Raw genomic sequence first — 57,671 nt, forward strand, 5'->3', positions numbered from 1 at the left:
CCAACCTTGATGCAAAACTGCGTCTGGAAGCACGCGGCTTTCTGCATCATCTGCAACACAGCATGGGCATGACCTCGGTTTACGTCACACACGATCAGGCCGAAGCCATGGCACTCGCCACCCGCGTTGCGGTTATGGATCAGGGCCGGATTGTGCAGTTCGCAACCCCAATGGAAATCTACCGTAAACCTGCCACCACCTTCGTGGCAAACTTTGTCGGCAACCCGCCCATGAACCTGCTGCCAGTGGAAGCAATGGTGGAAGACAACAGGCTGAAGGTCAAAGCTGACGGTCTGGATGTTGCAGACATCCCGATGCAGCGCTCCTTTGCAGAAGCTGTTGCCAACAATCCCAACATCACATTGGGTGTCCGTCCAGAGCACCTGCGTGCAACAGCAGAAGCTGAAAACGTGGTGCGTGGCAAGCTGTTCGCCAATGAAAACATGGGCGCGGAAAAGCTTGTCACCATTGAGCGCCCGGATGCTGCCCGCTTTACAGCCCGCATTTTCACGGATGACGACATCATCCTGTCAGAGGATGTGGCTCTCGGCTTCTCCAGCCAGCACATCTCCCTGTTTGATGCAGACGGAAACAGATTGGCACTGGACAATGAGTGACACTCTGGATCACCTCAAATTGCAGCACCACATCACGAAGGCAGATCAGCTCAAAGATCCGTACTTCTATCTGGAATTTGAGGTGCCGGAAGGAACGACACGTTTCGACGTGTCGCTGAATTACCCCAAGGCTAAGGATTGTATCATCGATCTTGGATGCCTTGATCCCGAGATTACGCCGTTTCCGGCAATCTCGGGGTTTCGTGGCTGGAGCGGGGGCGCCCGCGACAGCTTCTTCATCGCACTGGATGACGCCACTCCAGGCTACGTGCACGGCCAGATTGAACCGGGCACATGGCAGATCATCCTGGGCCTTTATAAAGTGCCGGAAAACGGCGCAGATGTTGACCTCACCATCTGCTTCGATCGGGCACCCAGAAAGCTTGCGCCACAGCCCGTCACACCCAATCCGGTGCGTCACGGAGCAGGGTGGTACAAGGGAGATCTGCACTGCCACACCTTCCACTCCGATGCGCGCGGTGCACCGGAGTTACTCCACGCCGCTGCAAAACAGGCAGGGCTGGATTTTCTGGCAATTGCGGACCACAACACCACCACCCAGCGCAGATATTTCCACCCGCATTCTTCACAGGATCTGGTCTTCGTACGAGGCATGGAAGTCACAACCGCAGTCGGCCACGCCAATGTCTTCGGCATTGATGACTGGCTCGACTTCCGCATGACCAAGCCAGACCACGCCCACATCGTCGCCAAAGCGGCTCACGACCGCGGTGGTCTGTTCTCTATAAATCACGACAAACCGCCGATTGACTGGACCTACGAGCTGCCAGAGACCGACTGCATGGAAGTCTGGCAATCTGCATGGCTCATGTATAATTGGGTGTCACTGGCACGCTATCAGAAGCGCCTGAGCGATGGACATCAGATTTCCCTGATTGGCGGCAGCGACTACCATCAGCCTGACCGGCTCTTACCAGAAGGGCCGCTCGTGCTCGCCCGCCCGACAACAGTGCTCTGGCTGGATGAACTCAGCGAGCAAGCGGTGCTGAGCGCTATGAAAGCTGGGCTTGGATATGTGACCGAAGGGCCAGACGGTCCGCACCTGTCGCTCACCTCCGGCTTGGCGCGAATGGGGGATAAACTACCGGCCAGTACCCACAGTTTCTCCGTCCACGTCAAAGGCGCCAAAGGGGATGTGTTGCGCTGGGTGGATGCAACAGGCTTGCGGAAAGAAGATGTTCTCATCAATGATGAACAGCAGATTTCCTTCAATCAGCCAGTCACAGGATTCCTGCGAACCGAGATCGTTGCGCGCGAAAACCACACAGAGCTGCTTGCAGAATTCCTGGGGGCATTTAAAGGCAAAAAGCTTCCTTTGGGGCTCACTGAAGAAGACATACTGGAACAGCCCATCATCCGGGCTCTTTCCAATCCAATATACATAACAACGGAATAGGACAGCACGGCATGTTGATTGGGAATGCACCGTGTTCATGGGGCGTCTGTTATCCAACAGGCAACGCATACACGCCAGAGGAGTATCTGGCAGAGGTCGCAAGCGCAGGCTACAAGGGGACTGAGCTTGGCCCTCTCGGCTACCTGCCAAGGGACACAGAGGCGCTCAAAGCCATGCTGATAAGGCACGATCTCACCCTGATCGGCGCAACCCACGTGCACACGTTCTCCCAGCCGGAAACCAGCGCCCGGTTTCATGAAGACATGCAAGCACAAGGTAAGCTCCTGTCATCGCTTGGCGCTAAGCATCTGGTGGTGATGGATGAAAGCAACGTCTACCCATCAAACCAGCTCGGTGTGATAACACCGGCTGCACGCAATCACATGTATGAGGACCTCACAAAGGCACATGCAATGCTTGCGGAGACCTACGGTGTTGCGCTGAATTTTCACCCTCACATCGGCACATGCGTTGAACTGGAAGCGCAGATTGATGACCTCCTGCAGAACACACCGCTCAACCTGTGCCTTGATACAGGCCATCATGCGTTTTGGGGGCAGGATCCACTCGCGTATATGCAGCGCAAATGGGACCGCATTGACTACATGCATCTGAAAAACGTTGATCCAGCCGTGCGCACGCGCGTTCTGTCTGGCGAACTCAGCGTTCCTGCGTCTCTGGCTGCAGGTGTCATGTGCCCACTTGCAGATGGAGCCGTTGATATTGCGGCGGTTATGGATGTCCTGCGGGCAAGGGACTTCCGGGGACCGGTTGTTGTTGAGCAGGATATTGCTGAAAACGCAAGTGAAACACCGCTGGAACTCGCCCGCCGCAACTTCTCCTTTATTGCAAAACTCGCTTAAGTCTGAGGAAGAACAATGTCACTGTCCGTCGGAATTATCGGCTTGGGCGAAGTCGCTCAGTTGATGCACCTGCCACTTCTTGCAGATGATGCCCGCTTTACCATCTCGGCCATCAGCGATGTCTCTAACGAACTTATGGAGTACATCGGCGACCGCTACGGTGTTGCAAAGCGGTATGCTGCAGCCTCAGACCTGATTGCGGACCGCTCGCTGGATGCAATCTTCATTCTGACACCGGATCACTTGCACGCAGATCTCCTGTCAGAGGCGATGAAAGCTGGCAGGCATGTCTTCATCGAAAAGCCGGTCTGCCTCAACAAACACCAGATCCCGCCATTGCTGGAAGAGCAAAAAAGCAGCAACAGCGTGGTGTTTGTCGGCTACATGCGCAGATATTCCCGCAGCTTCCTCGCTCTGAAGGACCGCATGCCGGATCTGGCAAACATCCGCCATGTCCGCATCCGCGATATCATCCGCGAAGCGCCATACTTCACCCGCCAGACCCGCCCCGTTGTCCGCGGTAGTGATGTCCCGCAGGAGATCATCAAAAAGGGCCAGCAGCGCACCACAGCCATGCTCCGTGAGATCATGGGGGAGAACGCCAGCGAAGATCAGTTGCGCGCCTATCAGGTCCTGACGGGGCTGTCCTCACACAGTTTCTCCGCCATGCGTGATCTGCTCGGCATGCCCAAGGCGGTGAGCTACGCCAAACAGCATGGTGGGGAAACAGTGATGGTCCTGTTTGATTATGGTCACTTCACCGCGCTGTACGAAGCTGTCATCTCTGACATTGCTGAATTCGATGCAGGCATCGAAGTTTTGACCCAGACGGAGCGGTACCATGTGACCTATGATACGCCGTACATTCGTAATCTACCGACACAACTTAGTATCACTCGTTCAACCGATGAGCAGACCACCAAAGAGGTGATTGGTCCGTCCTATGAAGACCCGTTCCGGATTGAGTTGGACGCCTTCTATAAAGCTATAGTGGATGGAGAGTTTTACGAAACAACGCTAACCGACGCAGCAAACGACTTAGCCTTGTTTGCTGATGTTGGAGCAAAGTTTACAGATGTAAGCTGAAGGTTATATTAGTTAAATCAATGCATTAACAGGCATTTCTGAATCTCTTTCTCAAGAATGCCTGTGAGCTTTCAAACCGTTACGCTCACATTTCAACGCAAGCAAACGCAAACCAACGCAAGGCCAATTTCCGTTGTGTGCATTGCGTAATAACCATCGCATTTTGTGTATTTAAATCTTGCCTCAAATACAAATCCAGACTGGATCTAAACTTACCTTAACTTAACCAAGTATCGGCAACGCAATTTTCAGCGAAAGACTCGATTTTTTCCATATCCGAAGAGCGACAACGCATAATTATGCGCAGCGCGATTAAAGTGTGAAACAGCAGTTTCCAGAACTTCGGAGTTTCCAAATGCCTGAGAATAACCTCCCTCCAGAGCACGAAAACTGGGCGCATGCAGTCTTAAAGACGATGAAGGTTAGGTTTGAGCTACCTGATGATGATCAGGTGCCGAACAGCGAAAATAGGCAAGGTGGCGAAACAGTCTCTGTTTCTCAGGCAGAGCAACCCCCGCAAGACAAAGCCGAAGAACAGCAGGCTGTTCTGGATCTGGCAGAACACAAGCGTATTCATCAAAAGGAATTATCTAAAGTAAGCAGGAACTTAAGGTCTCTTGCTAAAGCAGTACATATAGCTGGAAAGCGAACCGATATCTTCATTGAAGACGTCACTCAAAGGGTGTTTGAAGATGCCAAGCAGTTGGCTGAAGCCAATGTAAAGCAAGCCAATGACATCATGAACAAGCCAGACAAAAAAGGCTTTGTTGACCTTGGTAAACTGCAGGCCTTCATGGACCGTGGAGAAGAATATCTCCGCGTGATGCAGTCCAACTTCAAGGAAGGCCAGGACATCACGCTCGATAGCATGAGGGGGATAGCAGCTGAAGCCAAGAAGAAACTGGATGATGTCCATAAGCAACGCGCCAGTATTGAAACCTGGAACATTGATCTGTCTCGCTTTGACGGGGCTTACGAGCAGGCCGCTGAAAATATTAGGGATCTGAACACGGCATTGAACAGCAACAGCATCTCTGTTGCCAAGCAAAGTCTACAAGCCGCATCTATCAATCTTGCGGTGTTGAAAGACCTGCTGAAGAAAACGCAAAAACACGCTGCAAACGCGAAAAAAGATATCGAGAACCGAGTTCAATCAACCGAAACCGCAGCTGCTGATCTGAGTACACGTAAATCCGAAATTGAGCACAATCCCAAAGACCTGGAAGAATTTGAGAAGCTTCATGAGGCGGTCGTAACTAACTGCAAGCAAGCAACGTCTCTGGTCGCTGCAGGCAACGGCATTGAGGCCGAAAAAGCGGCTGAGAGCGCTGAAAACGGCTTCATCGAAATGCAGCAAGTTATGTTGCAAAGCATTGCGTCTTCTGAAGGGACACCTGAAGAGGACGATGATGACGAGAACGAAGTGAAACTGCTTGCTGGTGATGCGATTGAGCTGACAAAGAAGGCGGATGAGCTGGCCTCTCAGGAAGGGTTGGTGAGCGAGTACAACGGACTTCTGCCCGTCTTCAGGAAGGCGGATAAGTCGGCACGTAGCGCCATTGCAGAGGCGCAATCTGACCTATTGAAAGGTGAAGTGCTGTCCGCAGAAGATAAGCTTGAAAAGGTCAAGCTTGACCTCACAGAGATGCACGAGATTGCCGTGGAGGCACAATCGGCTCTTGAGATTGCACAGGAACAGATCGCTCTACTGCAAAAACAAGCCGATATTTTGCTCTCCCGTCGCTCTGAATTTGTGAAATTTGCAGAGGTAGAGGAGAGAAAAGTCATTTACCTCAAAAGGTTCGATACTATTGCGGGCGAAGTTGAGTTCAACCTTAATCGAGCAGAAACAGCGGTGAAAAATGAAAACCTGAGCGAGGCCAATCAGGTCACTGCCAACGCTCAGACCTCCATTACAAACCTGCAAAACCATGTCGACAAATTGCAGTACTTCCAGGGGATCAGAACAGCCGCCACTCAGGAGGAAAATACCGAGCTCTTCATGCAGACATTGGACAGACTGCGAGAAAATATTGCCGAGTTCAATGATCGTAGCGATGTCTTCAAAGACAAAGAAGAAGAGGCAATTTTCGATAATCTATACGATAGAGCTGTCGAGTACTCTGATCAGGCGGAAAATCTCTTCAAACGTAAGAAATACGAAGACGCCGACGATGCAATCGATAACACCCAGATTGCTCTCAGCGGCCTCGAAATCGCCTTGGAACGCGGCGCAAAAACCGCAGCCAAAGTTGCAGGCCTGAAGCTTGAGGTGCAAGAGGCCTGGGGAAGAATCCAAGCCTATGAAAACGTTGCGAATGGCATTGTAAATGATGAACTTCGTGGGGAATTTCTCAGTTTCAGGATGATCGCCCAAGGCTACGCCAAAGAAGCCTTCGACTACATCAGCCAAGGCCGCATCACAGACGCCAGAGGCGCGCTGGCAGACCTGAAGCAATCTATGGTCAATCTGGACGCTTTTGTCGCCAATCCGCCAAAACCAAAGCAACCGGAAAGCTATCAGGCAGGTACGGAAACATCTGAAGCGGAAGAGGAAGCTCTAACTGTAGAGCAACTGGCGGAAAAAGAAGAGCAGGAAGAAATTGCACTATTCGTCAGAGAGTTAAAGCAGCTTCGCGTTGAGGTCGAACAACTGAAAAACGCTGTCAAAGAGGGGAATAAAGTTTGGGAACGTTTCTGTGAAGGAGACTACCTCCAACGGTTCCAGAACTCATTCCAACTGGCAAACGCCTCAATCGATGAAGCGATGGATTGGCTCACAGGCGCTGACCAAATGATGACACCTGGCCCACGGATGAAAGTCAATCAGGATCTATTCATCACGAGCATACGAGAGCCAATCACAGAGGCCAAAAAAGCCTATCGCGACATGGAAAATGCGTTTGATGTCAGTAAGCAAATCGTGATGTCGCAGCTCAACGGCATCTCTGAAGGGGCCAAATACTATCTTGCCGCATTCGAAGATATTTACAAAGTGCGTGAAAACTTGGGTGGCTGGGCGATTGATCTGTCCGCATTAGATGATGCCTATCTGATAGCAATGGACAACATTGCGGAACTCAAAATATCCGTAGAACAACAAGATGTTGCAGCATCTCGGGATGCTTTGGATCTGGCTGAAACACACCGGCAGAGCATGAGACAGGCGAGTGAGGCAGCGGAAAAAGCAGCACTAGACGAAGAACTTAAGGTCTTCACGTCATTTTCTGACTTGCTGACTGACTACATTAAGCTGTCCGAACTTGTAGACACGGTTGCAAAATTTCCAGAGATTTTGAAAGTTTTTGAAAATGCAGATGCCACTGCGAGAGCTGGTCTGGATAAAGCTCATGAACTGGCAAAATCTGGAGAGGGAAAGGCCGCAGTACTGCAGTTTTCAGAAATCGAGAAAGCTATGGACGTCATGCTCGATGCTCTCGGTGACGCAGGTGTTGCAGCTGTGAGAGCAGAACTCGACGCACAAGCCCAGTACGATGCCGACATCACTGCCTTCAGAATTAAAAAAGACAACATTTATTCTGATGTTAGCAAACTACAAGACATTGTAATAGCTTCATACGATGAATGGTGGCCGTCCTGTCGTGACACCTATTTTGAAGGGACTTTCATTGAGGAATTTGATAAGGTACGATTGAATCTTACTGCTGCAACTGACTTAAATAACTCACAAGAGGACGGAGACCGTAAAGCCATCATTGCGGGCATGGAATCCGGGTTACAAGAGGCACTGGATGCCTTCAACGCGATGGACAATTTCCGCAAGCTCAGTGAGAACTTCACAGAGTCTCAGATGAGAGGATTGAGTCAACGGGCCGAAGGTTTCGAAAAGATTATCGACAACGTAAATGTGAGCCTTGATCAATATGCAGATTGGGGGTTGGATTTTACCGATTTCGAAACAAACTACAATAAAGCCAAAGGGTTGGTTGAGCAATTGAGGGAAGCCATTCAGAGAAAAAATTATCTGGACGGATTAGATCTCAATCATCAGCTTACCGATGCCGTGAAGGTGGTTGAAGCCGAGAAACAGCGTTATGCGAGCCTATTTGAAGAGGCAAAGGCGAGTTTCATAGAAGGCTTTGAAGTCTATCGGCAACGCATTGCAGACGTTGTAAAACGTCGACCAGAACTCGAAAAAATCAAACATCTTACAACGGCTTTTGATGATGCTGAACGCTCAGCTCTCCAGGCGATAGATCGAGGCATTGCCTTGATTAAAAAAGGAGACCGCTTCGGTCCTGACAAGGAAAGTGAATACATACTCAGCCAGGAAGATCGCATGCTTGAACTGCTCCAGGAGGCAGTGCCACTTGCGAAAGATCCAGAAAAGCTCGCTGCCACGATAAAGGAGAGCCAGCAAAAACTTGCCGAGTTCGAGGCTCTGAAGAAAGACATTCAGGATGGCATGGACCGGGAAGTCTTTGAAGCAATGCAGGTGCGTGGTGCTGAACATGCAGCAGAGGCACAAAAGCTGATGGAGCAGGAAAACTTCGAAACAGCCGAGTTTGAACTATTTGCCCTGCGCGTTGTTAATGAAGCTCTGCAATCAAGGCACGATTCCGGTGTAGCCATTGCAGACAAAATTCCTGAGCTGGAACAGGAAGTTGAAGATGTAACAACGGATCTGGACGATCTCAATAAGCTGAGCAGCACGATCCAGAATGCCGACGACGCAGTAAACTACGGTAAGTATCACACCATCGGTATCCGAACGGCCTTTGAAGCAAAAGACTTTCTCCTCAAAGGCGAGATCAGACGTGCTCAGGCAGCGTTAAATACACTCCAATACTACCTTGATAAAATGGAGGAACTTCTCGACAAACAGGGAACGAAAGGTCCTAAGCGCAGGTCTGGTTCGGTGCAATCTAAATCAGAGGATCAACCTGAAGAAACACTCAAGCCATCAGAAGAGCTGGAGTTGGAACGTGAGGACAGCTTCGGCCCAGCCGATGATGAAGAGCAAAAAGCCAACCTTCAAGAGGCAATCGCGTCCACTGACCAGCTTCTGGAAACAGCCAAGGCAAATGTTAAAGACCTGCTGGATGCATCTGAAGCAGAGTATTACGGGATGATCCTCCAGAAAGCCGAAGAGCACGCCGCCGCCGCAAAAGATCACCTCACGAAGGCCAGATTAGACGATGGCGATGAAAGCATCGAATACCTCAAGGTTGTCTTGGACACTCTACATGATGCGCACCGCGTAGGTCTCGCAACCTCGCAACTTGTGCCGGGCTATGAAAAAGAGATCAAAGAAATTGACCAAAAACTCATCCTGCTCAATCTGAAACGCAACACGATTAGCGACGCGAAGGCTCAGGCTGAGTTTGATAAGGTCCGCAACGAAGCGAGCGCATCTGATTATCAGGTTGCACGCTTGCTCAACGACAAAAACATCCGCAAAGTCAAATACGAAATGGACACCCTGCGCGAAAAAGTCGGCAACCTGGAAAAAATCCTGAACAGCCACACCAGCAGACGCGCAAAACTGAAGAATCTGCTGAAGCGCAAGAAGTAAAAGTAGGCGCCGTTGTTAGTTGTCAGCATTGTATTGGGAAAGGTGGACAAAAAAGCAGCACTCGCCGGGCGGGGAGTGCTGCTTTTGGTGGTGGGTGCCCCTGAAGGTTCGGGAGGAGGGTAAACCTTCAAAGGCACCTTATGTCTCTGTCAGTTAAATCTGAGCAGAGAGATCCTTGGCGAGTTTGGTGTACTTGTCGCCAACGATGAGGTGGAGCGCTTTGTCTCCCGCTTTCATGACCTGAATGCCAGCCTGTGACAGCTCTGGCATGGATACGCCAGCGATATCGCGCAGTTCCACGCGTACGCGGGTATTTGCAACAGCTTCAACAGCTACCACGTTATCCTTGCCGCCAAGCTGACCAAAGATGGCTGCTGCATCAAGGCTTCGCTCGGCAGCAGGTTGTGCAGAGGCACCGCCGCCTTGCAGGTAGATCTCCATATCGGTCTTCAGGTTCTCCGAAGCCGTTCCGAAAATGGCCTGAGCACCATTACCAACGCGGATCACACCTCGAGCACCGAGGGCTTTCAACGCAGCATCATCAACCTTGGAGACATCAGCGGTGCTGACACGCAGACGGGTGATACATGCATCCAGATTGGTGATGTTGTCTGCGCCGCCGAAGGCTTTCACAAGCGCTGCGGACATTGCATCTTCATCGCCGCTGGCAACAGCTGCGGAGGCTTCAGTTGCAGCTTCGCGGCCTGGAGTTTTCAGGTTCAGGGCTACAATGAGAACACGGAATACAGCGTAGTACAGAGCTGCGTAACCCAGACCGAACACGACCAGCATCCAGCCGTTGGAGGAGAGTGGGTAAAGCAGAACGTAATCGATGAAACCATGTGAGAAGGTCATGCCGTGCTTGATGCCGAGCATGATCATCAGGGAGTAGCCAACACCTGCCAGAATGGCGTGTGCGATGTAAAGAACTGGCGCAACGAAGAGGAACGCAAATTCGATTGGTTCGGTGATACCGGTCAGGAAGGAGGTCAGCGCAGCTGAGATCATGATACCGCCAACCATGGTGCGGTTTTCAGGCTTCGCGCAGTGCCAGATTGCCAGAGCAGCAGCAGGCAGACCCCACATTTTGAAGAGGTAGCCACCAGCCATGTTACCAGCAGTTGGGTCACCAGCAAGGTAACGCTGGATTTCGCCGGTCACGGCCTGACCTGTTGCCGGATCAATGTAGGAGCCAGCTTCAAAGAAGAATGGAACGTTCCAGATGTGGTGCAGGCCGAATGGGATCAACGCACGCTCGATCACACCGTAGATGAAGAACGCAACTTCCGGGTTTTCTTCCGCTGCCCAACGGGAGAACGCGTTGATGGCACCACCGATTGGAGGCCATACGAATGACAGGATAACACCGAGGAAAATACAGGCAAACGCGGTGATGATCGGCACAAAGCGCTTACCTGCGAAGAAACCGAGATAATCCGGTAACTTGATGCGGTAGAACTTGTTGAACATGAACGCAGCCAGCGCGCCCACGAGGATGCCGCCGAACACGCCTGTATCAATGGAGGTGATCCCGAGGATCGGCTTGGTTTCGATCGCAAGTGTCTCAGCAACAACGCCCATTGTTGCAAGAAGAACACCGTAACCAACCACGGCTGCAAGGCCGGCAACACCGTCGTTTTTGGCGAAGCCGAGTGCAACGGCAACTGCGAAGATGATTGGCAGGTTACCGAAAATCGAGCCACCAGCCTGAGCCATCAGGTGGTTGATGAATTCCGGAATGAACGGCAGGTCAGCTGCGCCGACGCCGAGAAGGATACCAGCAGCTGGAAGAACCGACACTGGCAGCATCAGGGACTTACCAACCTTCTGTAAGGCTCCAAATGCGTTTGAGAATGTACTCATTGTTTTTCCCCCAGAGTTGCATGGTGTGCGAGCACGCCATGCCCCCTGATTTTGTTAGGTATTCCCGACTGGAACACCAACTCCCACATTTACTCCTGCATCACTGCTGTGATTTGAGGAGATCTTTCACGTCACTGGTATCCGCGCAGTCCAAAGCTGCTTGCGCGAGCTTGCGGGACTCCTCCATGGATACAGTGCGAACTGTGTGTTTCACTTCCGGCAAAGCAGGTACGCTGACGGAAAGTTCTTTGATGCCGAGGCCGATCAAGATCGGGACGGCTTCAATCTGACTGGCAAGACCACCGCAGACGCCAACCCATTTGCCTGCATCTTCTGCGGCGCGAACGGTGAGTTCGATCATGCGCAGAACGGCTGGGTGCAGCGCATCCGCACGGGATGCGAGGCCCGGATGGCCACGGTCGATGGCCATGACGTACTGGGTGAGGTCGTTGGTGCCGATGGAGAAGAAGTCCACTTCCTGTGCCAGCTTGTCAGCCATGAGGGCGGCAGACGGCACCTCGATCATGATGCCGACTTCAACGTGCTCAACACCAAGGTTCTTCTGCTCTTCACGCACCAGCGTGTTGACAGCACGCAGCTCGTCCAATGCACTGATCATTGGGTACATGATGCGTGCATGACCCTTGTGTGCCTGAGAAAGAATGGCGCGGACCTGTCGGCGCAGGATGCTTGGACGCTCGATGCCTATACGCACACCGCGAACACCGAGGAACGGGTTTTCTTCATGCGGCATAGGCATGTATGGCAAAGGCTTGTCGCCGCCCACGTCCAGAGTGCGGATGATAACAGGGCGTTCCTTGCCCATAACCTCAAGAATTGCGCCAACTTTTTCGGCCTGTTCTTCTTCTGTCGGCTCGTTGAGGCGCTCCATGTAGAGGAACTCGGACCGCAGCAGACCAACAGCTTCAGCACCAGCTGCAACAGCCTTTTCAGCATCTTCTACGCTGCCGATGTTGGCTGCAATTTCCACCCGAAAACCGTCTTTGGTGATGGCTGGTTTATGCGCATCGCGCTGGTATTCTTCGGCTTGTTTAGCTGCGTTTTCGATCTTCTTGGTGAAGGCAGCTTGCTCGGCGTCAGTCGGAGAAACTTTGATTTTACCGCGCTTTGCATCCAGAAGAAGGACAGTGCCGTCTTCCAGGTCCTTCATGGCGTCTTCGACATTGACGAGGTAAGGCAAGTCGTTAGAGCGGGCGATGATGGCCGCGTGAGAAGAAGACCCGCCATGGGTGGTACACAGACCGACGATCTTGGTGAGGTCCAGAGCAACGATCTCGGAAGGTGTAACGTCTTCCTGAAGAAGGATGGTGCCTTCCTCTAAAATTTCACCACCGTCATCAACGCCAAGCAGTTTCTTCAAAACGCGCAGGCCGATGTCGCGGACGTCAACGGCGCGGCCAGCGAGCAGCGGGTCGTCCATTTTGGCTAGGGTTTCAGCCTGGGCTTCGTAAGCCAGCTTCCAGCTCCAGGCTGCGCCTTGGCCCTTGGCGATATCTGCCAGTGGCTTTTCGGAGAGTTCCGGATCGGAGAGCAGCTCGATGTGGGCGTTGAAGACCTCGGCCAGCTCTTCCTGACTGTTGTTGTTCAGGCGGTCGATGATGCTTTGCAGGTCTGCGATGGAGGATTTGACGGAGGCTTTGAACGCGGCACGCTCTTCAGCAGGGCCAATGCTTTCGCGAGTGACTTCCGGTAGAGCCTTGTTGTGTTTGACCAATTTGCCGATAGCGCGGCCCGGAGAGGCGGTGAAGCCGATGAGAACGCCATCTTCGCCGGACTTGACCTGAAGCAGAGGTGCTTCCTCGATCACGTCTTCCTGCGGAGCCTCGGAGAAGCTGGTGATTTCTTCGCCAAGACCAGCTTTCACAGCAGCGATAACATCTGCCACAACTTGCTGTGCGTCTGGTCCGACTGCTTCGATCTCCAGCTCGTCAGCCAGCTTTGTTTTCAATGACATAATGCCGGTGACAGAAGAGCCGCTGCAGGTCTTGCCGTTGACGGTAAAGGTGACTTTCGCATTTGCCTTGCGCACTTCAACAGCCAAACGGGCGGCTGGACGGGCGTGGAGGCCGGTGGCGTTGGGGATCTTGATGGAGCCGATGATGGCAGGACCAGTTGGCTCAGTGGCAGTTTCCTGCGCCAGAGCAGTGGTGCCTTGAGGATCGTTGCTGCTTGGAACAGTGAAGACGACCTGATTGAGGTCTGTCTGAACGGTGCCGAGAGGAGCGAGGGTCGTGATTTCCTGACCGCTGGTGATGACGATAGCGGATTGAACGGAAACACATTCGCGGGCGATGAGGTCTGCATCAAAGGTGATAAGGGGTTGACCTTGCTCGACCTGGTCTCCCTCTGCGACGTGCAATTCGAAGCCGCGGCCTTTCAGGGCGACGGTGTCGAGGCCGATATGCATCAGCAGTTCAACATCACCTTGTTGCAACGTAACTGCATGATGTGAATTATGAATTTGAGTTATCTTGCCAGCGAATGGGGCGTAAAGAACATTGTCTGTCGGGTCGATGGAAACACCATCACCCATCATCTTTTCGGCAAACACCGGATCGGGCAGGTCGGTGACAGCCTGAACAATGCCCTTCAAAGGCAAATTGATGGAAAATTTGTTTTTTGGATCCTTCACCGTTTTATCTCCCGATTATATTAGGTGAATGCGCGCCTTCTTAAGCTTCGGCTAAGTCTTGAAGAGACAAGAGGCGATTTTTACGCGAGGATCATTTGCGTAAGGCCGCACAACAATACGTAAAAAGACTAGTGTTACGGGGTGTTACGAATTGTTACAAAGGGAAATATTTCTCATTACATAGAGAATGACTTACTGATAGATATCAGTGCTAATCGACTTGATGTATAGATAAGATTAACTCGAATTATATACTAATATACATCATGCAATTACATGCAGTCGGAAGCGTCCTCCCATACATTTGCAACAATGCTGTAACAACAGCTTGATACATTACAGAGCCGCCAATCCGGGCTGTTTCATCCGTAATGAGGATCAGCACACGCTCCAGCTGCCCGAAATCTCAAAAACGTCCATGCCTGAAGGGAACGCGGGACCAGATTCCGCCTTGCGTTTTTATTTGCGTTGTTTTGTGAATTTTGCGTTCAAAGCGTGTTTTGGTGCGCGCTTATGTGCTGAACTGCGGGGAGAGGAACCTGCGCCAGAAAAGAGCCGCCGCAGGTCAAAATTCGATCTTCAGAGCAAGACAGTTCTGGCTTCTTTTTCGCTCAGATATGCAGCCTCAATAATCCGGATGGTCTGCATCGCGTCACGTGAGGAGACTGGGACTGCGGTGTCATTGCGAACGGCGTCCCGCATACCTGCGTAGAACCGTTCGTATCCACCTTTCTGGCTTGGTACCGGCGTACCTTCACCTGTCTCATCATAAAGCGTGCCCCAGTCGTCTTCAGCTTCAACGCCCCAGGTTGGGCTCGCAGGTCCGCCGCCAGCCTTCAGCATGTCCTCTTGCGGGTCCATGCCATAGGTGATGTAGGTGGCTTTATCTCCGCTCACCTGAAAGCGTGGACCTTGCTCTGTGCTGAGGCAGTTGCCGTGCAGGATGACATCACAGTCGTCATAGCCGAGTACGAGGTGGAAGTGATCCACCGCTGCCGCTTCTTTACGCTGAACGCGAAGTTTTGCCTGAACGGATTTTGGCGTACCAAACAAACTCAGCGCCTGATCGATGCCGTGGGCACCCAGATCATACAGGATGCCCGCACCGGGGATATCCTGCTCCCGCCAGCGGCCTTTGATGTCCGGGCGATAGCGATTGTAGTTGCACAGGTACGAGTGCACTTTACCAAGGCGACCTGTTTCCAGCAGGTCCTGAACCGTCAGGAAATCACAGTCGAAGCGTCGGTTGTGATAGACGGAGAGCTTCAGGTCTTTCTGCTCTGCAATGTCGATCAGCTCTTCCGCTTCTGCGCTGGTGATGGTGAAGGGCTTTTCAACCACCACATGCTTGCCAGCTTGCAGAGCCTTTTTAGCGTGATCGTAATGCAGCGTGTTGGGCAGGCTGAGAACGACAAGTTCAATGTCCGGCTGTGCCAACAGCTCATCAAAGGAGGTGTACGGCGTGCAGTCGGGCAACTTGCTTTTGACGAGGTCTGGCTTGCTGGACACAACGGCGGCAAGGTCGATGCCTTCAACAAAGGTCAGCAGGGGTGCGTGGAAGCTTTGGCCGGAAACACCAAAGCCCACGAGAGCCGTTTTAACAGGCTGAACAGAACTCATATTACGCATCACTCGCTGGAAAATTCTTCTGCACGTTGTCGAGGTCAAGAACGGTTGGCAGGGAGGCCTCGTTGCCGAGGAACTGAATGGCGTGGGCAGAAGCTGCGCGCGCTGTTTTGAAGTGATCTTCCCAAGAGCCTTTTGGGTCTGCCAGATATGCATAGACATAGGCACCGTGGAAAGTATCACCCGCACCGTTGGTGTCGATGACCCGTTCTTTTGGTACCTTCAAAGCGGCTTGGCGCTTGATCGGGCACTTGTCTTCGTACCACAGCAGACCTTTTTCACCCTGAGTGACACCACCGACCTTCACGCCTTTAGCACGCAAATATTCCAGTGTGTCTTCCGGTGATTTGCCAAGCTGCTCACAGAACAACTCAGAAACGATCGCCACATCAATGTAGTCGAGCAGTTCCTCGGTGTTCTCGCGAACGGCACCACCATCCAGAGATGTCAGGATGCCGTGTTTGCGGCAAAGTTTGGCGTAGTGCAAAGCGGCATGAGGGATGTGACCGTCTACGTGCAGCGCCTGACAGCCAGCCAGATTAAGCTCAGGAACCGGATGCAGGAAGTCATTGTCGCGACAACGCACGATGGCGCGTTTGCCGTCTTTTGGCATGATGAAGGACAAAGAACTTTCCTTCACTTTGCAGCTGTGGATCGGAATGGAGTATTTCGCGGCCATATCGCGGAACATGCGAGACAGCCAGTCATCTGCCATGGAGCACAGCAGGTCAGGTGAGATGCCCAGTTTTGCGCAGACGAAAGCCGCGGTGACGGCGTTGCCGCCAAAGCTGACAGCGTAATCCTGCGCAATTGCCTTCTCATCACCTTCCGGCATGGTCTCTGACAAAAAGGTCACGTCGATGTAGGACTGGCCAATAAATAGCGCTTTCATCCTGTACTCCATTAAAGTCCGGGTCACACTGCGCAAATGCAGCGATGGTACCTTCCGCTTTTAACGACGGATTTCTAAATGATGTCCTAGGGAAATCATGAAAGTGCCTTGCTCGCAAACCTGATGTATCAACTTGTTACATTACAGGTTGTTTTTGCGGGTCTTTCCCCAAAATGGCGGATGGAATGAGGGAAACTACGCAGAAGGTGAGTGCACCTACAACTCGCGCGGCAGTTTCACAAAAATACAGAACTTGCCTTCTGGTGTTTCGCCAAGGCTGATTTCGCCGCCATGGGCATTGATGATCTGTTTGACGATGGATAGGCCGAGGCCAACACTGGAAGAGCGGGTGCGCTCTACACTGTCATTGCGGAAGAAGGGCTCAAACACCTTTTCGTGCAGATGGTCCGGAATGCCGGGACCGGGATCACTGATGGAAACAAGCAGCTGATCATTCTCAAGGTTTTGCATCTCAACAATGGCCGCACCACCATATTTGAGCGCATTATCAATGAGATTGCTGAAGGCACGGCGCAAAGCGGTTGGCTGGCCGCTCATGACTGCGCGGCCCTCAACCTCCAACTCAACTTCGCCGCCGCCACCAAAAATATTGCGGCTTTGGTCCGTCAGCTTATGGCGCTGGGGGACGAAGACAACATCGTTGCCCGTGTCCATATAGTCATCACAAAGAGATTGCAGCAGCGCTGCGAGGGAGAGGTGCTGAGGCTCTTCCAGCAAGGCGTTGAACCGGAGGAAATCAAGGGAGGCTGCGATGAGGCGGGTCATCTCTTCCACATCATGCAGCATGCGATTGCGCAGGGTGGTGGATTCGATCTGTTCCAGCCGCAGGCGTAGACGGGTGGCAGGGGTGCGCAAATCATGACTGATGGAGGCCAGCATGCGCTTTTGCTCTTCCAGCAACTGCGCGCGGGCTTCCTGCTCTCGTACCAGCGTATCCTGAAGGGCAACGGCTTCCTCGGTGTCCCACGGTTTCAGCTCGGCACGTTCATACTTTGCGAGGGACCGGAACGGAGCGGCGGTGTAGTGAATGAGGCTGCGGGCCAGCACAAACACCAGAGTGATGCAAAGCGCGGCGATGATGAACAGCACTGGCTCCGTCATCCGGTCCTGCCAGAGCTTCGGGAATGTGATCAGGCGGTTGCCTTGCTGGTTTGGAAGCGTCAGATAGAGCTGAACAGCCTTGTCCTGCCGTGTGACGGCTTGAGCAAAAGCGCCCAGCTTATCAAGTTGATAGGCTGGATTGAGTTGGTCGTCCGAGATCAAATCTGCTCGAGGCAAAGCACCGGTAAACACCAGTTTGGCTGCGAGCTTGAGACCATCGTTATTGAAGGTCAAAGGAAGAGAAGAGACATCACCTGAAAGCACTGGTTTGCCAGCTTCAACAACCTGCAGATACTTACCCGCAAAAGGAGCGGGTGCAGTGCCGCGCATGTATTGGCTCAGTTCCGCACCGGCCTCAAAAGAGTTCGCCAGTGCTAACTCGCGCGTGTTGTAGGCGTTGAGCGTGAGCCCCAAAACCACGAAGACCGAGAGCACGGCGGTGATGAGAACCACAACCATACGGCGTTCAAGGGATCTGGGCAGGAGACTCAGGATCAGTCCTGACATGGCCACGCTCTTTTCAGTGCCATGGACCTACACCCGCGTTACGCTTTGAGAAAACAGATAGCCCTGATGGCGCACAGTGGTGATGAAGTCCGTATTCGGGTCCGTCTGTGCCAGCTTCTTGCGCAGGCGGCTGATCAGAATATCAATGCTGCGATCATGGGAATCCACCTTGGCGCCGCGCAGCACGCGGCCCAGTGTATCGCGAGAGATCGGCTTTTGCGGTGCCTTCACAAAGGTCAGTAAAGCGTCGAACTCGGAAGAGCTCAAATGCACCAGCACACCATCTGGTGCGGTCAGGTGGCGGGTTGCCTCATCCAGCTTCCAACCGGCGAACTCAAAGCGCTGCGCTTTGGGCGCGGCGGCTGTTTCAACATCTTCGGTGCGGCGGAAAATGGCGAAGATACGGGCTTGTAACTCTCGAGGATTGAACGGCTTTTCCAGATAATCATCAGCGCCCAGCTCCAGCCCGACAATACGCTCCGTATCACCTGTAATCGCGGAGATGATGATGATTGGCATCCTGGAGGTCTGGCGCACGCGCTGGCACAGGGTCAGCCCGTTTTCTCCCGGCAACATGATGTCCAGAACCATCAGATCAATGTGGTTGGTGTCCAGAAGCTCAATGGCTTCCTCTGCTGAGTTTGCAGTGAACACGGTGTACCCACGATCTTTCAGGAAGTCTGCCGTCAGGCTGGCGATTTCCTCATCATCGTCAACAATCAGCAGTGTTTTGTTCGAGAGCATCATACCTCGGTGTACCCATTTCAGTCCCAACCAGCTCACTCTGGCCCAGTGCTGTATAACAAAACATTTGGCCGCTGCGAGAGGAATGTGTATGCGTCAGGTTGTCTTGCACGTGCAAGTTCATTGGATTGTGTGTTTATACGCGATAAATTGAAGAAAGAGTTTGCTAGAAGCGTCCTTGAGAATACCCATCGGGAGAATGTAATGGGCAGCCCGCGTCTCAGCTTGGTCGCACTTGCTGTTTTATTCGGTAGCATAACGGCACAAGCCGCACCAACCGCTGAAGTTCTGCATTTCTGGACATCAGGCGGAGAAGCACGTGCAGCCCGTTCGCTCAAACAAGCGTTTGAGGCCCGCGGCGGCGTGTGGGATGACGCACCTGTTGCTGGTGGAGGCGGCGACGCCATGGCAGCCGTCTTGCGTGCCCGTGCACTGGCCCAAGTGCCGCCATCCGTTGCCCAAATCAAAGGCCAGAACATTCAGGAATGGGCCGAAGTGGGCTCGCTTCAAGGGCTTAACACCATAGCGCAGCAGCAAAACTGGGATGAGCTGCTTCCAGACCTTTTAAAAGAAACCGTTCAGTATCAGGGCAAATATGTTGCTGTGCCTTTGAACATCCACCGTGTGGACTGGATCTGGGCCAACCCCAAAGTGCTGGATAAGGTCGGCGTGACACCTCCGCAAACATGGGATGAGTTCAACGAGGTGGCGGACAAAATCAAGGCCGCTGGCATTATCCCGCTCGCCCATGGCGGACAGCCCTGGCAGGACGTCACCCTGTTTGAAGTGGTGCTGCTGGGGATCGGCGGCGCGGACTTTTACAAAAAAGTCTATCTGGATCTGGATCAGGACGCTTTGCGCTCAAAGACTATGATCAAGGTGTTCGACCAGATGCGCAAGCTCAGCACCTATGTGGACCCCGGCGCTCCGGGCCGTGAGTGGAACCTTGCCACTGCCATGGTGATGCGCGGTGAAGCGGCCATGCAGATTATGGGCGACTGGGCCAAGGCCGAATTTCTGACAGCAGGCCTCAAATACGGTGAAGACTTCATCTGTGTCTCGTCTCCCTCCAAAGGCGGTTACATCATCAACTCCGACAGCTTCGCCATGTTCAAAGTCTCAGACCCTGAGCAGAAAGCTGGACAGCAACTGATGGCCTCCATGCTGCTGGATGAAGAGGTGCAAAAGGACTTCAATCTGCTGAAGGGCTCTATTCCCGCCAGACTTGGCGTGAGCCTTGATGGCTTTGACGAATGTGCCATGAAATCAAGCGAAGACCTTCTTCTCAATGAAGCGCGCAACACCGTGGTTGGCTCCATCGCTCATGAGCTTGTGCAGTCCGGCGCCGTGCGTGGGGCTTTTCTGGATGTGGTCACAGAGCATTTCAATACGGATATGTCTTCGCAAGAGGCTGTCAATCAACTTGCCGAGACCGTAATCCTAGCAGATTGATTTCCCTCGGGCAGTCAGAGTAAAGCGTAGTTCCTGATAAGGCCGCAGCACCCAGTGAGCAAAGAGAACCCTATGTCCAACCCCCAGCAGCGCAAGCAGATGTCTGTTCTTGACAGATTGCAGCGATATTTGCCGCAGCTGGTGGTAGCCCCGCCGTTCTTGCTCCTCGTGTTCTTCGTTTATGGCTTCATTGCATGGACGGGCTTCATCTCGCTCACCAACTCCCGCATGCTGCCTACCTTTGATTTTCAGGGCATTCAGCAATATGTGCGCCTGCTGGCCATGGACCGCTGGAACGTGGCTTTCCATAACCTTCTGATTTTCGGCAGTCTTTATATTCTGTTCTCAATCACTATCGGCTGCGTGCTGGCCGTTCTGCTGGATCAACGCATCCGGGCAGAGGGTGCGCTGCGCACGATCTATCTGTATCCCATGGCGATCAGCTTCATTGTGACGGGTACAGCGTGGAAATGGATCCTGAACCCGTCCCTTGGCATTGAAAGTTACATGCAAAAACTGGGGTGGGAGAGTTTCCAGTACGACTGGATCGTCAACCGCGATATGGCGATTTATGTGGTGGTCCTCGCCGCCGTCTGGCAGGCCTCAGGCTTTGTGATGGCCCTATTTCTCTCCGCTCTGCGCACCGTTGATGAGGACATCATCCGCGCCGCTCATCTGGACGGCGCCAGCACAACCCGCATCTATTTCGGCATCATCCTACCATCACTGAGGCCTGTGTTTCTCTCCGCTTTCGTCATTCTCGCGCACCTGTCCATCAAGAGCTTCGACCTTGTGGTGGCGCTGACAAATGGTGGGCCGGGTTACTCCTCCACGCTGCCAGCCAATTTCATGTACGAGATGGCCTTCCGCCGCAACCAGATCGGCCTTGGGGCGGCTTCTGCCATGATGATGCTGGCCACCGTGGCCGCAATCATCGTGCCCTATCTTTATTCAGAGTTGAGGGCAAAGCGCCATGGCTGAGCCCAAAACACTCCCCAGCGCCAACGGCAAACGCCATCTGATTGGCCGCTTGTTTATCTGGACCTTACTGCTCGCCGCCGCCGTGCTCTATCTGGGCCCAATCTACGTGGTGCTCTCTACATCGCTGAAGGATCTAGCCGAAATCCGCGCCGGAGCCCTGCTGGATTTGCCACACGAGCTCAACTTTGCCGCATGGCGCGAGGCATGGTCCAGCGCCTGCATCGGCGTGCGCTGCGAGGGCCTGCGCCCGTACTTCCTCAACTCGGTCATCATGTCCGTGCCGTCGGTTGCGATCTCAACCCTGATCGGTGCCTTAAGCGGCTATGCCCTGTCGCTCTTCCGCTTCCGCGGAGCCAACATCATCTTCGCCCTGATGCTGTTCGGCTGCTTCATCCCGTTCCAGATCGTCATCCTGCCCATGGCCCAAACCCTCGGCTATCTGGGCATTGCCAACTCCATCACCGGGCTGATTGTCGTACATACCATCTACGGCATCAGCTTCACCACGCTGTTCTTCCGCAATTACTACGTCTCCGTTCCGCAAGAGCTGGTACGCGCAGCCACCATGGATGGGGCAGGGTTCTTCCGCATCTTCTGGCACATCATGCTGCCGCTCTCGATCCCGATCATCGTTGTCTCCGTTATTTGGCAGTTCACGCAGGTGTGGAACGAGTTCCTCTTTGGCGCCAGCTTCACCTCAGGCGGGTCTCAGCCGGTCACAGTCGCACTCAACAATCTCATCAACTCAACGACCAGCGTAAAGCAGTACAACGTGGACATGGCCGCAGCTCTCATTGCCGCTGCGCCGACCCTTGTTGTCTACATCATCGCTGGACGTTTCTTCGTGCGCGGGCTCACGGCCGGCGCGGTCAAAGGCTAAAGGCTCATTTATGGCGACCATATCCATCGAACATGCGTCAAAGTCCTTTGGCTCAACTAAGGTTTTGAAAGACATCTCCCTTGACGTGAAAGACGGCGAGTTTCTCGTTCTGCTGGGTGCCTCTGGCTGCGGAAAATCAACGCTGCTCAACATCATTGCAGGTCTGGAACCCATCGCAGATGGCACCATCCGGCTGGATGGGGAAGTGGTCAACGACGTCCACCCCAAGAACCGCGACATCGCCATGGTGTTCCAGAGCTACGCGCTCTACCCAAACATGACAGTGGAGCGCAACATCGCGTTCGGGCTGGAAATGCGCAAAATCAGCAAGGCAGAACGCAAAGCCACTGTCCGCGAGGTTGCAAGTACGCTGCAGATCGAACATCTGCTCTCCCGAAAGCCATCGCAATTATCAGGCGGCCAGCGCCAGCGCGTGGCTATGGGACGCGCCCTTGTGCGCCGCCCCAAAATCTTCCTGTTCGACGAGCCACTCTCCAATCTGGACGCCAAATTGCGCGGTGAAATGCGCACAGAGATCAAGAAGCTCCACCAAACCCTAAAAGCCACGATGGTCTATGTCACGCACGACCAGATCGAGGCCATGACGCTGGCAGACCGCATCGCCATCATGAAAGACGGCGTGATCCAGCAAATCGGCACCCCGCAAGAGATCTACAGCAAACCGGCAAACATGTACGTCGCCGGCTTTGTCGGCGCACCACCCATGAATTTCGTTGAAGTTGATCTAGTGAACCAAGAAGACCAGTTCGGCGTCATCCTGCCAGCCGTCCTGAAAGGCGAGCCAAAAAACTACTTCCTCCCGCTCCCAGACTCAAAACAACTCGAAACACGCGAGAACACAAAAATCATCCTCGGCCTGCGCCCCGAAATGATCACCCACAACGCCTTCACCCAATCCACAAACCCGGAAATCGAATGCGACGTCGACCTCCTAGAACCCACCGGCGCCGACACTCTCTGCCTCATCCGCCTAGCCAACCACCCCGCCAAAGCCCGGGTCTCCCCCTTATTTGCGTGTGACCCGGGAGAGAGCATGACCTTCTCTGTAGACATGAGAAGGGTGTGTTTATTTGACGGGGAGAGTGAGGAGTTGATTCACTTGTGAGTTTTTGAATAGACGAGTTTTTTAACCTCTTGATACTGCTTCTTCAGCAACACGCACTGCAAGTCTGAGTGGATCGACCTAGGTTACTGCCTTAGTGATTATCAGGTGGCAATACTCTTGCTTCGCTTATCAGGCAGTCGAGATCAGGAGAGGTCAGGCTTTGCAGAAAGGCTTCGAGGTCTTGTTTTTCTGCACCTGTGAGACCAAGCGGGCGGATGCGTGGGTCTTGACCACTCAGTTGTGATCCGCCTTGGTCGTAGAACTCAATAACCTGCGAAATCGAACTGAGATGGCCGTCGTGCATATAAGGTGGCGTTACTGTGAGGTTGCGCAGTGAAGGCGTGCGAAATCTCCATCTGTCAACTGGGTCCTCTGTTACCTCATAGCGCCCTAGATCAGCTTCGCGTTCAGCGCTAACAGATCGGATTTTTGAAAATTCCATCTGATGCACCACTCCGGGGGCAACTTGCACAGGAATGCTTGTCGGGGGATTTTGGCGCTTCTCTTCACGCATCTGACCATATCCGGTGTCATGGAAAAGTTCATCCGTAAAGAGAGCATGATCATCTTCGATCAGATGGCAAGCACTGCAGCCCGCTTTGCCGTTAAACACCTGAAAACCACGCTTCACATCGGCACTGACTGCAGTTTCATCACCACCAAAGTACCATTGATCAAAAGGACTGTTCCCCGCAAGGATTGTTCTTTGATAGGCGCCAAGGGCCATCCCAATCCTGTCGAGAGACGCCTGAGCCTCGAAGGCATCCTCGAACATCTGCGCATAGTCCGCAAGCTCCCTCAAAAGAGCAACAACATACCCCGCAGAGGGATTTGCCATTTCATTTCGCGCGGTTAATGGACCGATAAACTGTGTCTCCAATGCATGATCCCGGCCATCATGAAACAGCACATTCAGATACCCGACATTCAAAATGCTTGGTGAGTTTCGCTTAAGGCTGCGCCCTTCAACGCCGATGGCTGTGCTCAGCTCCCAATTGGTGAACCCTTGTTCTGGAACATGGCACATGGCGCAAGACATTGTGCGATTGATCGACAAGCGCCGATCGAAAAACAACTTCCGGCCCAACTCAATCTTCGCGACACTCGGTGGGTTGTCATGTGGATGGGGGACGGGCGGAAGTCCAAGTGGGGTAGAAAGGCTCCGCTTCAAAGCCACTACAGACCAGTTTTCCGGGTCTGCTATGCAATGCGATTGTGCATGTGCGCCATCTGTCCAACACAAGAGACTGCCAATCAGACATGTAAGAAACCATTGGCGCATTATGACCTGCTTTCTTCCAGTAGAAGCGTCTCCACATCAGTGATCAGGAGCCTCGGGTCGATGGTTCCAAGTCCATAAACGTTACGTACAACGCCTTCGCGATCAATCAGATACATTCGTAAAAGATGATTTATGACCTCCTGATCATTCGACCGATCAATGACTTGGCCAAAACCATCCAGAATAGGCTGCAGATCTGCCATGCCTGAACTCGTAAGCACGTGCCATTTCAGCTTTTGATCGGCATTCGCATCGATTTGAAGGGGGTATGAAAAGGAGTTGATGGCCTCAACCGTATCGCGGGCAGGGTCAAAGCTGATAGTGATCAGCTGAACGTCTTCTCGCAGTCTGGGCAGCTTTTCGCTGGCATCGTGAATTTCAAAGAGCGTCGACATGGCGATAGGACACCCATTCTCATCACCGCACATCAGATAGACAAAGCTCACCAGATTGATCTTGCCTCTGGTCAGCGCTGCAAGTGAATGTGTATTTCCATTTACATCCAGAACCTGTCCATCTGGCGCCGTCCTAAACCGGTTCAGTGTGTAAGAGCCCGGCTTGGGAGGATCAAACTGAAACTCTTCATGAGGGGTAAAGGCATCTGCAAATGGGCGAGTGGGAGCAGCTTGTCCGGCCATTAAGGTATACCAGAGTGCTGGAAGTGTTGCTGCAACACCACTGAAGACGAGGAGCTTTTTCAATACACGCATGCATCAGACCTAATGAGTTGGAAAAGCATGGGGCAACACGCGTGCTGCCCCAAAACGAGTTTGATCTAGCTGGTGTACAGCTCAGAACTGCCAAAACGCATGATGTGCGCACGGCCAAGGCCGAGCTTGTAAAAATCGATATCAAAGTCCTCAATCAGCTCTTTCCCATCCCAGGTGTATGCGCGCAGATATTGCACATCATCGTCACCCTTCTTGTCCCAGTTTGCCAGCAAGGAAGAGCTGAAGTAGACCCGTTTCCCATCCCAGCTCTGGCTGACCATGTTGACCTGACTGTCGATGGTTTTCTCATAAATTTGAAAGGGGTTATGCGGATCGGAAATATCAAAGAGCCGCGTCTTGCCATCCATGAAGCTGTTGACCCACAGTGTCTGATCATCAGCAGCTATGGAGATATCGACGGGAAGAGGAATGTCCGCTGGATTTCCGATGTCCGCTACATCTTTGGCCTGCCATTCTCCGCTGTCGTCCTCATAAATCAACCACAGTTTGGAGGTGAGAGCGGTCGTAGAGAATGCATAGTTCGCATTCGGCCCCCATGGGAAGCGGATCTCCAGGGGAGCGCCCGGCACGTTGAAGACCTTACGCGGCTGACGAGTATGCAGATCCCATTGAACGATCGTATTGCCAAACCGCTTCATCGCGTCGGTATCTTGCAGCATCTGGCCAAAATCCATCATGTAGTTTGACCAGCCAGTAAAGGAGGAGGTCAACATGATGTTCTTGCGAATGAGCGCGCGAATGTCATAACCATAACCGTCCGCAACAGCATCCCCTACAGCAATGGCGCCTTGCATATCACTGGTGGTTGGCATCCAATAAGTCGCCACGTAGTCGCCGGCATCGTTGTATTCAACCAGTGCCGTACGCCCACCGTGATCATCATCATTGGAAAGCCCGGTGATCATCATGCTGCCGGGAAGGGCAAAGAATGTATGTGGCCCAACAACGCCCCCTGAATCCTTGACAAAAGTCTCGATGGTTTTGTGCAGGGATGGTTTTGATGGATCGGTGTGTACGTCGAAGATGAAGATGCGATTGGTATCCAGACCACCAGTCCAGAAATAGCGACGATCTGCTGAAAAACCACCATGATGCGCTTCATTCCGTCCGCCGACAGAAAGACTGTTTATCACCTGACCTCGCATGGGCGAATCCGGTCGCAGATCAATGGTAACAAGCTTATCTTGCTCATCGCCCATTCCCTCAACGCCGAGTGTCCAGACATAAACGAATTCTTCCTGCCCGGTAATCTTGGGCATATAAGGTGACTGACAGGTTTCATCAGCAAAAGCTCTAAACGGTCCGGCAGCCGCTGCAGCAGCAACAACCAGTGCACCAAATTCTCTTCTATTCATAAGATCCTCCCATAGAAATTAATTAATGAGTATTTCGAGTTGCCTCCAACTCGCCGGAGAGAGCCTCCAAATTTGCCCTCTCGGCATCAACAATTGAGCAGTGCTGAATGGCAGCTGCGGCGCGTATGTTTTCTTCTTTGAGTACAGGTAAAATATGCGTGTGAAGTCGCGGCTTTATGCGGTTTTGGGGGCCAACAACACCCATGCTGAAGAGTGCTCCAAGTCGATCAACCATAATGGGCACGGCAATGCTGGTGACACCGTCATCAATCTCGCCATCACAAAGCGCAAAGCCATCGCGCCGCACGTTCTCCAGCTCAGCAGCGATATCAGAACTGTCAATGAGAGTGGCTTGCGTAAATTGCACGCGTTCGGTTCGCAGCAGTTCATCTCGCAGTTCGGGCAATATGAAAGCAGCAATGGCTTTGGCGGAGGAGCAAGCATGAACAGGCCGGGTCCCGAGGCCGGGGTAAATATAAGATATGGATGGATCATTGGGAGTCTCAACATGGATAAGGTCCACACGGCCACCACGATACCGTGCCAAAAAAGCCGTCTCACCAAGTTCAATCACCAGCCGGTGGATCATAGCAGAGACAGCTTTGATCACATGTGACTCTGATTTTCCTGTGAGGGCAATTTTGATAAACCGGATACCCAGAACATACCGTTTGCCGTCCTCAATCTCATCCAGAAAGCCGCAGTGAAGCAGAGACGACAGATTCCGATAGATCGTTGCTCTGGGAAGTTTGGTCATCTGCGCAAGATCGTTCGCACTGACCGGCTTGGCGGCTCCAGCAACAGATTCCAGTAGCTGTATCAAACGTTCCTGCATGAGATTCTCACAATATGGACGTTTGAAGCGTATTCTGAGAAAAGTTTATCCGACAATCCGTGAAATTTGACAGGGATAAGGCGCCTTTTTGTAGCTTACGTATTACGAATATGCGTCATTGAACGTCCGCTAGGTTTGCAGACATCAATCAAACGCCTCGTTGCAGCAAAAGAAATAGCAGGTTAACGTTGCCCCTCACTCTTGGATGGAGGAGCCGTCTCTATGTCGTTTCACTCAGCAATAAAGTCGAGAATTGCAGAATACATTACAAGTGAAACCAGAGTGCAGCGAAAACGGGCCTCCTACGAAAAACAACGAAGCCGGCGAGGTGAGGCGCATGAAGTACACTATTTTCATCATGCTGCGGATCCATACGCTCACCCAACACTTCAAATACTTGGCGACTTTCAGCAGCACTATGCAGTCGCCCTGAAGATCCATTTGATCTCCGGCCCGCCTGATTGGGCCGTACCTGAAAGGACAGCGTTGGAAGCATATGCTTCAGTGGATGCGGCCTTCCTTGCCAAACATTACGGCCTGACAGGCAGGCCTTTTGAAGCTCCAGATGAAGCTCAAATCAGTCAAGCTGAAACGCTAATGGCAGAGGAACTCGCCAACGATGCATGCGTGAGTAAGCTGCTGGAAATAAGCACTAAATTGTGGTCTGGAGAAAAACTCCAATCCTCAGCAAAGGGTGACAAGGCTGACCAAGCCAAAACCTGCGGTGATGCGCTCCTGGCAAAGTACGGGCACTATCTCGGCGCGACCTTTTATTATGGCGATGAATGGTATTGGGGCATCGACCGGCTACACTATCTCCAGGATCGCCTGCATGAACTTGGACTTGGGCCTTCCGCTCCTAAGTTGGCGCCAGCGGCAAGGCAAAGCCGACCAGCTCATACATCGCCAACGCATCTGGAGGTCGATTTTTTCCTGTCGTTCCGGAGTCCATACTCGTACCTGGCGTTTGACCGCACATGCACTCTGGCTGATCGACAGGGGGTAAAGCTGAACATTCGGCCCGTCTTACCCATGGTCATGCGCGGCTTGCCAGTACCGCCTATGAAGCGGAAGTACATTTTGGCCGATGCCGCGCGTGAAGCCCGCTTGCATGCCATTCCATTTGGCCGGATTTGCGACCCACTGGGAACAGCAATCGAGCGAGGTTATTCACTGCTCGAGTTTGCTGAGAAGAATGGCAGGCTTAGAAAGTTTTGCAGCGCCTTTATGACTGGTGTATGGGCGAAAGGTGTTGATGCAAGCACAGATAAAGGCTTGTCACGCATCCTCGCAGATGTCGGTCTGGATTGGCAGCAGGCACGTCTGGACGTCGACAATGAAGATTGGCGTGCAAGAACAGAGAAAAACCGCAAGGAACTTAAAGAACTCGGGCTTTGGGGCGTACCAAGCTTTCGAGTTGGAGCCACCGGTATATGGGGGCAGGACCGCCTTTGGGCGGTAGAGGACGCCATATGCGATGCCATTCTAACTGTCGAAAACTAGATGACGTTCTCATCAGGTGTCATTTGAGAAGCAAAACCTGGTAGAGATGCCAAGGCAGCCACGGGATACGGAAGGATCCCATGGCTTGATCAATCAGGCTCGTTTAGGCGTTACCAAGGAATGCTTGAAACGCATTAACGCGTTCTGCATGCTCACGTGGGTTAGCAGAATGTTTGACGAGTTTTGCAAGCAACTCGGTACAGGTCTGACAATGCGCACGCAGGGCATTGTCGTCCTCAGTGATCTCATAACCGTCGAGTTTTTCGTTTTCTTCCAGTGAAGAGACCGCATGAGCTGTGCGGGCAATGGCTTGCGCCAGAACTTTATCCAAAATCACTTGTGCTCGTCCTTCAAACTCATCCTTCTCGGTGAGGTTAGAAAGGTGAGGGCACATGAAGGTGATGTCCTCCGCAATAGCACTCTTCATCGTGAAGGAAACGTGCTTGAGCGCCTTTGAGACAACCGGAGGCATGCGGCCAACCGAAATGTCATAGCCCGCCATCAGCAGCGAATTTGGCAGGTTTTCAGAGTATTGCATCAATGCCAGATAGAAAAAGCCCGAGCACTGGAACAGATCAATCGCGGCTCCCTGCGCCACTTCACTCTTTTCAGTCTCGCGATCCAGCAATGCAGCCAGTTCGCATAACGCAGTAAAACGCTCTTCCATACGTTTTTGCGCATCCTCTAAGCCATTCGCAAAAGCTTTAGGTGACCCACTGGCCGTTGGAAACAGAGGACTGGAAGTGTCAAAGAGATCAGCCAGTTTTCTGGCCGCATTTTCGATTTGTTCAGACAAGGTGCATCCCCTGATCATAAGAGCCGAGCATTCAGCTTCCTACATCACAAATAAACCGGGATGCAATGTGTAGCAGGTCAGAGTGGCAAGAGATTGCATAGTAACGCACTGATAAATCGTGGCTCAGGGAAATGGGCGGACTTGAAGCGATATCGCAGTGTTTCTGGAGAGTTGAGAGCACCCTCCATGGTCAGTCCTGCTAGACCATGGAGGGTAAACTTACTTGGCTGTCCTGGCTAATCGATCACTTATAATAGCCGTATCCATAAGACGCCTGGTGTTTGTTGAGTTTGGCTTTGCTCACATCGAAATTGTTCAAAATGACTCCGAGGGTCTTTCCTGGAGTTTGATCCAAGAGGTCTTTTGCCTGCTCAACTAAACCGCCGTCCGTATGGTTCCATGAGGCAACCAGCACGGTGGCGTCAACGACATGAGAGAGCACACGGCTGTCAATCAGTGGCAATGTTGGTGGACTATCGATGATGACCAGATCAAAAGACTTACTCGCTCCATCCAGCAGCGTTTTCATTGCTTTGGAAGAGAGCAATTCAGCTGTCTCCCAGAGTTCTCGGTGACTTGGAGCAGGCAAATAATAAAGGTTTGAGCCTTCTTCATGTTTGGTAGCCTCAGCAAAGGTCACTTTTCCGGTAAGGACATCTGCAAGGCTCTTTTCTTTCAGATCTCCTGGCGCATCTGCCGAGATCTGACGACGCATATCGGCATCAATGAACAGCACCCGCTCTCCAGCCTTCGAAGTGTAGTGAGCCAGATTGCGTGAAATGGTGGATTTGCCTTCTCCTGGAATGGCCGAGGTAATCAGCAGTGTCTTGATCGGGTTGTCTAGACGCGAGAATTTGACCCGTGATCGCAATTCGCGAATGGATTCCGCGTAATGGCTCAGTGGGTTTGCGGATGCAAACTTAAAAATTCCTTTATTTAATGCATGGCTGCTTTTATAATTTCGTTGAGTACGTGGACTTTTAGCCATTAAAAAGCCAAAGATTGAGGTCATACGCGACTTAGTAGCGTAATGGTCTATCAGTGGCACTTGCGAAAAGAGCGGGAGGCCGATGCGGCTTTCAACGTCTTCTTTTGTTTTTAATGTGCTGTCGAAAAGCTCGATGATAAGTGCAAGCAAAGTTCCGATAATCAGACCCAAAACTAGAGAGACAACGAGAAACAATCTCTTATTTGGAAAGCTGGCGAGACTCGGAATTTCTGCGCGGCTTAATACCCTACTGCTAACAGAATCCATCTTCTCAAACTCTTGAGTTTCCTTAAGGCGTGCAAGAAAAGATTCATAAAGAGTTCTGTTTGCAGCTGCTTCTCGAACCAACTCACGTAAGTACACCTGCGCATGATTTTCTGTACTTGTTACATCACGCAATTTTTCAAGGCTGTCAAAGATTGAAGTTTCACGACGTTCTGCAACTGCTAGTTCATTTTGAGCGGTGTCAACAATACGCTGCAACTCTTTTTCAATTTGCTGACGCAGATCAATCAACTGAGAGCGAACACTCACCACTGCTGGATGCTTATGACTATATTTTACAGTAAGTGCTGCCTCTTTGCGTTCTACTTCAGATGCTTTTGCACGTAACTGAGTAATCACCGCAGATTGTGCAGCATCAGCAAACGATGAGGTAGAGCCACCTCGGACACGGACCTTCTCAATTTGGTCGACTCGGGCTTGAGCTTCAGCAGTTTTTGTTTGCGCGAATACAAGTTGTTGATTCAATGTGGCGATCTGTCTCTCATTGATCGTCCCACCACCCGCAACCTGCAGGTTGAATTCACTTCTGAATTGTTCAACAGCTTGCTCAGAACTGCGGACTTTCACGCCGAGCTCGGACAGGCGAACGCTCAACCATTCACTTGCTTCGCGAATGGCATCGTATTTGGTTGCCAATCGGTCTGCTAGATAAGCATCAGCAAAACCATTTGCTAGGTTAGCAGCCATCTCAGGAGAGTTTGCTTGATAAGAGAGGTCCACAACGGTGGTATTGCGGTTCAACGTAACATTAAGCCCGTTGAGAACTCGTTGCTCAAGACTGGCTGATGCAGGAGGTTCACCGGTGATCTTCGCAAACACCTCCGATAGATAAGAAGGAGTGAGTTGAAACTCTGATGAATTCTCTAAGTCATGTTCATTGATGACGCGCTTAGCAACAGCATTTGAGCTGAAAATTTCGATCTGACTCTTCAAGAGTTTGTCGTCGGAGCCAAAGCCACTAAGTATTGCTTTAACGTCAACTACATTCGCAGCCCTTGTTTCAATGTAGACTGAGGTAACTGCTGTGTATTTAGGCGAAGTTACTATAGAATAAGTGACACCAAGGATGGTGACAATGCCAGTGACACTGAGGATCACCAGCCAGTAATTGCGCAAAAACTGAAAAACCAGTCGAAGATTGATTGTGTCTTCTGGTGTGGCATTCGATGCTAGGGAATTTTGCATGGATCTCAATACTCTACTCTTGCGTTGATCCCTATCAGATGCCGGCTGTAGCTGCTTGCAGCTTCAGTAGACTTGAGCCTCTCAAAGTCATAGTAGGCACCGAACTTCAGGTTGCGGTTGATGAGATGTTTTGTTTCCAGTCTCGCACGCAGTGTATCGTCGCGGCGGCTGGTGCCTGCGAAGTCCTCGCGTTTGAAAGAGAAAATTGGTGATATGACAAAGTTCCGTCGGAGTTCGTAATCCATTGAAACTTTAGCAGTTGAGGTGAGTTTGCTGACATATCCGCCAAGTGAGCTCTCTTCCACCGCTTGACGTCCGTCGAAGTTTACGACCAGGAGCGGAGAGGGCATCCATTGAACATCAACATTGAACGAATAGGTTGAAATGTCTCCGCGGCTGCCCAGGTCATAATCCTGTCTGAGGTACCCGATACCAGCAGCGCCGTGCAGATTGCCGCGCTTATCCAGCTCCAGTCCCGTCAGAAACTCAAAGCCATTTGAGTCCCGATTTTCTGCACCGGTCGCCTTCCAGTCGCGCACATCAAATTCCGCGCTAACAAAAGCGCTGAACCCCGGCGAAAAGGCATAATTGATTTTGCCTAGCAGATTATATCGTGTGCCATCGCGTGCGTCTTGATCAATGGTGCCGTCATCTTTGGCCTCAACGTCATGGTAGTTGTAATGATTTACAGAGCCGCCACCAATGAACCTCAGGCGATTGAAGACCTTTGAAACCCGGGCGGAGGCGGAGTAAGCATCACGCCTTACGCCGTGTTTTGCGTCTGAAGCGCCATCCGCATCACCCAACCCATATTGTTTGGATTCAATGCTTGTGCCGAGGTCCAATGCAAAGTCTTTAAGGACTTCAAGCTGTGCTCCAGCTGAAGCGCGTCCTGACAACGTGGAGGCATCTGAATTGGAAAATACCTGCTTACGTTGCCCGGACAAGCCAAAGTTAATGCGATGACGTGACATGTCTGAGTTGATCGCAAGCGCTGGAGCAAAGACGCCCACCATGCTGCTTTCTTGATGATCTCTCGTTTTATAAAGATTGCTGTCGAAAGAGAGCCCAGAGGTCAGGGATGGCATGAAAACCCAGTTTGCATGCCGAATACCTTGAGCATTGTATTCCGGGTGAGAGCGCAGGCTATATCCGCCCCCGTTTTGCAAGAGAGCGCTGGAAAGATCTGAAGCCGTCGCAGCATCAAGAGCTGAAACGGCCATGCAGGCTGCAAAAGTGAACTTCATGCCATTCATGTAAGCACCAAGGAAAGCAGATATATCTTTACGCTACACATTTGATTGGAACTCATTTTTTTGTTCTGTGACGGGCCCAGACCGACGAGAGAGGCTCGTGCTAGCTCGATGCCTTTATGTCGTGTCTAATGAGATGAAAGTGACGTTCTGTGCGCCTGCATGTTCTGGGCGTTGCGTGAACGATTTTGACCTCACCACCGAGGAAAAGAGCGGAACTTAACCCACTCTTTTCACTCGCAAAGTTCAGTCCTTCTGCGACACCGAAAGTTGGCTGCCCTGAAATTCTGGCATGGTTGCGTGCCCCGCAGCGCTAATGCCTTCTCTACGCAGAACGATGATCATGGTCATGAAGATGATTTTCATATCGAGCCAAAAACTCTTGTTCTCGACGTACCAGACATCCAGCTCGAATCTGGAATCCCAATCGATGCTGTTGCGTCCGTTGACCTGTGCCCAGCCAGTAATTCCTGGTTTCACAAAGTGACGCATCATTTGACGCTTCGAATAGTGCTTCAAAAAGCCAGCATGTTGAGGACGAGGCCCAACAACAGACATTTCGCCCTTTAAAACATTCAGGAAACCTGGAAGCTCATCAATGCTTGTTGCACGCAAGATACGACCGAATAAAGTTAGTCGCTGATCGTCCGGAAGAAGTTTGCCAGATGCATCACGTTCCTCGGTCATGCTCCGAAACTTGTAAATTTGGAAGACTTCGCTGTTTAGTCCGGCACGATCTTGCTTGAAAATGATTGGGCTGCCCAGTCTGGTGCGTACCAAGATAGCTACCAAGATCATGATGGGTGATACAATCAGCAAGATAGCAAAACTAAAGACTACATCGAATATTCTAATCATGGTGCACTTCTAACTACTGTCGCTCACGGAAAGAAATACTTCATCCCGCCATGGTCTCAATTTGAGCAAGCCCCCAACACCCTCAGAAGAGCTACCTCACGAACTGTTTGCGATACAGCATGTCAGTCTTGCTTTGCCTATATCCCCTGCAAAGCTCAACCACCTGCTGAATGACGCAACAGAAAACCAGATCTACGCATCGCATTAGTTAGAGTTTTCGTAGAATTCTTACCAATGCTATTCTGATTTCAATTGGGGTAGGTATTTGATTCCAAGTAATAAAGTCAAGATTATAAATATAGATTGTCACATAACTTAATTTATAAATATACTTATAATAGTTTAACTATTTTAAGGTGCGATTATATAAGAATTTTAACTAATATATACTTTAAATGCATTGAGGTATGTCTCATAAAATTTCCATAAAATGCCGTTCAGTTGCATGTTGTGTATTTTTTGGCGGAAAACACAGGTTTTTGCGCTTCAATAATATGGGAATTAGATGACCCATGCACGACTACTGGGTTTGAAAAATTCAATCGATCTTCTCAATCTCGCAGAGTATTCGTGAGGTGTGTTAAGAGAAAAGTACTGTAATATAGTAGATAATTTATTATAATTAGAATGAAATGGTAATGGTAATTTATTAAGTTAGATTTCAATTTGCGTAATCCTCACAATACTTTGCAAAATCATTTTATTGAATTGACTTAATTGCTTCTTGTAAAATATTTACGTCCTAGGTTGCTTTGGGTGCCAAGTGTTCACTGGGAATGTTCAGTAAAAATTTAATCTTACAGCAATCGTGCTCAGGCACTGCAGTGCAGGCCAGCATGGATCAGAAATCAACTTGTATTTGGGTTGCTCAGTCGCTCTGAAGGGGCAGCAGCAAGGGCAGGTGGGTTTGTTGTTATACCTAGTTTACTTGATTGAACAAGACAAATGAGAATACTTCTTGTTGCCAACAGCAGCTTTAAACTAATCAACTTCCGGCGTACTTTGATTGAGCAGTTACTGCGAGAAGGGCACGAGCTGATTGCAGCGGCCCCTCGCGATGACTACACGCCAGATTTCAAGAAAATGGGTGTGACATACATAGAGCTCCCCATGGATGCCACGGGAACCTCTGTTGTCGCTGAACTAAAGCTGCTTCTGCGGATTTTCGGCATTACACGACGGTATCGACCCGATGCTGCACTGGGCTTTACAATTAAGCCCAACATTTACGGAGCTCTGTCTGCGCGCTTGCTCGGTATCCCGTTTATCCCGAATATTACAGGAATGGGCAGTGTCTTTGACCGTGATGATCTGTTCGCCCGTCTGATCAAAGGGCTCTATCGATCTGCATTTCGCAGATGCCCGCGGGTTTTCCTTCAAAACCCTGAGGATCTTGCCTTCTTTATCAAAACAGGCCTGATTTCAAAAGATCAAGCCTGCCTTTTGCCTGGATCAGGTGTTGATCTTACAAATTTCCATTCAACGGCTCTTCCGGGCAATAGTCATCGCCGAACTTTTACACTCGTCGCGCGGATGCTACGCGAGAAGGGGGTTATGGAGTTTGTCGAGGCGGCTCGTGCTCTGTCTCCCAACTTTCCGGATGCCCGCTTCGTCTTATTGGGTCCGTCAGGCTCCGGAAAGGCCGGTGCATTAAGTGAAGACGATATGAAAAGACTGACAGCCGATGGGGTCGTTGAATACCTGGGCTCAGTAAAAGATGTTCGTCCGGTTGTCGCTGATGCAGATTGTGTTGTGCTTCCTTCCTACTACCGGGAAGGCACACCAAGGTCGCTGCTTGAAGCCGCTGCTATGGGCCGTCCCATCATCACAACGACCATTCCCGGATGCAAGGACGTGGTTGATGAAGGCCAGAATGGTTTCCTCTGTGAGCCAAGAAGCACGCAATCAATTGAAACTGCAATGCGGCAGTTTCTTATGATGAGTGAGACCGCAATAAATGAGATGGGTCAAGCCTCACGCAAAAAGGCTGAACAGACCTTTGATGAGAGAATTGTAGTTGACCACTACACATCTATTTTGCAGGCAACGGCCTAGGTCAAAACCTCAGTACCGTAAGCGTTTCAGAAGGCCTTTAAAGTCCATTCCAGATTAACTTTGGTACGTAAAATCATCGGTTTACTCTTTCTTGTCCGGCATTGGTTCGCAACCACGCCAGCTGCAGGATGAAAGAGAGTTGAGACAGAAGAAAAGGGAATTGGTGTGAAGCAAAAACTGCTCAATGGCTTAACAGGTCTCGTTATCCTTGGCCTTCTGCAGGGCTGCGCTTCGGGCGAGTTCGCAGAACACAACACGCAAAGCCAGATGGCATCTGGCCGTGTCTTTTCACAGCCTGAGTTGTATCGGCTTGGTCCAAGTGACAAGCTGCGTGTCATGGTGTTTGGAGAACCTGATCTCTCAGGTGAGTTTGTTGTCGATGATCAGGGGAAACTCGATCTACCTCTCATCGGTGATATTCCAGCTGGCAACAGCAGCGTAAAAGAGCTGGAATCCCGCATCATCACCGCACTCAAAGACGGTTATTTGAAAGAACCGCGCGTGAGCCTGGAAGTTATAAGCTCACGCCCGTTCTTCATTCAGGGAGAAGTCGCACGGCCAGGAGAGTACTCCTATAAGAACGGGTTGACCCTTCAGGACGCCATCGCTGTTGCTGGTGGATATTCTTATCGCGCGAATACATCAAACATCTTCATTCGGCCAGTTGGCAGCAACTATGAAGTACCGGTAAACCTGACAGGTGCACGCCTTTATCTGCGCCCTGGTGATAGCATCCGTATTCCAGAGAGATATTTCTAAGCCCGTGCAAACCAAAATGAAAACCATGCGACTGGCTTCTAAGTCAAAACGGTTCAGGTGTTCTGAAAAGGAACCACTGCTATGATCGCTCGCCTGCTCAGACATCAGGCTGGCATCAAGGTGCTGGCCCTCAAAGGCACTGAGGCCTTGGCAGGTGCTGCCATGACCATTTATCTGGCACGAATACTTGGACCTTCGGCTTTTGGCGTCTTTGCGTTCGGGCTCGCAACAATAATGTTGCTGGCAATCCCGATCAAAAACGGCGCATCCACGTTGATCACCAAGCACGTGGCCATTGCCAGTGAACGCAGCGGAGCAGAGCAGGCCGGACCTCTTCTGGCAACAGGACTTCGCTTGTCGCTTCTTTATGCAGGCGTGCCAATGGTGTGCCTTTGGACAGCTGTTGCACTAAGTGAAAGCTCCAATGTCTTTGTTGTAAGTGTCGCATTCTTTTCTCTGGCTCTGCCATTCCTGTGCCTCACAGGCTTGATGGAGGGGGTTCTGCGCGGCAGCTTCCGGCCTAATGCAGCAATCCTTGTCGGAACCGTACTTGTGCCATTGCTCGTCCTGGCAACTGCTTTTTTATTGACAGAGCAAATGCAGGCACAAGGCTGGCGGTTCGCGATTGCAGTCTACATCGCAGCTGCAATCGCGATCACAATAATGAGCCTGGTACTTTCCCGCCCATATCTCGGCAACCTGCTACCGGTCCCAAAAGAAGACCGTATGGGTGGCCGTGAATGGATACACCTCGTCGCTCCCTTTGCGATTGTGACTGGACTTCTGATCTTCAATCGGCAGATCGATACGATACTTCTGGGTGTGCTTGCTGGAGAAAAAGAAGCTGGAATCTACCGCATCGCCGCTCAAGCATCAGTGCTTGTCACATTCGGCGTGCAAGCCATAGGTCATCTTTATGCGCCCTATCTTGCGACAGCAGACAGATCGGCAGCTCCCTCGAAAATCTCAGGATACCTTCGCAAAAGTGTTCTCTTCTCAATCGCCTTTGGCCTGTTTGCTCTCGTGGCACTCGCAGTCTGGGGAGACGAAATTATCACCTTGTTAGCAGGGCCAGAATATCTGGCAGCCTATCCGGTGATGCTCATCCTTTGCGCTGCTAATCTGGCTGTGGCCGCAAACGGAGCAACTATGCAAGCGCTTTATATGCAAGGACACCAGAAGCGCACAGCTTGGATCTTCTTTGCATCGGGTGTTTTCTCCGTTGCTGCAAACGCGATGTTGATCCCGTATCTGGGCATCAACGGTGCAGCGATTGCATCCTCTGCAGCCATTCTTTCATGGTCACTGGGCCTTCGCTGGTTAGCTTGCGGAGTGTGGCGACTTTCTTATCTAACACTCTCACCTCGTGACCAGGAGTGACAGCTCATGAAGCTACAAAACTTCCTTCCAACCGGACATTTCTGGGATAACGCACTTTCTGTCTTAAACGCACGGAAACGCTTGGGATATTTTCCGAACCCGCGGAAACCACGCAGTTTTAACGAGCATATCCTTGCGCAAAAATGGAATTTTCGGGGGGACCTTGCACTCGCAAGTCGGGTGACCGACAAGGCCGAAGTCAAAAAATGGCTCGCTGAGATTGGCATGGAGCATCTGATTGTACCAACGCTCGGCGTATTTAAAAATACTTGGGACATTGAAGCGTTTCATTTCCAAGGTGAGCTTATTGCCAAGTCCACCCATGGCAGTGGTGAAGCTTTAATCAGGACCGCCCAGAACGGTCGAGCCTTCTCTATGGAAGACTTGGAGACTTTCCGTAGTTGGTTCTCAGAAGATTATTACAAGCGCAGCCGTGAACCTAACTACAAAGGACTTAGCAAACGGATTATCGTAGAGCCTTTACTACGTGATGAAACAGGCAATCCACCTAAGGACTTCAAGTTCTTTTGTGCAGATGGTGAGCCTTTTGCTGTTCAGGTCGATCATGGCCGGTACACCCATCACACGCGCCAACTGTATGATACGAGTTGGCAGCTTCTCCCTTACTCAATGTGCTATGAGCGCAATCCGGTCCCAATGCGCAAGCCAGCCTTGCTTGGTCAAGCCCTTGAGGCAGCACGTCAGCTGTCAAAAGGCTACGGATTTGTCCGCGTAGATTTCTATTTCATGCCAATGGGCCTCAAACTAGGCGAGATGACATTCTTCCCAGGAAATGGTGCTGAGCGTTTTTCTCCAGCAGAAGGAGACGCTCAGTTGGGAAGGCAAATCAGGAAAATCGGCTTTACTGCTGACCAGACAGCCGGAATGCAAAAAACGTCGGGCAAACAATGACGCTAAGTACTTCAAAAATTGCTCTCTTTTGCGTTTGGCTGGCGACTGTGGCATCAGGGCTGACTAAAACCTTGTCACCTCCAGGGCAAGGAATTGGAGGGCGTGTCTCAATAGGAGATCTGATCCTCATCCTGCTGATTGGCCTGTCATTTCTGATGATTATGCGAAATGGTGGAAGAATTCGCATAACGCGCCATTATCTCAGCATCTTACCGATTTTTGCAATTTTTTTCATTTCAGGCACTTTTGCTGATGATCAGCAGGGCGCTTACATCGAGTTATGCGTTCATATATTTGCTGTTCTGTTTTCGCTCGCACTTCTTAACTTATTACCTGAGAAAATGGATTTAGCCTTCGCCAGAAAGCTAACTAAAGCGCTCCTTTTGGGCGCCTCGCTATTGGCGCTATACGGTATTGCAGTACTCTTTGTCTTCCCACATCTGAACCCAGTTGTTGGCGGATTGGCAGGTAGTTTCCGTAATACAGGGCAGGCCGGAAACTACTTTTTGGTGTTCTCTACGATTGGTTTAGCGGCCATATTGTCAGGCTTGATCCCACGAACGTTTTTAAATGCTTCAATGGTTTTGACAATCTTGTTAGCGCTCATCTTGACAGGAAAACGTGCCTCACTTTTAGGCCTTGTAATTGGTTTTCTTCTCCTGTTGCTCATTCTTATGGTTGTTTCACGTAAAAGCTCAGATGCACGAGTTGGCAGCATGTTTGTCATTTCTTCTATTGTGATAGGCGTTCTGGTTTTCTTTGTAATTTCCCTTTCTCTTTCAACAGTGGAAGGTGCAATGTGGCGTTTTGAAGCAAAATTCACGAAATCAGGCTTGGAGAACTTCTCCACAGGCTTTTACTTCAGCAATATTTTGGCTGGCTTTACTGCATTTTCAGATCGTCCAATCTTGGGTGTTGGCCTTGGCAACATTGAGGGGGTTTACCACGAGTTCGAGATCCACAGCACCTATGTCGCGCTTCTGGCAACCTCAGGAGTTGTCGGATTCATGGGGTATTTTTTCTTTCTTTATCATATCATGCGAAGCGTCTTTATTCTGAAGTGGAACAACGAAATGGAACGTTTCTTGGTTTTCTTCTTTCCGTTTATAGTCGGTCAGGCAGGAGCTTGGATGTATACCTACACAGTTCGAAAACGGGAATTCTGGATCACAATTTTCTTACTGGCGACATTTACAGTGATACGTAAGCAGTTACATAAAAAAGTTAATTCCTGAATCAGGGCAATTTTTAATTCAAGCCCAGATTTTTGTAAGACATGAATCTATTCAGGGATGCAAGTTAGCTTTTCTTCTTGAGGATCAATGTCGTCAGGCTCTCCAAGCATCTTACTGTCCAGTGTTTGACTGCTAACGCCTACAATCCATGCAGCAAGGCCTTGATGAACCATTCGACCGCTTGCCTATGCGCTTGGGATTTGCGCGAAGCGATGTAAAACTCTGATGTCCAGGTCAGATCTGGGTGTTCCAGAAGGCGCATTTCGCCGGTGTTAACCCACTGGGTGGCGTAGTGATCGGGGAGGACGCCGAGGAACTTCCCACTCAAAATGAGAGCCGCGGCTGCTTCCATGTTCGTGACAATTGCCTTGGGCTCTGGGGCTTTGGCATCCCGTGCAACGATCATGTCGTAGGAGCGCTGACACACAGCGTGATTATTCAGGATGTCCGGCGAGATTTCATCGGTGTCACATGCAAACAAGTCATGTGCCTGACCGCAATACATATAGTGATTTTCACTGCAGACCTTAATGTACTCCAGCTCATCGCGCTTTCGTTTAAACGGTGCGATTGCGATATGCAGACTTCCCGTAATCAGCCCTTCTTTCAAGTCATTCGGAGAGGCAACAACCAGCTCCAGATTGACGTCGTTCTCCTTTGAGAAAAACCGCTGCAACGCAGGGACTAGTGGAAACCCCGGAAGGCTGATCACCGTATCAACAATGCCAATGCGCAGCTGTCCGGTAATCGTCCCACGCAACTCGAGCAGTTCAGCGTCGAAATCCTCAACCAGGCGGATAATTTCGCACGCTTTCTCATAGGCGATCTTACCGCGTTCAGTGAGTTGAAAGCCACTGCGACCGCGTTCACAGACGCGATATCCAAGCGCAAGTTCCAGATCCCGGATGCGGCAGCTGATCGCCGATTGAGATATACCCAGCCTGAACTGCGCCTCAGAAAAACCACCACATTCAACGACAGCACAAAATGCTTCGAGCAGATTGTTTCGGAGAAGTTTCATCTAATGATCTTCCTGTTCTCAGATAATTTAATTACATTGATATATTTCATGTAAACATAACTTATTTGATATTTTTTCTAGGTTCAACATCTAGTGTGCTAGCGGCGAGGAAGATTGGGAACTAGTTCTGTGGGAGGATGAAATGAACTCAATTCTTAAATCGCTAAAGACACTAACAGCTGCAATGGTTCTGGGCACAGTCCCGCTAAGCGCTTATGCAGAAGACTGGAAATTCGCCATCGAGGAAATTCCAGGCTCCATCATGGATGCCTATGCGCAGGAGTTTAAGAAGCGCATTGAAACCAAGACCGATGGGGATGTGACAATCACGATCTACCCGATGGGAACGCTTGGCACACCAACGGATACGGTAGAGCAGGCGACAGATGGCCTCATCCAGTTCACCAACGTATCCATCGGCAATCTGGGCACCATCGTCCCGGAAAGTCAGATTTTTCTGCTGCCATATCTCTTTCCATCTGATGCCAAAGCAGTCTCAAATATTCTGAACAACTCCGAGACCATTTACGGTGATCTGAATGAGGATTTCCGCAGGCGTGGCCTGGAAGTCCTGACCATGTATTCAGAAGGACCTCAGGTCTGGACCACCAACAAAGAAATCCGCAATCCGGATGACTTCTCCAACTTCAAAATGCGCGTCATGGTCTCTCCGATTTTGTTGGAGACCTACAAGAACATGGGCGCGAGCCCAACACCGCTGCCATTTGGTGAGGTCTTTGGCGCACTGCAGCTTGGTGCGGTAGACGGTCAGGTAAACCCTGTTCCAACCATCGAAGAGATGAAGTTCTATGAGGTTACGGATTACCTGATCTGGGCTGGCGAACAAGAACTCGTCACCACCGTTGTTGCCGGAACTGATTGGTTCGACACACTCTCTCCAGACCGTCAGAAGCTTGTAAAAGAAACAATGGCTGGAATGTCAGGTTTCATTGATGGTGTAGTCTCTGACTTCAACCAGAAACGTCTCGACACCATTAAGTCAAACAAGCCTGAGATCAATCTGGTGGTCCTCTCAGAAGAAGAACGCAACGTCTTCCGTGCTCGCAGTGAAGCAACGGCAAGTGCCTATGTAGACGCTGCCGGATCTCGCGGTGAAGAGCTGTTGAAGACCTTGAAAACTGAGATTGCATCAACTCACCAATAATAGGAAGTCCCACATCCCAGCTCTCAAATAGCGGGGTGTGGGTACACTGGAGGAGGGTAAAGATGGAACCCCGTTCTGTCCCCTTTAAGCTCCTCGGGAAAGTTGACGGTGTGATTAGCAAGATTGAGGTCTTTATCCTCAGTTGGGGCGTTATCGCCATGGCCGTCAACACCATCGCAAATGTGTTCGGGCGCTATGTCTTTCACCAGTCGATCTATTTCTCCGAAGAGCTCAATGAGTTTCTGATCGTCATCATCACCTTCATGGGGCTGGGTTACGCCACACGAAAGGGCATCCATATCCGCATGTCGGCCATCTATGATGCTCTGCCTCAGAAGCTTCGCAAGATCCTGATGATTTTGATCACCATAACAACTGCAGCCATGATGGCGACGCTGACCTGGTATGCCGTTGAATATGTAGCGAAAGTTGCCAGCCGGGGCCGGGTTACGCCTGCACTGCAGGTGCCGCTTTATCTGACTTACATCTGGGTGGTTATCGGGTTGGGCTTAGCAACCCTCCAATATCTCTTAACAGCTCTGCGAAACCTCAATCTGTCGGAAGAGGAAATCTACGTCTCCTATCTGGAGGTCGACAGCTATGAGGATCCGGAAACGGCCGCCGCAGTTGCGCGCTTCGTTGAGAAGGAAGAGGAGACCGCAAAATGACAGAGCTCATGTTAACGGTCATGGTCGTTCTGCTGCTGTTCGGTTTCCCGATGAAAATGCCGCTGATCTCGGCAGCCTTTATCGGGTTCCTGATCTACTTCCCAAACTTTAGCCCGCAGATCCTGGTCCAGCAGATGATAGGTGGGGTCAAACCCTCTGCCTTGGTCGCAGTCCCAATGTTCATCCTTGCCGCTGATATCATCACACGTGGTCATTCCGCTGATCGTCTGATTGATGTGGTGATGCGCTTTATGGGGCACATCAAGGGCGGGCTGGCCATCTCGGTAACCAGTGCCTGCGCACTGTTCGGGGCGGTTTGTGGCTCTACGCAGGCCACAGTTGTTGCGGTTGGCGGCGCGATGCGGCCACGTATGCTGAAGTCTGGCTATTCGGACAGCTTCACCATTGGGTTGATCGTCAACGCAGCTGATCTGGCTTATCTCATTCCGCCATCTATCGGCATGATCATCTATGGTGTTGTGTCCGGCACATCGATCTCGCAGCTTTTCATCGCTGGCATCGTTCCAGGCCTCATCATCGTGGTGTTCTTTTCTGCCTATTGCATGTGGCATGCGTACAGGCACGATATTCCGGTGTTGGAAAGATCCGACTGGGGAGAGCGGTTTGATGCGGTAAGGCGCGCACTCTGGCCCATGGGCTTTCCGCTGATCATTGTTGGCGGAATTTATGGCGGTGTCTTTTCGCCAACAGAAGCTGCTGCCATCTGCGTGTTGTACGCCGTTGTTCTGGAAGCCTTGATCTTCAGATCCATCCGCCTTCGCGATCTGCCGGATATCGCTCTGTCGACGGGGGCCATCACCTCGGTGGTGTTCATCCTGATCGCAGCGGGTGCGGCCTTCTCCTGGACCCTCTCGTTCGCGCAGGTGCCTCAGACAATCATTAGTTCGCTCGGGCTCAATGAGGCTGGTCCGATAATGACGCTAACGGCGATCATTCTGGCGTTCTTCGTCGGCTGCATGTTTGTCGACTCCATCGTGGTGATTTTGATTTTGGTGCCAATCTTTGCGCCTCTGATCAAATCGACGGGTCTTGATCCGGTGCTGGTTGGAGTACTCATCACGCTGCAGGTTGCCATTGGAGCTGCCACACCGCCATTCGGGTGCAACCTGTTCACGGCAATCGCTGTTTTCCGCCGACCATTTGTGGATGTTGTCCGCGGAGTTCCCCCATTCTTGCTGATCTTGCTGCTGACAACAGGGCTTGTGATGGCATTCCCACAAATTGCGTTGTTCTTGCCAGAACTCGCCTACAGATAATGAACTAACGGAGAAGAAATATGTCTGATCACGGCTATAAATCCGGGCGCCTCAACCTGCCATTCGTTGGAATTTCGACCTTTGGAAAAAAAGAGTATGTGTCGGATTGGGATCAAATTGATGCGGATGTAGCGGTTCTGGGCGCACCGTTTGACTTTGGCGCACAATGGCGCTCAGGCGCACGTTTTGGACCGCGTTCCGTGCGCGAAGCGTCCACGCTGTTTTCATTCGGTCATGCCGGTGCGTATGATCATGAAGATGATGCGACCTATCTCAGCAGCGATGTCCGCATCGTTGACATCGGAGACGCGGACATCATCCACACCAAGACCATTGAGAGCCATGCGAACATTGAGTTTGGGGTCAAGAAAATCCTCGATGCAGGTGCACTGCCTGTGGTGATTGGTGGCGATCACTCCATCAACATCCCATGCATCCGCGCCTTTGAGGAAGACTGTGCTGAAAAAGGTCCGATCCACGTGATCCAGATCGACGCACACCTTGATTTCGTTGATGAGCGCCATGGCGTGACGGAAGGGCACGGCAATCCTATGCGCCGTGCGATTGAGAAAGAGTATGTCTCAGGAATGACCCAGCTGGGCATTCGCAATGTGTCCTCCACCGCCAAGGAAGGCTATGACGATGCACGCGCAAGAGGCTCTGACATTCTGTCAGTCCGTCAGGTGCGGGAGCTGGGAGCAGAAGCTGTACTGGAGCGCATTCCGGCAGGGGCGCGCTACTACGTGACAGTCGATATCGACGCCTTCTGCCCGTCCATCGCATCCGGTACGGGTACCCCAAGTCACGGCGGTTTCCAGTATTACGATGTGCTTGAAATTCTGCAGGGCCTCAGTAAGCGCGGTGATGTGGTTGGCATGGACCTCGTGGAAGTGGCCCCAGCTTATGACCCATCTGAATCCACGCAAATTCTTGCAGCCCAGCTTCTTTTGAACTTCATCGGCTTCATCTTTCACAACAAGAAAGCTGAAGTAAGCGCACCAGAAACTGAAACTGCTTAAAGCCGATAGAAACGGCGCCCACTGAGGCGCGAATTAACACTGTGCACGAAAAGAAAATGGCCCCGGATCTGAAACAGATCCGGGGCCATTGCATTTCTTCAAATCTTTGCGTGCAAAACGTACAATCTAGCTTCGAGGCTTCAGGTTTTCCGGGTCGTAGAGCGGTGCATATCCCACTCCGGCGACTTCAACCGGATAGATTTCATCGAAGTAAGACACCTCCAGCTGTCGCCCTTCCTCGCAGTATTCCTGCGGCAGATAGGCGAGGGCGATGTTTTTGCCGATGCTCGGTCCATAAGCAATGGATGTTGTATAAGACCGCCGCCCCAGATCATCCACCAGTGTCTCGCCTGTATCCGGATGCATCACAGGCAGGTTGCCGACTGGGTAGCGCGCGACGCCGTCTTTGTCGGTGTTGTCTGTCATCACCAGTGTACACAACATGGCAGGTTGAGCCTCACGAGCGCGATACTCCGCGTGCTTATCTTTACCGCGGAAGTCAGCCGCTTTCACCTTAGGCCGGGATAGGTCGGCTTCAAATAGGTTGTACTGCGTGTGTAGGTCAGCATTTTGCAGGCGTAATGACTTTTCCAGGCGCCGCGAGTTTGCATAGGTCTCAACACCCACGGCAATCACGCCAATCTCGCGCAAAGCATCCCATACAGCCAAACCATCCTCATAGCGCATATGCAGCTCCCACCCTTGCTCACCCACATAAGAGATGCGGAAAGCAGAGACGGTTTTGCCAGCAATGGTGATCTCGCGAATAGCTGCAAACGGGAAGTGTTCTGGTGTAAGGGCGTCAGGGTCCTCAACGACCTTCTGCAGGTTTTCACGAGCGTTTGGCCCCCAGATACCAATAGTCGTGTAATCCTCACTCACATCTGTGATGGAAACGTCCCAGCCATTATCATCGGCCACACGCTGCATGTAGACCAGATCTCGTGGCCCTGCATCCGCCCCGTTCACAAGTCGGCAACGGTCTTCCATACGAAACACGGTGAAGTCGGCCCGCACATGGCCATCATCATCCAGCATATGCGTGTAAATGCCTTTGCCAATATTCTTGTCACCGCCAATTTTGGCTGCGCATAGCCATTCCATCAGGTTAACGTGATCTGGACCCGAAATGTCAGTCATGTGAAAATGGGAGAGATTGATGATGCCGCAATCCTCACTCATCTCCAGATGTTCAGCATTGGAAACCCGCCAGAAATGGCGCTTGTCCCATTCGTTCTCACGCTCAGGCACACGGTTGCCATGCTTGTTCAGCAAGTGCTCATTCGCGGCATAGCCATGGGCACGTTCCCAGCCCCCAAGCTCCATGAAGTAGCCACCAAGCTCAACTTCCCGCTCATAAAACGGTGAGCGCCGGATGCCGCGAGCATTTGCAAAGGGTTCGCGGGGATGAACAGGCGGATTGTAGATTTTCTTCGCAGTCTCCCAGCACCGGTCATGGATGTACTGCTCCTTGAGCTGGAACTCGTTGAAGCGGGAAAAATCTACGGAGTTATGATCCACATGGGTTTTGCCATAGGTCATCCAGTCAGCAATCAGCTTGCCCATGCCAGGACCGTCTTTAATCCAGATGCCGACAGCATACCAAAGCCCGCGCAGCTTCCGGCTTTCTCCCATGGAGGGACCACCATCAACGGAGGCTTGCAAAAGCCCGTTGAAGGAATGGCTTTCATTAAACCCGAGCTCAGCCAGAACCGGCGTCAGCTCCATCGCCTTTTCCAGCGGCTCAATCACATCCTCAAGCACCAGATCTCGCTGGGAGGGAGACAGACGAGCCTGCTCTTTTTCCAAAATGTCACGCGGATGCACAAGGCGAGGGTTTTCCTCGTAATAGTAGCCCCATTCAATCTGCCCGCCCTCTGTACTCTTCGGATCACCCGTATCGCGCATATAGGCAGAGTTGCCCTGATCGCGCAGCAAAGGCATGCCGATCTCAGCACCTGTGCCTTCAAACTCATTATAAGGACCGAAGAAGGTGAGGGGATGGTCCACTGGCATGACAGGCAAGTCCTCGCCAGCCATCTCCGCAATAAGGCGCCCCCAAAGGCCAGCGCATACGACAACATGCTCAGCATGGATCGTTCCGCGCTCTGTCTTCACTCCCGTGATACGGCCATTATCTGTGATGAGCTCCAGCGCCGATGTGTTGGCAAAGATCTTGAGCTTCCCGGTCGCTTCACCCTGATCAATAAGCTTGCCAGCAACAGTTTGAGAGCGCGGAACAACAAGACCGGCATCAGGATCCCACAAGGCGCCCTGGATCTGATCTTCCTCCAAAAGCGGAAATTTTTCTTTGGCTTCAGCGGCGCTGATGATGCTCACATTGGTGCCAAAGGCTTTGCTTGAATCCACCCGGCGTTTGAGCTCTCCCATGCGCTCATCATCATCCACGCGAGCAACTTCCAACCCACCGATACGGGCGTAATGGCCCATTTTCTCGTAAAAATCCATGGAGTACATGGTGGTCCAGCAGGTCAAAAGATCGTGGCTGGTGGCATAACAGAAATCAGAGGCGTGAGCTGTCGATCCGATGTCTGTCGGAATGCCGGACTTATCGATGCCGACAATGTCGTCCCAGCCATTTTCAATCAGATGATGGATGACGGAAGCTCCAACAATACCGCCAGCGCCAACAATCACAACTTTCGCTTTGTTAGGAAATGCGGACATGTTTTCGATCCTTTACTTCTATGAATTCTCGGTGCGTTGGCAGAGCAGTGTTGGGTGTGGGGAAGTGGCCGCTAGGAGGTAAAGACCACCGTGCTGTTGTTGTTCAGCATGACGCGGCCCTCCAGATGAAATTTGACGGCTCGTGCAAGAACGCGGGATTCAATATCCCGGCCTGCGGCCACAAAGTCTTCCGCCGTCATGCCATGTGTCACCCGTTCAGTTTCCTGCTCAATGATCGGACCTTCATCCAGATCCGGCGTCACATAGTGAGCGGTCGCACCAATCAGCTTCACTCCGCGATCATGAGCCTGATGATAGGGCTTTGCCCCTTTAAAGCTTGGCAGGAATGAATGGTGGATGTTGATGATCATGCCAAAGAACTTGCTGGACATCTCATCGCTCAGCACCTGCATGTAGCGCGCAAGGATAACCAGTTCTGCATTTGTTTTTTCAATGAGATCACTCAGCTTGGCTTCCTGCTCAAGCTTATTCGCCTTGGTGATAGGCCAGTGATAAAACGGGATACCCTCGTGGTCGGCAACGCCTTGGCTGTCCGCGTGGTTGGACACAATGGCGACAACATCAGCATCAAGCCAGCCCACTTTGATCTGGTAAAGCAGATGCAACAGCGCATGGTCAAATCTGGAGACCATGATGATGACCTTGGGACGACGTGAGAAATCTTCCACCTTCAGCCGCATTTTGAACCGGTCAACGGCAGGCGACAGGGCCAGCTCAAGAGCTGCTTTGTCGATGTGCTCAGGCACACGCACGGCAACCCGCAGGAAGAACTGGTTTGTCTTGCGATCACAAAACTGGTTCGCCTCAACAATATTTGCACCGCGAGCAGCCAGGGCTGACGTCACTGTCGAGACAATGCCCGGTTGATCCACACAGGTGAAGCGAAGGATGAAGGATGTATCACTCACTGAAACAGGTCTCTCCCAATCAAAATCCCAAATGAAACAAAGCGTTTCGCTGAACTCTTTGCGTCTTCAAACTATCAATTTGGAGAGGTTTTACGCTCAGAAATAGGAGATTTGCGTCAGATAGGGATTACCCCTACGACATTTAATTGAGCATCCATCAACACATCACGTCTGATCAATTTTTATGCGAGTGCAGATGGAATGCGTAGCCAAGCTGACTCAAATTAAGTATAAATACTGCATGGGCTTAAGCGTGGTCGCCAAAGCCCATAAATCTGGCCTCCTGACACGGGTTAGGAGACTGGGCACTCTGACGAAACTCGAGAAAGACGCAGGCCAGCATGGTCAGACCAACTGGAAAAATACGCCGCTGAAGACACGCTAAAACTGACCTGGATTGGATGGGCTCAGGCCGCAGATAGGCAATGTAATCATTGCAGTTTGTCGGCCTGAATATAAAGAGAAGCATCTCGTATGACACAGGCACTATCGCATCCGACCAACGCTTTGCGTAAACCAGTTTCCAAGCAGGAAAAGACCCGTCTTTCTGTTGGGTTCATTCTCGCCAAACGCTTCACCCTTTGCGCATTTGCCAACTTCGTTGATGTCCTGCGCCTCGCGGCAGATGAGGGGGACCGAAGTCGCCCGATCCTGTGCAATTGGACCGTCCTGTCAGACACCATGGACCCAATCCCATCCAGCAGCGCCGTCTCAGTTCACCCCAAAGAGCGACTAGGAGATCCGCGACGTTTCAACTACATTGTTGTGGTGGGCGGTCTCATTGATGAAAGCACGGAGTTCAGCCCGGCCTATCAAAACTTCCTGAAAGAAGCTGCCGCCGCCGGAATTCCCCTTGTGGGCGTGTGTACCGGTGCGTTTTTGCTTCATCGATCAGGACTGCTGGACGGCTACAAAAGCTGCGTCAGCTGGTTCAGCCACTCTGATTTCAAAGAGCAATTCGATGGCCTTGATCCGGTCACCGACCAGATCTTCGTCGTTGATCGTGACCGACTCACTTGCGCAGGTGGTGTAAGTTCTGCCCATCTTGCCGCCTATCTGGTGGACAAACATGTAGGCCGCGCACATGCCAATAAAAGCTTGCACATCATGATCATTGATGATGCCCATCAGGCCGAAAAGCCTCAACCCGGCATCCCGCTTGATCTGAAAACTCAAAACCCCATTGTACAGCGCGCCCTGCATATCATGCAGCAAAACATCGACACGCCGATTTCCATTCAGGAAATTGCGCAGCGCATGGGCAAGAGCAAGCGCCAGATAGAACGTTACTTCCGCCTATCTTTGGAAACATCGCCACAGGTCGCATTTCTCAATATTCGGCTGGATTTGGCACGACATTTGATCGAGAAAAGCCAGAAATCTGTTGCACAAATTGCGGTTGATTGTGGCTTCTGCGATTCATCTCACCTCAGCCGCATGTTCCGCCGCCGGTACGGCTGTACGCCGCAGGTCTTGCGACGTGTCTCTGTGACGGAAGAAAAAGTCGCGTAAAAAAATGCCGCCGAACCTGAAAGGTTGCGGCGGCATTGAAAGTTAAGAGGCTAAGTTATCGCGATAACCTAGCGCGGCTCGCTTGCAAGTCCTCTCCAAATTGCAACACACATGATAAGCAAGACGATTGTGAAAGGCAGTCCGGTGGAGATCACCATGGACTGCAAAGATTTCAGTCCGCCTGCAGAAAGCAGCAGCACAATCGCAATCAGGCCTTCAAACAGACACCAGAACACACGCTGAGGAACCGGTGCATCCACTTTGCCGCCTGCAGCAATCGTATCAATCACCAAAGAACCGGAATCGGAAGAGGTGACAAAGAAAACGATCACAAGCACGATACCGACAAAGCTTGTGATTGTTGCCCATGGCATAGCTTCCAGCATTGTGAACAGCTGAACTGGCAGCGCAGCTTGCTGAACAGCAGTGTAGCCGTCATTGACGATCTGGTTGATCGCAGCACCACCAAAGATGGACATCCAAAGCACGCATACCAAAGATGGAATGAGCAGAACGCTAATCAGGAACTCACGAACAGTACGACCACGGCTGACACGCGCGATGAACATGCCCACGAAAGGTGACCAGGAAATCCACCAAGCCCAGTAGAAGGACGTCCAACCCTGCATGAAGTTGACATCATCACGACCAACCGGGCTGGAAAGAGCAGGAAGATACTGCAAATAAGCGCCGAGGAAGTTCAGAGCATCTGGCAGCAAGATCAGGCCCGGACCCGCAATAACAACAAAGAGCACCAGCAGAGCAGCCAGTCCCATGTTGATTTCGGAAAGCAGCTTCACACCCGCTTCAAGACCGCGCACAACGGAGACAAGCGCAATCGCAGTGATTGCAGCAATCAGTATGACCTGCCATGTGCTGTCAATTGGCATGCCAAACAGCTTGTTGAGGCCGGAGTTCGCCTGAACAGCGCCCAGACCAAGAGATGTGGCGAGACCAAACAGGGTTGCGAAAACGGCAAGAATATCGATGATATGTCCTGGCCAGCCCCAAACACGTTCGCCGAAAATCGGATAAAAAGCAGAGCGGATTGTCAGCGGCAAGCCTCTGTTGTAGCTGAAGAACGCTAGGCTCAATCCAACAACAGCATAAATCGCCCATGGGTGTAGACCCCAGTGGAAGATAGAGGCAGCCATACCCAGACGGATCGCTTCTTCCTGTGTGGCAGCTGCACCAAGCGGCGCCCAATCGGTTCGCACGCCATCAGCACCAACAGTTGTGCCACCCAGTGAGGAGGCGAAGTGGCTGATCGGTTCAGAAACACCGTAGAACATCAACCCGATGCCCATACCAGCTGCAAACAGCATGGAGAACCAGCTCAGATAGCTGAAGTCCGGCGTAGCTTCCTTGCCACCAAGGCGCACTTTGCCGTAAGGGCTCACCACGATTACAAGGCAGAGGATAACAAAAATGTCAGCAGCGCCAATAAAGAACCAGTCAAAGCTCTTCGTGACAGTAGAAAAGAGCGTGCTGAAAACGGAGTTTGCTTGTTCTGGCAAAAGTAAAGTGTAGGCAACAAATGCAACAACAGCTAAAGCTGAAATAGCGAATACTGGATTGTGAATGTCAAACCCAATGGGTCCAAATTTTCCTTCTATGTTATCTTGGCCAAGACTGTAATCCGAGTCTGCCATGTCGTCCGATGGACTATCCATAATATCCGCCGGAGGCCGGTCGGAATTGCGTAAATCAGTCATGAAGCTTCTCCTGTGTTGGACCGTTTATCTTGTGGTCAGGAGAGATCCTTGGGCTGGACCCTTCTTATCGTTCTTATTGATTTAGATACACTTTTTTATTGTCACTTATCAATGGATGGGGGAGTGCCAAACACTAAAGGTCCACTTCAATGTCTGACAAAGGTGTTGTGCAGCAAATCAGGATCTTACCCTGATCAATTTCCCGTTTTCGAATGCCTCCGCCATGTTGCATGTCGGTTTCACCCGAAACCAGTTGAGATTTGCATGTGCCACAAATACCGCGTTGGCAGGATGCCATCGGCAAAATACCAGCTTCACGCGCAGCAGAAAGGATTGTCATGCCCGGCCCACACTCAACAACATGTCCGGTCTTGGTGAAGGTGACCCGATAGGTTTGGTCACTGATTTCCGGCGCAGAAATCTGATCCTCAAAGGTACCAGCTGTCTCAGCCCCAAAGTCAAAGCTTTCTTCATGGTAGTTAGCCATGTCGAAGCCTGCTTCCTGCAGCATGTTTTGCACGCCTTCCATGAAACGGGCAGGGCCGCAACATAGGATCTTCCTGTCTTTAAAGTCTGGCGACATAAGAGACAGCATCTGAAGGCTCAAACGACCCTCAAACCCGCTCCAGCTGTTGTATCCAGATGTCGTGCTGCAAGTAAAAGAGAGCTTGAAGGCAGGGTTTTGTGCAGCCAGCAATTCCAGTTCATGTCTGAAGATGATATCCGCAGGTGTGCGTGCAGCATGAACAAAATGCAGATCTGTCGGCTCTGCAAGATCACAAGCCGTGCGGGTCATTGACATCATGGGTGTGATGCCACTGCCTGCTGAAATGAATAACAGCTTCTCTTCCTGCGTGGCATCCGTGGTGAACTCACCAGCAGGGCCAGAGACATTCACTTCCTTGCCCGGCAGCATGTTGTCTAAAAGCCAGTTGGAGCCCGGACCACCCGGCACCCGCTTGACCGTGATCTCAACACGATAGGGCCGCGCAGCAGAAGCGGAAATTGTGTAACTGCGCATGATCATGCCTTCGACCGGAAGCTCGAAGGTCATATGCTGGCCGGGATAGAACCTGAAAACCCGAGGCTCGCGCGCAGAAAACAGGAACGTCTTCACATCATGCGTTTCCTGCCGCACTTGCCGGCAGACCAGAACATCATCCACCTCCGGATCCCACATGGGGATCCGGGTCGCTTCGGTGAAGTGTTCTTCATCGTAGTCCGTGACAGTCTTCAGATCATCAAAAGTTACGTTCTGAGTCATGCGTCCGCCATTTCAACATCACCGGCAGGCATGTGCGCTTTGTGGCGTTCAATATACCAATCACAAAGTGCTTCCACATGAGGCTCTGTGTATTCCGAGTATGGGCCTTGCTCATAAGCAGGGTCTTCACTGCCAAGCTGTGCCAGGCGCACCAGATCCGCATCCTGCTGGTTGGTCATCATCCAGACCTGCTTCAGGTTATCGAGGTTGTAATCTTCTCCCTCAATCGCATCCTTGTGTACCAGCCACGTGGTCCGCACCAGCGTACGGTCCGGCGACAATGGGAAAGCAGCAAAGGTCACGATGTGATCACTCATGAAATGGTGCCAGGAGTTGGGATTATGCCAGAAGCTCAAGCCACCAAGCTTGGCGTCCTTGAAGTTTCCGAGCAGCTTCTTGCTGGCGATCTTGGTGTCCAGAGTATGGGACTCGCCTTCACCCATCAAAGGCAGGCGAATACAACGGAAGCTGGTGGCATTGGCCAGCTTGTCCACCTCGGCAGAAGGCAGGCCAGCGGCCTCCCAGCGCTTATGCTCGCTCTCAAGCAAAGAAAGATACTTGTTGACGTCAGCCGTGCGCCGCTCATCCATTTCATCAGGCGAAAAGCCAAAACCAAACTCGGAGAGTGGAACGGTGAGCTGCGGATGAGTGCCTTCGCAGTGATAACACTCACGGTTGTTCTCAAGCGTCAGCTTCCAATTGCCTTCTTCAATCAGATCAGCCGTGTAGGCCACCTTACAGTTGGCAATATCATGAGGCGCAATATAGGTCTCCATGATCTGCGCCATCTCTTCAATGTCTTCCGGAGGGTTCTCCGCAAGGCAAATGAAGATGAGACCTGCAATTGAGCGCACATGAACGGTCTTCAGACCATGACAGGTCTTGTCAAAGTCCTTGCCCATATGCTCGGCCAGAATGAGTTCGCCATCCTCGTTATATGTCCACCCATGATAGCGGCAAACAATGTTGCCGATTGTGGCCTCAGGCTCATCAATGAGCTTCGCACCACGATGCCGGCAGATGTTATGAAAGCCGCGGATGTACATGTCATCGCCGCGCAAAAGCAGGACGGATGTCTTGCCGATTTCAACGGTAATGCAATCGCCCGGTTCCGGAAGCTGAGGTTCGACAGCTACGAAAATCCAGTGTTTGCGAAAGAAGACCTCCATGTCCAGATCAAGAATGTCGGGAGCACTATAGAAGGGGGCGTTGAGGCTTTTGCCCTTTTCGCGGTGAGCTATAAGATCTTGAATGTAAGACGGAACGCTCATGTTCAGATACCTCGGCTTAAAATGATGCCTGGGAAGTTGACCGGTGCAGGTTGCTGAGATGATCAGGTGTCTGGCCTGATCGTGAAGAACAAGTCGATAGAACGTCAATCACTTCTGTATGAAGCGATTTGGAATTAGCGTGCTTGTAAAGAGGCTTAGCGTAGTTTGTTAAAGAGAATTCAGAGAACACCAAAGAGGCATGACTTGAATTCAGCCACACATGATCAAAACCGGTGGAATGAACTGAAGCTGGCTCAACACAGACGAGCCAGGAGTTCGTCGATTTGCGGCAAGGCCTGTGTTTCGCACAAGCATTGGAAAATGCTGACTGATACACTTTAAGCCTCCCTCTTACAGTGTGACAGTTCTCTAAAATTTCATGGGCAGTTTCTTTGCGTCAGGCCCGTGAAACTCGAGAGTAATCAGGAAATCTAGTTCGAATTAATCTCATGGAGGCAGGAAGTTTGAGGCACATTGACAGTAAAAATGCGACGCCTCTACGTTGCTCCCGCTGCAAATTCAAGACAGCCTCAACCACACGGTGAATTGATAGGTTGAATGACAGAGATTCTGTGCAGAAATGCTGCAGAAAATGCTTAGGCATCTGACGAAAACGTCAGGCTGATCCGCACGAGGCGTGAGCAAAAGCTCAAATAAAATTGAAGAGAGGCAGGATAAATGCGCTCAAGAAAAATGCGGCCCTAAAGGCCGCATTCAAACTCCGCAACAGCTACCGTCAGCAACCCCATCACATGGGGCACAAACGATCGCCAAACATCCAGCCGAAACTGGTTCTGCTCTTCTCGTGTCAGGATCACCTGCACACTGTCAAAAATAGTCCGCACCCCACGACCACTCTTCAACTCCGCAAGGTTTCGTGGACAGGACGTAGAGAGCAGCTCCTCAGCTTTAGGACCTGAAATCCGGATACTGACTTCCCGACTGGAAATGTCAGTCAGACTATGAACAGCGTCCGGATAGATCGCTGCCAACGATTTTTCAATTTCTGAACGCGCCTCCATTGGGCAGGTCAGCATCCACTCATCCGACCCCAATTTGAGGGCAGTCATGCCGCCTGACTGAGCGCTCTCGCTGATGGATGAGGGCAGCTCAAAACCGAGTGCTTTTGACATAGCAACGGTGTTTTCACGCTTACAACGCAAACTAAAACGGCCCATTTCTGGCAGTGTTTCGACTGTACTATTGAAAGCCATATGTGCCACTCCCTTACATCTTAATCCGGTCGCCATCAGGATCGTAAAACACGGTTCCGCTGACAGTTGCACGATGGGTTTGACCTGGCATTGGAATATCTATTGAGGTGCCATTCCGCTCAAAACCACCTTCAATCAAAGCCATAGCAATGGAACGCCCCAGTGCTTCACTCCAGTAGGAAGACGTCACATGCCCCAACATCTTAGTAGGGATAGCAGTGTCACCGCTCTCAACAATCTGCGCACCTTCCTCCAGCACAACACTTGAATCTTCCGTCAAAAGACCAACCAGTTGCTTTCGGTTTGGCAACAGCATATCAGGCCGCGTCAAAGAACGCTTGCCGACAAAATCAGGCTTCTTCTTGCCAATGGCCCAGGTCAGGCCCGCGTCCGCTGGCGTAACAGTGCCATCGGTGTCCTGCCCAACAATGATAAAGCCTTTTTCTGCCCGTAAAACATGCATAGTTTCAGTGCCATAGACACACATGTCGTACTTCTTGCCTTCCTGATAAAGCATCTCCCAAAGTGTGCGCCCATGCTCAGATGGAACGTTCACTTCAAACCCCAGTTCACCAGTAAAGCTGACGCGGAAGAGACGAGCTTCAAAACCACCCACAGTGCACTCACGAAGCGCCATATGCGGGAAAGCTTCAGCCGAAAGATCTGTACTTTTTACAAATGATTCCAGCACTTTACGAGCATTCGGCCCATTCAGCGCAATGGTCGACCATTGCTCGCTCGTAGATGTGAGCCACACATCCAGATCAGGCCATTCGGTCTGTAAAAAGTGCTCCATCATAGTCAAAACACGCGCTGCACCACCGGTGGTAGTCGTCACATGGAAGCGGTCTTCACTGATCCGTCCGATAACTCCATCATCCCGAATAAAACCATCTTCACCCAGAAGTAGACCATAGCGACACCGACCAGATGCCAGCTTTGTCCATGGGTTGGTATACATCCGGTTCATGAACTCGGCAGCATCCGGCCCGACAACTTCAATCTTGCCGAGAGTAGAGGCATCAAACATGCCGACAGAAGCGCGCGTTTCTCTGCATTCCCGTGCCACCGCCGCGTGCATATCTTCACCAGCCTTGGGGTAATACCACGCACGGCGCCACAAGGAGACAGGCTCAAACACAGCACCGTTC

The 57,671-nt window shown here is 51.5% G+C and carries 42 protein-coding genes (1 of these 42 only partly in view); 20 read left to right on the plus strand and 22 right to left on the minus strand.

Going from position 1 to position 57,671, the window contains the following annotated elements:
• The 5 genes from PsW64_RS28260 to PsW64_RS21375 all read left to right on the plus strand — a co-directional run.
• The coding region (locus PsW64_RS28260) for a TOBE domain-containing protein (RefSeq protein WP_244277318.1) at positions 1–617 on the plus strand (617 nt) is incomplete at its 5' end.
• On the plus strand, positions 610–2,034 hold the full coding sequence (locus tag PsW64_RS21360; RefSeq protein WP_063304870.1) for a CehA/McbA family metallohydrolase: 1,425 nt from the start codon (positions 610–612) through the stop codon (positions 2,032–2,034). The genes PsW64_RS28260 and PsW64_RS21360, both read left to right, overlap by 8 nt.
• An 11-nt stretch (positions 2,035–2,045) precedes the next feature.
• The gene (locus PsW64_RS21365; protein WP_082831172.1) at positions 2,046–2,897 is read left to right on the plus strand and encodes a sugar phosphate isomerase/epimerase family protein; all 852 of its coding nucleotides are present in this window, start codon (positions 2,046–2,048) and stop codon (positions 2,895–2,897) included.
• Positions 2,898–2,912: 15 nt separating this feature from the next.
• Complete coding sequence (locus tag PsW64_RS21370) at positions 2,913–3,983, plus strand: Gfo/Idh/MocA family protein (RefSeq protein ID WP_063304871.1); 1,071 nt, start codon at positions 2,913–2,915, stop codon at positions 3,981–3,983.
• Positions 3,984–4,338: 355 nt separating this feature from the next.
• On the plus strand, positions 4,339–9,519 hold the full coding sequence (locus PsW64_RS21375; protein WP_063304872.1) for a hypothetical protein: 5,181 nt from the start codon (positions 4,339–4,341) through the stop codon (positions 9,517–9,519).
• Between the two features lie 153 nt (positions 9,520–9,672).
• Here the strand turns inward: PsW64_RS21375 and ptsG are convergent, their stop codons facing one another.
• The 6 genes from ptsG to PsW64_RS21405 form a co-directional block, all read right to left on the minus strand.
• On the minus strand, positions 9,673–11,382 hold the full coding sequence (gene ptsG / locus PsW64_RS21380) for a PTS glucose transporter subunit IIBC (RefSeq protein WP_063304873.1): 1,710 nt from the start codon (positions 11,380–11,382) through the stop codon (positions 9,673–9,675).
• A 100-nt stretch (positions 11,383–11,482) separates the two neighbouring features.
• Positions 11,483–14,035 carry a phosphoenolpyruvate--protein phosphotransferase gene (gene ptsP / locus PsW64_RS21385; RefSeq protein ID WP_063287490.1) on the minus strand — a complete coding sequence of 851 codons (2,553 nt, stop codon included), beginning with the start codon at positions 14,033–14,035 and terminating at the stop codon, positions 11,483–11,485.
• A 579-nt stretch (positions 14,036–14,614) separates the two neighbouring features.
• Positions 14,615–15,655 (minus strand): oxidoreductase, encoded by a 1,041-nt coding sequence (locus PsW64_RS21390; protein WP_063287491.1) that lies wholly within the window; start codon positions 15,653–15,655, stop codon positions 14,615–14,617.
• A gap of 1 nt (position 15,656) precedes the next feature.
• A complete protein-coding gene (locus PsW64_RS21395; RefSeq protein WP_057464591.1) occupies positions 15,657–16,553 on the minus strand; it encodes a sugar kinase in 897 nt (298 codons plus the stop codon).
• A gap of 216 nt (positions 16,554–16,769) precedes the next feature.
• Complete coding sequence (locus PsW64_RS21400; RefSeq protein WP_063304874.1) at positions 16,770–18,182, minus strand: sensor histidine kinase; 1,413 nt, start codon at positions 18,180–18,182, stop codon at positions 16,770–16,772.
• A gap of 27 nt (positions 18,183–18,209) precedes the next feature.
• The gene (locus PsW64_RS21405) at positions 18,210–18,926 is read right to left on the minus strand and encodes a response regulator (RefSeq protein WP_208980914.1); all 717 of its coding nucleotides are present in this window, start codon (positions 18,924–18,926) and stop codon (positions 18,210–18,212) included.
• Positions 18,927–19,130: 204 nt separating this feature from the next.
• Between PsW64_RS21405 and PsW64_RS21410 the strand changes: the two genes are divergently transcribed.
• The 4 genes from PsW64_RS21410 to PsW64_RS21425 all read left to right on the plus strand — a co-directional run bounded on the left by PsW64_RS21410 (position 19,131) and on the right by PsW64_RS21425 (position 23,365).
• Positions 19,131–20,378, plus strand: coding sequence for an ABC transporter substrate-binding protein (locus PsW64_RS21410; RefSeq protein WP_063304875.1), 1,248 nt, complete (start codon positions 19,131–19,133; stop codon positions 20,376–20,378).
• A 72-nt stretch (positions 20,379–20,450) separates the two neighbouring features.
• Positions 20,451–21,359, plus strand: coding sequence for a carbohydrate ABC transporter permease (locus tag PsW64_RS21415; protein ID WP_063304876.1), 909 nt, complete (start codon positions 20,451–20,453; stop codon positions 21,357–21,359).
• Positions 21,352–22,239, plus strand: coding sequence for a carbohydrate ABC transporter permease (locus PsW64_RS21420; protein ID WP_063304877.1), 888 nt, complete (start codon positions 21,352–21,354; stop codon positions 22,237–22,239). The genes PsW64_RS21415 and PsW64_RS21420 overlap by 8 nt, the downstream gene beginning before the upstream one ends.
• Positions 22,240–22,249: 10 nt before the next feature.
• The gene (locus PsW64_RS21425) at positions 22,250–23,365 is read left to right on the plus strand and encodes an ABC transporter ATP-binding protein (RefSeq protein ID WP_063304878.1); all 1,116 of its coding nucleotides are present in this window, start codon (positions 22,250–22,252) and stop codon (positions 23,363–23,365) included.
• Between the two features lie 91 nt (positions 23,366–23,456).
• Here PsW64_RS21425 and PsW64_RS21430 read toward each other — a convergent pair whose 3' ends face one another.
• The 4 genes from PsW64_RS21430 to PsW64_RS21445 form a co-directional block, all read right to left on the minus strand.
• Positions 23,457–24,647, minus strand: coding sequence for a cytochrome c peroxidase (locus PsW64_RS21430; RefSeq protein WP_063304879.1), 1,191 nt, complete (start codon positions 24,645–24,647; stop codon positions 23,457–23,459).
• Entirely contained in the window at positions 24,647–25,357 is a 711-nt protein-coding gene (locus PsW64_RS21435; RefSeq protein WP_063304880.1) for an SCO family protein, read from the minus strand. Before PsW64_RS21435 ends, PsW64_RS21430 begins: the two co-directional genes overlap by 1 nt.
• A 65-nt stretch (positions 25,358–25,422) precedes the next feature.
• Positions 25,423–26,733: a selenium-binding protein SBP56-related protein gene (locus PsW64_RS21440; RefSeq protein ID WP_063288591.1), complete on the minus strand. Its 1,311-nt coding sequence runs from the start codon at positions 26,731–26,733 to the stop codon at positions 25,423–25,425.
• A 22-nt stretch (positions 26,734–26,755) separates the two neighbouring features.
• A complete protein-coding gene (locus PsW64_RS21445; protein WP_063288592.1) occupies positions 26,756–27,568 on the minus strand; it encodes an IclR family transcriptional regulator in 813 nt (270 codons plus the stop codon).
• Positions 27,569–27,790: 222 nt separating this feature from the next.
• On the opposite strand from PsW64_RS21445, the gene PsW64_RS21450 reads away from it, so the two are divergent.
• Positions 27,791–29,071, plus strand: coding sequence for a 2-hydroxychromene-2-carboxylate isomerase (locus PsW64_RS21450; protein WP_063304881.1), 1,281 nt, complete (start codon positions 27,791–27,793; stop codon positions 29,069–29,071).
• 103 nt (positions 29,072–29,174) lie between these two features.
• Here PsW64_RS21450 and PsW64_RS21455 read toward each other — a convergent pair whose 3' ends face one another.
• The 4 genes from PsW64_RS21455 to PsW64_RS21470 all read right to left on the minus strand — a co-directional run bounded on the left by PsW64_RS21455 (position 29,175) and on the right by PsW64_RS21470 (position 34,436).
• Complete coding sequence (locus PsW64_RS21455) at positions 29,175–29,867, minus strand: hypothetical protein (RefSeq protein ID WP_208980915.1); 693 nt, start codon at positions 29,865–29,867, stop codon at positions 29,175–29,177.
• A gap of 244 nt (positions 29,868–30,111) precedes the next feature.
• A complete protein-coding gene (locus PsW64_RS21460) occupies positions 30,112–32,325 on the minus strand; it encodes a GumC family protein (RefSeq protein WP_063304883.1) in 2,214 nt (737 codons plus the stop codon).
• A 5-nt stretch (positions 32,326–32,330) separates the two neighbouring features.
• Positions 32,331–33,581, minus strand: a complete 1,251-nt coding sequence (locus PsW64_RS21465; protein WP_063304884.1) for an outer membrane beta-barrel protein — start codon at positions 33,579–33,581, stop codon at positions 32,331–32,333.
• A 243-nt stretch (positions 33,582–33,824) separates the two neighbouring features.
• Positions 33,825–34,436 carry a sugar transferase gene (locus PsW64_RS21470; RefSeq protein ID WP_063304885.1) on the minus strand — a complete coding sequence of 204 codons (612 nt, stop codon included), beginning with the start codon at positions 34,434–34,436 and terminating at the stop codon, positions 33,825–33,827.
• Positions 34,437–35,381: 945 nt separating this feature from the next.
• Between PsW64_RS21470 and PsW64_RS21475 the strand changes: the two genes are divergently transcribed.
• The 5 genes from PsW64_RS21475 to PsW64_RS21495 all read left to right on the plus strand — a co-directional run bounded on the left by PsW64_RS21475 (position 35,382) and on the right by PsW64_RS21495 (position 40,777).
• Positions 35,382–36,491 (plus strand): glycosyltransferase family 4 protein, encoded by a 1,110-nt coding sequence (locus PsW64_RS21475; protein WP_082831173.1) that lies wholly within the window; start codon positions 35,382–35,384, stop codon positions 36,489–36,491.
• 165 nt (positions 36,492–36,656) lie between these two features.
• Positions 36,657–37,250, plus strand: coding sequence for a polysaccharide biosynthesis/export family protein (locus PsW64_RS21480; RefSeq protein WP_208980916.1), 594 nt, complete (start codon positions 36,657–36,659; stop codon positions 37,248–37,250).
• 81 nt (positions 37,251–37,331) lie between these two features.
• Positions 37,332–38,630, plus strand: a complete 1,299-nt coding sequence (locus tag PsW64_RS21485; protein ID WP_063304887.1) for an oligosaccharide flippase family protein — start codon at positions 37,332–37,334, stop codon at positions 38,628–38,630.
• A 6-nt stretch (positions 38,631–38,636) separates the two neighbouring features.
• Positions 38,637–39,542: an ATP-grasp fold amidoligase family protein gene (locus tag PsW64_RS21490; protein WP_082831174.1), complete on the plus strand. Its 906-nt coding sequence runs from the start codon at positions 38,637–38,639 to the stop codon at positions 39,540–39,542.
• Entirely contained in the window at positions 39,539–40,777 is a 1,239-nt protein-coding gene (locus PsW64_RS21495) for an O-antigen ligase family protein (protein WP_063304888.1), read from the plus strand. Before PsW64_RS21490 ends, PsW64_RS21495 begins: the two co-directional genes overlap by 4 nt.
• 139 nt (positions 40,778–40,916) lie before the next feature.
• Here PsW64_RS21495 and PsW64_RS21500 read toward each other — a convergent pair whose 3' ends face one another.
• The gene (locus PsW64_RS21500; protein WP_063304889.1) at positions 40,917–41,798 is read right to left on the minus strand and encodes a LysR family transcriptional regulator; all 882 of its coding nucleotides are present in this window, start codon (positions 41,796–41,798) and stop codon (positions 40,917–40,919) included.
• 142 nt (positions 41,799–41,940) lie between these two features.
• Here PsW64_RS21500 and PsW64_RS21505 point away from each other — a divergent pair, with 142 nt between their 5' ends.
• The 4 genes from PsW64_RS21505 to speB all read left to right on the plus strand — a co-directional run bounded on the left by PsW64_RS21505 (position 41,941) and on the right by speB (position 45,927).
• On the plus strand, positions 41,941–42,963 hold the full coding sequence (locus PsW64_RS21505; RefSeq protein WP_063296877.1) for a TRAP transporter substrate-binding protein: 1,023 nt from the start codon (positions 41,941–41,943) through the stop codon (positions 42,961–42,963).
• A gap of 62 nt (positions 42,964–43,025) precedes the next feature.
• Positions 43,026–43,631, plus strand: coding sequence for a TRAP transporter small permease (locus PsW64_RS21510; RefSeq protein WP_063296878.1), 606 nt, complete (start codon positions 43,026–43,028; stop codon positions 43,629–43,631).
• Positions 43,628–44,908, plus strand: a complete 1,281-nt coding sequence (locus PsW64_RS21515) for a TRAP transporter large permease (RefSeq protein WP_063304890.1) — start codon at positions 43,628–43,630, stop codon at positions 44,906–44,908. The genes PsW64_RS21510 and PsW64_RS21515 overlap by 4 nt, the downstream gene beginning before the upstream one ends.
• A 20-nt stretch (positions 44,909–44,928) precedes the next feature.
• Positions 44,929–45,927 (plus strand): agmatinase, encoded by a 999-nt coding sequence (gene speB, locus PsW64_RS21520; protein WP_063304891.1) that lies wholly within the window; start codon positions 44,929–44,931, stop codon positions 45,925–45,927.
• 126 nt (positions 45,928–46,053) lie between these two features.
• Here speB and PsW64_RS21525 read toward each other — a convergent pair whose 3' ends face one another.
• Both PsW64_RS21525 and purU read right to left on the minus strand, forming a co-directional pair.
• Positions 46,054–48,615 carry a GcvT family protein gene (locus PsW64_RS21525; protein ID WP_063304892.1) on the minus strand — a complete coding sequence of 854 codons (2,562 nt, stop codon included), beginning with the start codon at positions 48,613–48,615 and terminating at the stop codon, positions 46,054–46,056.
• Positions 48,616–48,686: 71 nt separating this feature from the next.
• Positions 48,687–49,544, minus strand: a complete 858-nt coding sequence (gene purU / locus PsW64_RS21530; RefSeq protein WP_063292011.1) for a formyltetrahydrofolate deformylase — start codon at positions 49,542–49,544, stop codon at positions 48,687–48,689.
• Between the two features lie 474 nt (positions 49,545–50,018).
• On the opposite strand from purU, the gene PsW64_RS21540 reads away from it, so the two are divergent.
• Positions 50,019–51,056, plus strand: coding sequence for a GlxA family transcriptional regulator (locus PsW64_RS21540; protein ID WP_063304894.1), 1,038 nt, complete (start codon positions 50,019–50,021; stop codon positions 51,054–51,056).
• Between the two features lie 68 nt (positions 51,057–51,124).
• On the opposite strand, the gene PsW64_RS21545 is transcribed toward PsW64_RS21540, so the two are convergent.
• The 5 genes from PsW64_RS21545 to PsW64_RS21565 all read right to left on the minus strand — a co-directional run.
• Positions 51,125–52,771: a BCCT family transporter gene (locus tag PsW64_RS21545; RefSeq protein WP_063304895.1), complete on the minus strand. Its 1,647-nt coding sequence runs from the start codon at positions 52,769–52,771 to the stop codon at positions 51,125–51,127.
• A 133-nt stretch (positions 52,772–52,904) separates the two neighbouring features.
• Positions 52,905–54,035, minus strand: a complete 1,131-nt coding sequence (locus tag PsW64_RS21550; protein ID WP_063304896.1) for a hybrid-cluster NAD(P)-dependent oxidoreductase — start codon at positions 54,033–54,035, stop codon at positions 52,905–52,907.
• The gene (locus PsW64_RS21555; RefSeq protein ID WP_063288615.1) at positions 54,032–55,306 is read right to left on the minus strand and encodes an aromatic ring-hydroxylating oxygenase subunit alpha; all 1,275 of its coding nucleotides are present in this window, start codon (positions 55,304–55,306) and stop codon (positions 54,032–54,034) included. Before PsW64_RS21555 ends, PsW64_RS21550 begins: the two co-directional genes overlap by 4 nt.
• Before the next feature lie 701 nt (positions 55,307–56,007).
• Entirely contained in the window at positions 56,008–56,520 is a 513-nt protein-coding gene (locus PsW64_RS21560) for a sarcosine oxidase subunit gamma (protein ID WP_063304897.1), read from the minus strand.
• A 13-nt stretch (positions 56,521–56,533) separates the two neighbouring features.
• Positions 56,534–57,671, minus strand: partial view of a sarcosine oxidase subunit alpha gene (locus tag PsW64_RS21565; RefSeq protein WP_063304898.1) — the end only. 1,865 nt of this gene lie beyond the right edge of the window; the window shows 1,138 of its 3,003 coding nt (coding positions 1,866–3,003); its start codon lies beyond the right edge, outside the window — the gene reads right to left on this strand; it ends in the stop codon at positions 56,534–56,536.

The sequence above is a fragment of the Pseudovibrio sp. W64 genome (genome assembly GCF_001623145.1).
GTDB lineage: Bacteria > Pseudomonadota > Alphaproteobacteria > Rhizobiales > Stappiaceae > Pseudovibrio.

Excerpts from the sequence above, each read along its gene's own strand:
- PsW64_RS21360 (WP_063304870.1), top strand. The coding sequence starts at position 610 with ATGAGTGACACTCTGGATCACCTCAAATTGCAGCACCACATCACGAAG.
- PsW64_RS21365 (WP_082831172.1), top strand. The coding sequence starts at position 2,046 with ATGTTGATTGGGAATGCACCGTGTTCATGGGGCGTCTGTTATCCAACA.
- PsW64_RS21370 (WP_063304871.1), top strand. The coding sequence starts at position 2,913 with ATGTCACTGTCCGTCGGAATTATCGGCTTGGGCGAAGTCGCTCAGTTG.
- PsW64_RS21375 (WP_063304872.1), top strand. The coding sequence starts at position 4,339 with ATGCCTGAGAATAACCTCCCTCCAGAGCACGAAAACTGGGCGCATGCA.
- ptsG (WP_063304873.1), bottom strand. The coding sequence starts at position 11,382 with ATGAGTACATTCTCAAACGCATTTGGAGCCTTACAGAAGGTTGGTAAG.
- PsW64_RS21390 (WP_063287491.1), bottom strand. The coding sequence starts at position 15,655 with ATGAGTTCTGTTCAGCCTGTTAAAACGGCTCTCGTGGGCTTTGGTGTT.
- PsW64_RS21395 (WP_057464591.1), bottom strand. The coding sequence starts at position 16,553 with ATGAAAGCGCTATTTATTGGCCAGTCCTACATCGACGTGACCTTTTTG.
- PsW64_RS21400 (WP_063304874.1), bottom strand. The coding sequence starts at position 18,182 with ATGTCAGGACTGATCCTGAGTCTCCTGCCCAGATCCCTTGAACGCCGT.
- PsW64_RS21405 (WP_208980914.1), bottom strand. The coding sequence starts at position 18,926 with ATGCTCTCGAACAAAACACTGCTGATTGTTGACGATGATGAGGAAATC.
- PsW64_RS21410 (WP_063304875.1), top strand. The coding sequence starts at position 19,131 with ATGGGCAGCCCGCGTCTCAGCTTGGTCGCACTTGCTGTTTTATTCGGT.
- PsW64_RS21415 (WP_063304876.1), top strand. The coding sequence starts at position 20,451 with ATGTCCAACCCCCAGCAGCGCAAGCAGATGTCTGTTCTTGACAGATTG.
- PsW64_RS21420 (WP_063304877.1), top strand. The coding sequence starts at position 21,352 with ATGGCTGAGCCCAAAACACTCCCCAGCGCCAACGGCAAACGCCATCTG.
- PsW64_RS21425 (WP_063304878.1), top strand. The coding sequence starts at position 22,250 with ATGGCGACCATATCCATCGAACATGCGTCAAAGTCCTTTGGCTCAACT.
- PsW64_RS21430 (WP_063304879.1), bottom strand. The coding sequence starts at position 24,647 with ATGCGCCAATGGTTTCTTACATGTCTGATTGGCAGTCTCTTGTGTTGG.
- PsW64_RS21435 (WP_063304880.1), bottom strand. The coding sequence starts at position 25,357 with ATGCGTGTATTGAAAAAGCTCCTCGTCTTCAGTGGTGTTGCAGCAACA.
- PsW64_RS21440 (WP_063288591.1), bottom strand. The coding sequence starts at position 26,733 with ATGAATAGAAGAGAATTTGGTGCACTGGTTGTTGCTGCTGCAGCGGCT.
- PsW64_RS21445 (WP_063288592.1), bottom strand. The coding sequence starts at position 27,568 with ATGCAGGAACGTTTGATACAGCTACTGGAATCTGTTGCTGGAGCCGCC.
- PsW64_RS21450 (WP_063304881.1), top strand. The coding sequence starts at position 27,791 with ATGTCGTTTCACTCAGCAATAAAGTCGAGAATTGCAGAATACATTACA.
- PsW64_RS21460 (WP_063304883.1), bottom strand. The coding sequence starts at position 32,325 with ATGCAAAATTCCCTAGCATCGAATGCCACACCAGAAGACACAATCAAT.
- PsW64_RS21465 (WP_063304884.1), bottom strand. The coding sequence starts at position 33,581 with ATGAATGGCATGAAGTTCACTTTTGCAGCCTGCATGGCCGTTTCAGCT.
- PsW64_RS21470 (WP_063304885.1), bottom strand. The coding sequence starts at position 34,436 with ATGATTAGAATATTCGATGTAGTCTTTAGTTTTGCTATCTTGCTGATT.
- PsW64_RS21475 (WP_082831173.1), top strand. The coding sequence starts at position 35,382 with ATGAGAATACTTCTTGTTGCCAACAGCAGCTTTAAACTAATCAACTTC.
- PsW64_RS21485 (WP_063304887.1), top strand. The coding sequence starts at position 37,332 with ATGATCGCTCGCCTGCTCAGACATCAGGCTGGCATCAAGGTGCTGGCC.
- PsW64_RS21490 (WP_082831174.1), top strand. The coding sequence starts at position 38,637 with ATGAAGCTACAAAACTTCCTTCCAACCGGACATTTCTGGGATAACGCA.
- PsW64_RS21495 (WP_063304888.1), top strand. The coding sequence starts at position 39,539 with ATGACGCTAAGTACTTCAAAAATTGCTCTCTTTTGCGTTTGGCTGGCG.
- PsW64_RS21500 (WP_063304889.1), bottom strand. The coding sequence starts at position 41,798 with ATGAAACTTCTCCGAAACAATCTGCTCGAAGCATTTTGTGCTGTCGTT.
- PsW64_RS21505 (WP_063296877.1), top strand. The coding sequence starts at position 41,941 with ATGAACTCAATTCTTAAATCGCTAAAGACACTAACAGCTGCAATGGTT.
- PsW64_RS21510 (WP_063296878.1), top strand. The coding sequence starts at position 43,026 with ATGGAACCCCGTTCTGTCCCCTTTAAGCTCCTCGGGAAAGTTGACGGT.
- PsW64_RS21515 (WP_063304890.1), top strand. The coding sequence starts at position 43,628 with ATGACAGAGCTCATGTTAACGGTCATGGTCGTTCTGCTGCTGTTCGGT.
- speB (WP_063304891.1), top strand. The coding sequence starts at position 44,929 with ATGTCTGATCACGGCTATAAATCCGGGCGCCTCAACCTGCCATTCGTT.
- PsW64_RS21525 (WP_063304892.1), bottom strand. The coding sequence starts at position 48,615 with ATGTCCGCATTTCCTAACAAAGCGAAAGTTGTGATTGTTGGCGCTGGC.
- PsW64_RS21540 (WP_063304894.1), top strand. The coding sequence starts at position 50,019 with ATGACACAGGCACTATCGCATCCGACCAACGCTTTGCGTAAACCAGTT.
- PsW64_RS21545 (WP_063304895.1), bottom strand. The coding sequence starts at position 52,771 with ATGACTGATTTACGCAATTCCGACCGGCCTCCGGCGGATATTATGGAT.
- PsW64_RS21550 (WP_063304896.1), bottom strand. The coding sequence starts at position 54,035 with ATGACTCAGAACGTAACTTTTGATGATCTGAAGACTGTCACGGACTAC.
- PsW64_RS21555 (WP_063288615.1), bottom strand. The coding sequence starts at position 55,306 with ATGAGCGTTCCGTCTTACATTCAAGATCTTATAGCTCACCGCGAAAAG.
- PsW64_RS21560 (WP_063304897.1), bottom strand. The coding sequence starts at position 56,520 with ATGGCTTTCAATAGTACAGTCGAAACACTGCCAGAAATGGGCCGTTTT.